At 42.6% G+C, this 41,271-nt stretch carries 35 protein-coding genes and 6 pseudogenes (1 of these 41 only partly in view); 10 read left to right on the top strand and 31 right to left on the bottom strand.

All coding sequences use genetic code 11. The features are described 5' to 3' along the window. Positions 1-1,262: 1,262 nt before the first annotated feature. Complete coding sequence (locus CK1_RS01105) at positions 1,263-1,445, bottom strand: hypothetical protein (protein ID WP_015524510.1); 183 nt, start codon at positions 1,443-1,445, stop codon at positions 1,263-1,265. 187 nt (positions 1,446-1,632) lie between these two features. On the opposite strand from CK1_RS01105, the gene CK1_RS01100 reads away from it, so the two are divergent. Next, positions 1,633-3,000: an SLC13 family permease gene (locus tag CK1_RS01100; RefSeq protein WP_015524509.1), complete on the top strand. Its 1,368-nt coding sequence runs from the start codon at positions 1,633-1,635 to the stop codon at positions 2,998-3,000. Between the two features lie 69 nt (positions 3,001-3,069). Here CK1_RS01100 and CK1_RS01095 read toward each other — a convergent pair. The 7 genes and pseudogenes from CK1_RS01095 to CK1_RS01065 all read right to left on the bottom strand — a co-directional run. Then, positions 3,070-3,386, bottom strand: a pseudogene (locus CK1_RS01095) (nucleotide-binding protein); the annotation flags it as partial. Positions 3,387-3,408: 22 nt separating this feature from the next. Next, positions 3,409-3,603 (bottom strand): hypothetical protein, encoded by a 195-nt coding sequence (locus tag CK1_RS01090; protein WP_015524507.1) that lies wholly within the window; start codon positions 3,601-3,603, stop codon positions 3,409-3,411. 16 nt (positions 3,604-3,619) lie between these two features. After that, the gene (locus CK1_RS01085; RefSeq protein ID WP_306288667.1) at positions 3,620-3,871 is read right to left on the bottom strand and encodes a vWA domain-containing protein; all 252 of its coding nucleotides are present in this window, start codon (positions 3,869-3,871) and stop codon (positions 3,620-3,622) included. 29 nt (positions 3,872-3,900) lie between these two features. Beyond that, positions 3,901-4,356, bottom strand: coding sequence for a cobaltochelatase CobT-related protein (locus CK1_RS01080; protein WP_306288666.1), 456 nt, complete (start codon positions 4,354-4,356; stop codon positions 3,901-3,903). A gap of 345 nt (positions 4,357-4,701) precedes the next feature. Next, on the bottom strand, positions 4,702-5,433 hold the full coding sequence (locus CK1_RS01075) for a hypothetical protein (RefSeq protein ID WP_015524505.1): 732 nt from the start codon (positions 5,431-5,433) through the stop codon (positions 4,702-4,704). Positions 5,434-5,439: 6 nt separating this feature from the next. Beyond that, on the bottom strand, positions 5,440-6,372 hold the full coding sequence (locus CK1_RS01070) for an AAA family ATPase (protein ID WP_015524504.1): 933 nt from the start codon (positions 6,370-6,372) through the stop codon (positions 5,440-5,442). A gap of 85 nt (positions 6,373-6,457) precedes the next feature. Beyond that, positions 6,458-7,228 carry an ATP-binding protein gene (locus CK1_RS01065; protein ID WP_015524503.1) on the bottom strand — a complete coding sequence of 257 codons (771 nt, stop codon included), beginning with the start codon at positions 7,226-7,228 and terminating at the stop codon, positions 6,458-6,460. A 140-nt stretch (positions 7,229-7,368) separates the two neighbouring features. Between CK1_RS01065 and CK1_RS01060 the strand changes: the two genes are divergently transcribed. Next, on the top strand, positions 7,369-7,845 hold the full coding sequence (locus CK1_RS01060) for a TetR/AcrR family transcriptional regulator (RefSeq protein WP_015524502.1): 477 nt from the start codon (positions 7,369-7,371) through the stop codon (positions 7,843-7,845). Between the two features lie 118 nt (positions 7,846-7,963). On the opposite strand, the gene CK1_RS01055 is transcribed toward CK1_RS01060, so the two are convergent. Next, positions 7,964-8,590: a DUF3786 domain-containing protein gene (locus CK1_RS01055; RefSeq protein ID WP_015524501.1), complete on the bottom strand. Its 627-nt coding sequence runs from the start codon at positions 8,588-8,590 to the stop codon at positions 7,964-7,966. Between the two features lie 440 nt (positions 8,591-9,030). Here CK1_RS01055 and CK1_RS01050 point away from each other — a divergent pair, with 440 nt between their 5' ends. Beyond that, positions 9,031-9,438: an Rrf2 family transcriptional regulator gene (locus CK1_RS01050; protein ID WP_353611094.1), complete on the top strand. Its 408-nt coding sequence runs from the start codon at positions 9,031-9,033 to the stop codon at positions 9,436-9,438. A 32-nt stretch (positions 9,439-9,470) separates the two neighbouring features. Here CK1_RS01050 and CK1_RS01045 read toward each other — a convergent pair whose 3' ends face one another. Beyond that, on the bottom strand, positions 9,471-9,647 hold the full coding sequence (locus CK1_RS01045) for a sporulation initiation factor Spo0A C-terminal domain-containing protein (RefSeq protein ID WP_015524499.1): 177 nt from the start codon (positions 9,645-9,647) through the stop codon (positions 9,471-9,473). 17 nt (positions 9,648-9,664) lie between these two features. On the opposite strand from CK1_RS01045, the gene CK1_RS17750 reads away from it, so the two are divergent. Beyond that, the gene (locus tag CK1_RS17750) at positions 9,665-9,904 is read left to right on the top strand and encodes a helix-turn-helix transcriptional regulator (RefSeq protein ID WP_110102405.1); all 240 of its coding nucleotides are present in this window, start codon (positions 9,665-9,667) and stop codon (positions 9,902-9,904) included. 151 nt (positions 9,905-10,055) lie between these two features. Here the strand turns inward: CK1_RS17750 and CK1_RS01040 are convergent. The 11 genes and pseudogenes from CK1_RS01040 to CK1_RS00990 form a co-directional block, all read right to left on the bottom strand. Further along, positions 10,056-11,338 (bottom strand): annotated as a pseudogene (locus CK1_RS01040) (DUF6198 family protein). 14 nt (positions 11,339-11,352) lie between these two features. Then, positions 11,353-11,775: a MarR family winged helix-turn-helix transcriptional regulator gene (locus CK1_RS01035; protein WP_015524496.1), complete on the bottom strand. Its 423-nt coding sequence runs from the start codon at positions 11,773-11,775 to the stop codon at positions 11,353-11,355. A gap of 455 nt (positions 11,776-12,230) precedes the next feature. Next, positions 12,231-12,566 carry an AEC family transporter gene (locus CK1_RS01030; protein WP_330383229.1) on the bottom strand — a complete coding sequence of 112 codons (336 nt, stop codon included), beginning with the start codon at positions 12,564-12,566 and terminating at the stop codon, positions 12,231-12,233. A 54-nt stretch (positions 12,567-12,620) separates the two neighbouring features. Further along, a complete protein-coding gene (locus CK1_RS01025) occupies positions 12,621-13,655 on the bottom strand; it encodes an alcohol dehydrogenase (protein WP_015524494.1) in 1,035 nt (344 codons plus the stop codon). Positions 13,656-13,739: 84 nt separating this feature from the next. Beyond that, a complete protein-coding gene (gene iadA, locus CK1_RS01020) occupies positions 13,740-14,888 on the bottom strand; it encodes a beta-aspartyl-peptidase (protein ID WP_015524493.1) in 1,149 nt (382 codons plus the stop codon). Positions 14,889-14,920: 32 nt separating this feature from the next. Further along, positions 14,921-16,441: pseudogene (gene yfcC, locus CK1_RS18720) on the bottom strand (putative basic amino acid antiporter YfcC). A 62-nt stretch (positions 16,442-16,503) separates the two neighbouring features. Beyond that, on the bottom strand, positions 16,504-17,721 hold the full coding sequence (locus CK1_RS01010; RefSeq protein WP_015524489.1) for a carboxynorspermidine decarboxylase: 1,218 nt from the start codon (positions 17,719-17,721) through the stop codon (positions 16,504-16,506). Further along, positions 17,721-18,979: pseudogene (locus tag CK1_RS01005) on the bottom strand (saccharopine dehydrogenase family protein). Before CK1_RS01005 ends, CK1_RS01010 begins: the two are co-directional and overlap by 1 nt. A gap of 42 nt (positions 18,980-19,021) precedes the next feature. Next, positions 19,022-19,879: an agmatinase gene (gene speB, locus CK1_RS01000; RefSeq protein ID WP_015524486.1), complete on the bottom strand. Its 858-nt coding sequence runs from the start codon at positions 19,877-19,879 to the stop codon at positions 19,022-19,024. A 3-nt stretch (positions 19,880-19,882) separates the two neighbouring features. Continuing rightward, the gene (speE, locus tag CK1_RS00995) at positions 19,883-20,737 is read right to left on the bottom strand and encodes a polyamine aminopropyltransferase (RefSeq protein ID WP_015524485.1); all 855 of its coding nucleotides are present in this window, start codon (positions 20,735-20,737) and stop codon (positions 19,883-19,885) included. A 5-nt stretch (positions 20,738-20,742) separates the two neighbouring features. Further along, a complete protein-coding gene (locus tag CK1_RS00990) occupies positions 20,743-22,209 on the bottom strand; it encodes an aminotransferase class I/II-fold pyridoxal phosphate-dependent enzyme (protein WP_015524484.1) in 1,467 nt (488 codons plus the stop codon). A gap of 572 nt (positions 22,210-22,781) precedes the next feature. Here CK1_RS00990 and CK1_RS00985 point away from each other — a divergent pair. Next, positions 22,782-24,167 (top strand): MATE family efflux transporter, encoded by a 1,386-nt coding sequence (locus CK1_RS00985; RefSeq protein WP_092070385.1) that lies wholly within the window; start codon positions 22,782-22,784, stop codon positions 24,165-24,167. 90 nt (positions 24,168-24,257) lie between these two features. Here CK1_RS00985 and CK1_RS00980 read toward each other — a convergent pair whose 3' ends face one another. Together CK1_RS00980 and CK1_RS00975 are read right to left on the bottom strand one after the other, a co-directional pair. Beyond that, positions 24,258-25,724: a sensor domain-containing diguanylate cyclase gene (locus CK1_RS00980; protein WP_015524482.1), complete on the bottom strand. Its 1,467-nt coding sequence runs from the start codon at positions 25,722-25,724 to the stop codon at positions 24,258-24,260. 193 nt (positions 25,725-25,917) lie between these two features. Next, positions 25,918-26,298: an adenine deaminase C-terminal domain-containing protein gene (locus tag CK1_RS00975; protein WP_242981925.1), complete on the bottom strand. Its 381-nt coding sequence runs from the start codon at positions 26,296-26,298 to the stop codon at positions 25,918-25,920. Between CK1_RS00975 and CK1_RS00970 the strand changes: the two genes are divergently transcribed. From CK1_RS00970 to CK1_RS00960, 3 genes are all read left to right on the top strand, one after another. Beyond that, on the top strand, positions 26,286-26,663 hold the full coding sequence (locus tag CK1_RS00970) for a LysR family transcriptional regulator (RefSeq protein WP_015524480.1): 378 nt from the start codon (positions 26,286-26,288) through the stop codon (positions 26,661-26,663). The two genes, CK1_RS00975 and CK1_RS00970, sit on opposite strands and share 13 nt — an antisense overlap. Then, complete coding sequence (locus tag CK1_RS00965) at positions 26,612-27,211, top strand: LysR family transcriptional regulator substrate-binding protein (protein WP_353611204.1); 600 nt, start codon at positions 26,612-26,614, stop codon at positions 27,209-27,211. The genes CK1_RS00970 and CK1_RS00965 overlap by 52 nt, the downstream gene beginning before the upstream one ends. 219 nt (positions 27,212-27,430) lie before the next feature. Next, positions 27,431-28,810: an alanine/glycine:cation symporter family protein gene (locus tag CK1_RS00960; protein WP_173760697.1), complete on the top strand. Its 1,380-nt coding sequence runs from the start codon at positions 27,431-27,433 to the stop codon at positions 28,808-28,810. 106 nt (positions 28,811-28,916) lie between these two features. Here CK1_RS00960 and CK1_RS00955 read toward each other — a convergent pair whose 3' ends face one another. The 3 genes from CK1_RS00955 to CK1_RS00945 form a co-directional block, all read right to left on the bottom strand. After that, positions 28,917-29,420, bottom strand: coding sequence for a gamma carbonic anhydrase family protein (locus CK1_RS00955; RefSeq protein WP_015524477.1), 504 nt, complete (start codon positions 29,418-29,420; stop codon positions 28,917-28,919). Between the two features lie 99 nt (positions 29,421-29,519). After that, on the bottom strand, positions 29,520-30,551 hold the full coding sequence (locus tag CK1_RS00950) for a LacI family DNA-binding transcriptional regulator (protein WP_015524476.1): 1,032 nt from the start codon (positions 30,549-30,551) through the stop codon (positions 29,520-29,522). A 225-nt stretch (positions 30,552-30,776) separates the two neighbouring features. Next, positions 30,777-32,267, bottom strand: a complete 1,491-nt coding sequence (locus CK1_RS00945; RefSeq protein ID WP_015524474.1) for an AAA family ATPase — start codon at positions 32,265-32,267, stop codon at positions 30,777-30,779. 289 nt (positions 32,268-32,556) lie between these two features. On the opposite strand from CK1_RS00945, the gene CK1_RS00940 reads away from it, so the two are divergent. After that, a complete protein-coding gene (locus CK1_RS00940; protein ID WP_015524473.1) occupies positions 32,557-33,930 on the top strand; it encodes an MATE family efflux transporter in 1,374 nt (457 codons plus the stop codon). Between the two features lie 122 nt (positions 33,931-34,052). On the opposite strand, the gene lpdD is transcribed toward CK1_RS00940, so the two are convergent. Genes lpdD through CK1_RS00925 form a run of 3 tightly spaced genes read right to left on the bottom strand, consistent with a single transcriptional unit; the run spans position 34,053 to position 36,450 of the window. Continuing rightward, positions 34,053-34,433: a prenylated flavin chaperone LpdD gene (lpdD, locus tag CK1_RS00935; RefSeq protein WP_015524472.1), complete on the bottom strand. Its 381-nt coding sequence runs from the start codon at positions 34,431-34,433 to the stop codon at positions 34,053-34,055. Beyond that, a complete protein-coding gene (locus tag CK1_RS00930) occupies positions 34,418-34,987 on the bottom strand; it encodes a UbiX family flavin prenyltransferase (RefSeq protein ID WP_059086859.1) in 570 nt (189 codons plus the stop codon). The genes lpdD and CK1_RS00930 overlap by 16 nt, the downstream gene beginning before the upstream one ends. Then, entirely contained in the window at positions 34,984-36,450 is a 1,467-nt protein-coding gene (locus CK1_RS00925; protein ID WP_015524470.1) for a UbiD family decarboxylase, read from the bottom strand. Before CK1_RS00925 ends, CK1_RS00930 begins: the two co-directional genes overlap by 4 nt. 171 nt (positions 36,451-36,621) lie before the next feature. Here CK1_RS00925 and CK1_RS00920 point away from each other — a divergent pair. After that, positions 36,622-37,419 (top strand): annotated as a pseudogene (locus CK1_RS00920) (LysR family transcriptional regulator); the annotation flags it as partial. A gap of 86 nt (positions 37,420-37,505) precedes the next feature. On the opposite strand, the pseudogene feoB reads toward CK1_RS00920, so the two are convergent. Then, a pseudogene (gene feoB / locus CK1_RS00915) lies at positions 37,506-39,882 on the bottom strand (ferrous iron transport protein B). A gap of 408 nt (positions 39,883-40,290) precedes the next feature. Continuing rightward, positions 40,291-41,271, bottom strand: partial view of a glycogen synthase GlgA gene (glgA, locus tag CK1_RS00910; protein WP_015524465.1) — the 3' portion only. Its footprint extends 465 nt past the window's final position; only the last 981 of its 1,446 coding nucleotides appear in the window; its start codon lies off the right edge, out of view; its stop codon occupies positions 40,291-40,293.

The following is a 41,271-nucleotide window of genomic DNA, read 5'->3' as shown; positions in this document are numbered from 1 at the left end:
GATCTGGTTCTTACCAAACATATCTTATTCTCCATTGTAAAAATTATACATCTCTTACAATCATATATTATTTTAAAATGCTTTTTTCCGCAAGAGCTTTTAACAATTAAACAACCTTTATCTTCTTACCTAACTATCCATTTATACCGTTCTATTTTATAACTACTATATGGTAGGTGTATACCGTCAGATAAATTCCTATAAACCTCAAATATTCTTTCAAATTACAAATTAATACATTATATCATCTAATAAGTTTTACTTTCATTTTCCCACATGATCATGAGGCTTTTTCATTCAAATTGTGCGATTATATGTAAAAAGCGTAGGATTTCTCCCACGCATTTATATTATTATTTCAGCTTTTCCAATCCGATCTTCCAAAGGTGTAAATAAGGTGTAAATTCTACATTTCCATCCAAGGAACCCAATAAACTCAAGGCTTTTGCTCCGTCCCTTAAACACTGCCGTGGCATACGAAAAGTACTCGAATCATTGTTTTTTCTCCTCTCAAATTGCCTTGAAATGCCGTATTTTGCAAGGTTTTATCAGCATTTCAAGGTATCGTAGTTTTCTTCTCATTTACTACATTTTTTGCAAAAAAGTGCAAAATGAAGCAAATCATTTCCATCTGTAGTAGTTAAATCGTAGTCAGTTTAGGGGGTGCAGACTACTGCTCAAACAAATTTCCCAACTTAATTAATCTTCTAATATCTTTAAAATGCAGTGCTAAAATCTTTCTTCACTTTAATCATTTAACTGCATTACATGAACATCCATATCCAATATTATAGGAACATGCATAATAAAATACATTCAGTGATTTCTCCGTTATTTCGGATAAAAAATGCTGATACAGAAACCGGATGGAATGTGCAGATTCTAAGGTTAGTATGGATAATATCAGCAGAAATAAGGTATCTGCTGTTGGAACAGAAAAAGTTTCAAAATAAATCAAAAAATATTGATGAAGTCTACCAATCAGTGTTTTTTCGTTGTATATTGTTTTTGTCGTACAGGGTCACTTTCCTTTGTAATGTTTTGGGTCAAATTCATTATACATCAGAAAGTCCTGTACGATATTTTTTATGAAAAAGTTGTAAAGTGGTGATCATTATGAAAAAAATAGAGAAAATTGGAAAAATCCCTTCAAGTCCGTAAAGTTGTTGTATCCTCCAGTGCAATCGTTCAATCCTTTTGCAGAACGGACGAGAAATCCCTTAGAGTTCATCATGTCGAAATCTATGGGGTGGTTCCTGCATTCATGGAATGAAAAATATGCATACTTTTTTTGTTTCGTTGTCCTTAAAATATCCGCACATATCGTAATGCCCCGTCTCAAAGGTAATAAGCCTTAATCCATATTTTGCGGCATTAATTTTCATGCTATTTTTCATGTCATTTGCAAAATCTATAAATTCCTTGGAATTTTTTCCCATAGTCATCTTTTATTGTTTTTCCCTGATATTTTCTGTATAGTTCTTCCAAAACGTTTTCCTTTCATATTCTGAACTTTTGAAATGATGTCGCCATTGATAACATTTTTATTATACAGGAATGTGGCGGTAATCGCAAACACAATCCACAATACAAAATGATATTCTTTTTTCTGGATGTTTCTGTGATATACTTATGCGCGGTCGTATCAGACCGGAAAGGAAATATTATGTTACAAAAATTATATGTTTTTTCAGGAAAGAAACCGTTTTGTCAATTGCAGTGATCCTGGCGCTTCTTTCTATGTTCTGGGTCAGACCGGATAAGGCTTATTTTACTTATATCGATTTCAGGACTCTCGGGCTCCTCTTCTGTTTGATGGCAATTGTAGCTGGTTTGAAGGCTGTTGGTGTTTTTGATATACTTGCCAAAAAATTGCTTATGGGAACATCGGGAACTGTGGGTGTGATCAGGCTGTTGGTACTCTTATGTTTCTTCCTGTCAATGGTGATCACCAATGATGTGGCATTGATTACTTTTGTTCCTCTTGCACTGATCATTGTGCATAAACTGCCAAAGGAACTGGGCAATTACTGGCTTCTTAAAATTGTAGCCATGCAGACAATCGCTGCTAATCTCGGAAGCATGCTCACACCAATCGGAAATCCGCAGAACCTTTATCTATATGCCAGAGCAGGGATGTCCGCGGCAGAATTAATAACCCTGATGCTTCCCTATTCCGCCACAGCACTTATCCTTCTTCTGATATGGATACAGGTAGCCGCTGCCAAAGCACCTCACGTATGCGGTTCCGAAAAAGATAAAACTCTTTTGGGATTCTCTGACAGAAAAGAACTTAACATGGAATACCTGGCCGCTTACCTGATCTTATTTACAATCTGCCTGCTCACTGTTGCACGTATCATTCCATACCAGATTCCTCTTGTATTGGTTCTTATATATATGCTGCTAAGAAACAGGGAAAATATAAGCAGGGTGGATTACTCCCTGCTTGCCACCTTTATCGCATTATTTATTTTTATCGGCAACCTTGGAAGGATTCCGCAATTCAGCAGTTTTCTGGAAAGAATCATGGCAGGAAGGGAAACACTTACTGCTGTTCTTGCCAGTCAGATTATGAGCAATGTTCCCGCTGCGCTTCTTTTATCCGGCTTTACAGATAATTGCCGGGCTTTAATTGTCGGAACCAATATTGGAGGTCTCGGCACTCTGATTGCATCCATGGCAAGCCTGATAAGTTTCAAATATATTGCAAAAGAAAACAGGAATCTGAGAGGGAAGTATTTGGGAATATTCACAGCCTCCAATATTATATTCATGATATTCATGTTAATATTGTATTTTTTCTTAGATAAAGGTTTTCCCGGAATTACAAAAGCTATAGCAATTCTTTCTTCGCAAAAAAATTCTCCGCGGCACTCTCACATCCTGGAAGAAAAGCCGCGGAGAAATAAATATATTTTCGGTGCCAATACAAAGATCATTAATCTTTACACCACTTTACAACTTTTTCATAAAAAAATATCGTACAGGGCTTTCTGATGTATAATGAGTTTGCTCCAACAGCAGATATTTTGTTTTTTAACTTGTACTAAATCTTGACATAGGACCAGTTCCCAAAACCAGAAGTCGAACACCATTATTTTCTTTTCCGTAAATTTCAGGAATATCATCCACTTTTGGATTGACTTTATAAAAAGTATTACTTTTATCTGCACCTGTTCTCTCCTCGATCAACCCTCTCATTTTACTGATAGGCGTAATACTCTCCAGTTCTTCCTCTGAAAAACCCAGTGCAAGTCCAAGATTTGCATCTGGATCCACATCTACAGCAAATACTTTTTCCCTTCTTCTGCATACAGCCGTGCTAATACTGCAGATATCGTGGTTTTCCCTACTCCGCCTTTTCCAGTTACAGCAATTTTCATCTGTTGTCTCCTTAAATGCTTCTTACTCCACTTCCTCCAGTTCTGTTCCTTCTGGAAGAATATATCCGCAGTTATCACATACTCCATCCTCTGCAAGTATCCCGTCTTTCACAAAGGCTTCAATGCCTCCCGGTTCATGACAGCGTGGGCAATCTAATTCCTGTATCTTTTTCTGATTTCTTACATCCTGGCAATTGGAAAATTCAATTTTACCCATAGTGATTCCTCCATTTTCATTCCATATCAATTTGTCTTCGCAAAAAAGTTCCTACTATACGGGAAAAATTGCTGATATTACGAATATAGGCAAAATCTTTTCCATAGATTCTCTTTTCCACGGAGAGTTCTTCTTCATTCCCTACAAAAATACCAATTACGAAAATTCCCTGATTTCTGGCCCGACGCACCTCATATGCAGTATCTTTCACAGCTCCTTCTCCGTCATAGATCTTGGGCTGGCGGGTTCCTAGTCGTTGTATGCTCATATCACAGGGTTTTCCATCACTTAATACGATTAAAATCTTATTTTTTCCGGTCGCTCCATGAGAGAGGAACAGACTGTTTTCAGTGCAAGCCCATCTCTGTTATTGGCATACGCCCGAAATTGAAAGATTCTTTCATTTGTTTCCCTTGGATCTTCATAATCCCGAAATCTCTGAAGTACTGTATATCCCCAGAAAGCACAGTATCCTGTCACCCGATGAGGAATTCCTGCCTGGCTTAATGCTTCACTGATAATATATCCCTGTGCCGCTACCTGAGCCTGTCTGCCAGCTTGGGAACCACTGGAATCAATCAGGACATCTATTACAAACTCAGAATCTTCTGATCTCTTTTTTCTATTAAATAACTTGTCATCGTCTGTTCTTCCAATTTTCCATAACCTTTCAGGAACAAGCTGCCCTGCATCAGATCTGCTGACAAAATCATCCTTTCGGATTATAAATGCCCGTTTCAGTGACTCTGCCAACTCAGAAATATTTCTTTTGATGATCCAGTGATTATTTCCATAATAGGCTTTATTTTTTCAAACTGCAGCTGAGAAAAACGGTATTGATTATTTTTTATCACAGGGTTCTGTAAAATTCCATCTGTAAGATACAGGATACAGTTTTTGTGGATTCCTGTACAAAATTTCCGGTTGACTCTGGCCTGCTCCGATTCACTTAGATACGATTTTCCGTAATTCAGTTCCACATATTCCCGTATCCGTCGCACTGCCTGTGGATTTATATTCTCCGGGCTTTCCGGAACTTCTTCTTTTTCCGGAGAAAAATAAGATCTTTTTTCTTTTTGTTTCTGATATCCAGACTCATCATCTTTTTTTGAGATTAGAAAGATATTTTTGAATGATGTCCTCCATCTGTTCATCCGTCATGCATTCCTGCCACGCATCATTGGCCAATGCCATATCCGGTAAATTCAAAATCTTCTCCAGATTTCCATTCCTTTTTTCAAAAGAGGGATCCAGAACATGATTATAAATCTCATCTATCACGTTTATGACCTCTTCCGTATTTTCCGCATCCTTCAGAGAAAGAATCTTGTACAATGCAATCTCTGCCTGTGGATCCATTCCCTCATCGTCTGTGTTCTCCAGAACATGCCTTATATACAGAAGCCTAATCCTGTGAATCAGGTCTGTTCCAGCTTTGTCTGATACCTGCTCTTCCTCGGCCTTTTCCAATTTTCTGAACGCCTGTTCTCTGATTTCCTTTGTTCCCAAACGTTCTCGAATGATAAACCGATTCACTGCAGCATCCATGCATAATCCGGCAAGAGGCAAAAGCATATCTTCTCCAGCAGAAAAATGTAATTTTTTCATCAAATACATGCCAAGTTTCTTCTGATCAAAATATCGTGCAAAGGCACCCTGCTTCACTGCCTCATACAGAACCGTTTGTTTTGAATAAACATATTTTTCTGTATCCGGTTCAAATTCCATATCATAATCACCACTGACTGTCCAAAAAAGATTTCTGATACGATTACTGATCTCCAGACGATGTTCTTCCAGTTGTTCCGCCGGCCATCTGACATCCTCCATACAAGCTTACCCCCATATATCTTTTCCGGTCCAGGAAGATGGGATTCTGGTAGAAACCACATCTTCTACGATCTCTTTTTCAAATACATCAAAACTTTTATTTATGATCCCCATCTGGATTGCATCAATTGGAGAAAGTCCGCTTCTTGTTGCTTTTACAGCAGAAACCAATCCTCTCAGGTCAAGAGATTTTGTTGAGATTTCTCCATGATAAGCTTTGATCTGCAAATCCAGAAACAGTCCTGCAAATGCTTTCAGTGCACTTTTTTTCCCATCTGGAAAATGTTGTCTTAATACAAAAAGGACACTATCCTCATCCATTTCAGGCATATCAATTACCATAAACCTTGAAACCAATGCTTCATTTAGCTCTCTGGTACCTGCGTAACCATAATTCATCGTGCCGATAAATCGTGTTGCCGGATGAAGTAAAATTCTGTTATATCCTGGAATATCGATTCTGCGCCTATGATCCAGTGTGGCATGCAATACAGAAACCGCATCATTTTTTGCCATATTGATTTCGTCCAGGATTCCAAATCCTCCAAATTCCGCGCATTGGTAGATGGGGCCTTTCCGAAGACGAACCTCATTATTTATAAAGGTATCCGTTCCGATCAGATCGGCACTGTCTGTATTTACATGAAAAGAAATGTCGTATTCCGGTCTTCCGAATATCCATGCCAGTGTCTCGCATAGTACATTTTTTCCTGTAGCTTTCGCACCGGAAAGTAACAGGTTATCTCCCTGAAGAAGCGCTGCTATTGACATTTCCAGAATCTTTTTCCCATAAAATAGGATATCCGGTTTTTCTACTCGTTCCTTTACCTGATCCTTTACCTCATAACGCATGTGAAAATCTCTCAGTTCTCCAATCAGTTCCTGCGCTATCTTCTGGTCTTCTAAATATTTTTCTATTTCTGTCCAATGATTTCTCATGAGGATTTTCCTTTCTTTGCAATTGGTTATACCAAATCAGATAATATTTCTGTTTACTCAATCTTCAAACTTTCAATCCTCCAGCTCACAATCCTAACTTCTTTACAATTTCTCCCAGTGCACTTCTTACAGGAGAATCTTTCGGAAGCCGTATGATCGGCTTTCCATCACAGTCATACTGATATACCTGGTCATCATGTGGTACAACCCCTAACAGTTCCAGTCCCTGATTTCGGATTTCTTCCAGAGTTCCGGCATCCAATTTTCCATCTGGAACACGATTCACGATCAATCCGGTTTTCTGTGGTTTAAAGTTTAACTCCTTCATCAGCTTTGCAATACGTCCGGCCGCCTGAACACCTCTTCTTGAACAGTCACTTACAAGAATCGCAACTTCCATCATTGGCAGGATTCCTCTGCTGATATGTTCCATACCTGCTTCGTTATCAACCACAATATATGGATAATGGCTTTGCAGTTTCTGAACCTGGGTCTGCACAAGACCATTTACAAAACAATAGCAGCCCTGTCCCTGGGTTCGCCCCATTACCATCAAATCATAATCATCTTCTTCTGCAATTGCATCGGAGAGACGCATTTCCAGATAAGCCTGTTTTGTTATTCCTGTCGGAATCTGATACCGTGGATCAACTCCTGCACGTTCAATCTCTTCTCTCAGTTCTCCGAGTGTAATCTCCGGTTCAACGCCGAGCACTTCATTCAAATTCGCATTTGCATCTGCATCTACAGCTAAAACCGGATGTTTTCCATTTTCACATAAATATTGAATCAACAATCCACAAAGGGTTGTTTTCCCTACACCGCCTTTTCCTGATACAGCAATTACATGTCCCATGTTTTTCCTCCTAAAATTCTGAACAATCTGTTGACTTTTTCTTTAAATCTCATTATAGTTGTTACTATATAAATTACAATAATCAATCTGTGAGATTTGTATGGCTACTCAACACATCAGAAAAATTGTTGAGGAATCATATGATACCAAATAATACAGGAGTATATAATGTCAGAAAAACGAGAAAACAAGATCGCCGTACCCGCTATACCAGGCAAACCATAAAAGATACGTTCTTAGAATTGTTAAAGCAGAAGAGTTTTACGAAAATTACAGTTACAGAGATCTGCAAAAATGCTGAAATCAACCGTGGCACTTTTTATCTTCATTACTACGATATCCATGATGTATTATCAGATATTTTTAATGATATGACTCAGGATATGTTAACAACTGTAGATCATTTATTCTGTCTAAATCAAAAAAGCTGTTCCTATCCGTTCTGTCAGAAAATACAGATGGAATCACAATACAGGGCACTGTTTCTGGATGATGCAATTGCCCCCATTCTTCTGGAAAAATTAGCAGAAAATACAAAAGAAGGCTATGTGACCTGGCTTATGTCACACAGCCTCCTGACCTTTGAGCAGGCAGAATCGGTTTTTATTTTCAAATGAATGGCTGCCTTTCCATCAACAGACTGATGCTACGCAATCACTGTAATGACTGGAAACAGATTCAGACAACAATTGACAAATTTATCAAAGCCGGACTGGAAAGTTTTCTGATCCATGATCAGAGGGAAGAAAATGCTTCCGATAATTTTTGCAGCAAAATTTCTCCAACTGTTACCGCATCTTCTACACTCAGATAATGATCGGCATGATCCTGAAGAAATATTTTGCCAGATGCAGGAAATTCTTCATCTGCAAACCATATCTTTAAAGTTACCGGATATCTTGGCAGAACTGGAAAAACAGCACACAGATCCGCCTTTGTCTCTGTGAATTCTGCACCCAGGTTTTTACATGCTTTCTGAATTTTCTCAGGATCTTTATCCTGCAAAAGCTTTTCCAGTTTCTGCTCTGCAGTCCGGTCAAACTTGGTTCCTCGAATCATTCCATCTTTCAGGTTACCAAAAGTAATGAGCTTCTGTGAACCTTCTGTTCCATCCGCCATATCCAGATAATGCAGCAATGTCAGATAATGCCATTCGTCCATGTTTGAGTTAATACGAAACTCAGGGAGTTGAATTTCAATCGTTTCATAAAAACTCAGTACTTCAAGCACATTTCGACTGCTATGAAAAACAGCCCCACTTTTTGCAGCAAGATCCTCTCCGGAACGATTTTGCAGCCGTTTTACTGCTGCCTGCAACATTTCCTGAAATGCACGATTTTCTGTTTGATTTTTGTATTCCATAAGCTCTCCTTTGTGAACATTTATAGTATCATGTAATAATCAATGTTTATACAAGGATTTTGGTGTTCTCATAAATCTAACTTTGTCCGGATTCTCTTTTATCCATTCCTGGACAAAACTCATTACCTCAGTCATAGTTTCATAGATTTGTCTACGATCAGCATATTATACACTCCTCCGTAAGTTTCATTACTGTGTTGACTTTTCCTTTAAATTTCATTATAGTTGTAATTATATTATTTACAATCATCAAAATAATAAATATGCACAGTTTCTCAACACATTGAAAAGAACTGTTGAGAACTTGAAATGTTTTAGACAAACCAGAAATATTTTTGTCTCAAAAATGTGAAAAAAAATCATTATATCATACTATAAGGAGTTTCTTATCATGAAATATTCAACAAAATTAAGCGATACTGTTCATGTGATGGTTCTGATTGCTATCAACCAGGAAAAAATCTCTCTCCAGTGCCTCAATTGCAGAAAGTGTCCATACAAATCCCGGCTTTGTACGCCAGCTTATGTTAAAACTAAAAAAAGCCGGACTTATGACCAGTGTAGCCGGACATGCCCGTCCTTCTCTTTCAAAACCAGCAGATCAGATTACATTGCTGGATATTTATAAAGCAGTTGAAGGTGAGAAGCCGCTGCTTCATTTAGATACTCATACCAACCCTGATTGCGGCGTTGGCATTAATATTCAGTTGTCTTTACAGGAATTCTATAATGAAATCCAAAAAACTGCTGAAGAAAAAATGAATATGATTACTTTACAGGATATCATAAATACCTATTATCAGCGAACATCTATCCTCAATATCTCCCCGGTTAGCCATCACGGTTAAATTTTCATCCCGATTTACGGAAAGTGTTCCTACTACATCCGGTTCACCTTCCTTATGACCGGATTCAGGTTTCCCATAAATACTTCCTGCACAGCCGGATCAGGATTATCAAATCTTGCATCTATGGCTATCTGCATTTCTCTGCGTACCTCTTCTGGTGTTGTGTTGTACTTTTCTGCAATCTTTTCATTTATTATGAGTGTAGACATGCACAGTTTACGCTTTCATCTCGGTAATTGATTGCCGAGGATTCCTGCTTTTTATCCTAAAAAATTATACGGGACAGACTTTTTCTTCTCTTATCCAGAATATACGTCTGTCCAGAGCGGCGAAAATGTTAAAGCAGCCTGATCGTTCTGTTACTGCTGTCATGGAAGAGATCGGTTATTCCAACATTACGCATTTTTATAAAATTTTTGAGAAAAAGTTCCATATGACACCAGCGGAATACCGAAATACTTTATAAGTCCTGTATGTGTCTTATCTGTATACAATAGAAAAGAAAAAGCCTTATAATATTACTGCAAATAATATGTCCCTCAAATATGATTTTTAGATTGACTGTTCCTTAAGGGGCTATATCATTTACGACAAATATTATAAGGCTTTATATATTTTTACAGTTTCATAGCACTGCGGATGCAGTTCTCAATATATTCTTCTCCCAAATCTGTATTCAGGCTGAGATCAAAGTTTCCGGCTGCACCCCACATACGGCGGGTGTAATAACGGTAGTTATCTGCACGGAGTTTTTCATTTTTCTGAACCGTAGCTTTGGCTTCTCCCTCGGAGATATTCTGTCTCTGTGCCACTCTTCTAATTCTGCTCACAAGAGGCGCTGAAAAAATACTTTCAGACAGTTTCCGGAATTTCTGAGAACGTAATCTGCACAACGGCCTACTATCACGCAGTTGCCTTTTTTCGCAAGATTACGTACAACCTGACATTCTGCCTCGAAAATCTTATCCTTCGGTGCTTCATCCTGCATATCCGCATTCAGATACATCTGATTAACCAGATCATAGATGAGACTGTTTGTCATGATCTCTTCGTTTTTCTTGATAAATTCCGGTGTGTATCCGGTGGTTCCTGCTGTCATCTGGATAATCTCCGCATCATAAAAATCATATCCCAACTTTTCTGCAAGAATCTTGCCAATATCGTGGCCGCCACTTCCAAACTGTCTTCCAATGGCGATAACATTTTTTCCATAGGTTCCTGCTGTCTGTTCTTTTGCTTCGTTCTCGTTTTCTGCAGATACGCTTTCCAGGAAAATCATATCTTTCAGGAATACAAGTTTCTTACCGATGAGTCTGGCGATAAAGCCTACCAGAAGGGCAGCAATAACGGTACCTTCTCTTACACCAGCCAGTCTTCCTGCAAATACGAAAGAAAGTACAGCAGCGATCACTGACATGGATACATCAAAACAGATCTTGGTTGTTCCGAAATTTGTTTTCCATGTAAGAACAATAGCACGGACAAAAGATTCTCCCGGAAGCATGACAACGTCTGCCAAGACCTCCATATATACACCTACGCCAAGAATCAGACATCCGATGAGAAGATATACAATCTTCATGATGTACGCTTCCGGATTGACCCAGGAAAAAAGAATCATGGTAAGATCAATAAAATATCCAAATATGATGGATACCGGAATCTGAAGGATGTGCTCCAATTTAAAGTTCTTTCTCAGGATGATCAACTGCAGTACGATCAGAAAGATACTGAAAAAGATGGTAAAATTTCCAAGTGTAAATGGAAAATTAAGACTTAATACGTAAGGAATTGATGAAATCGGGGATGTTCCTAGGTTTGCCTTTGTGATCAGACTGACTCCCAGGGAGTTTACAAACAATCCCACCAGAAATATTAAATATCGTTTTCGTTTCTCCATTTTTTATTTCCCCCTCATTTCATATCTGCAAGATTTCGATAGATCCGGCAAAAAATATCCATAAACAACTTCTGCTCTTCTTCGGAAATACCATTTAATGCAGTTTTTTCTATCTTCTTAAAAGCCTCCTCCACAAGCTTCTGATTTTTCTTTCCGGATTCTGTCATAAAAATATGAAAAGTACGACGGTTTCCATTGAGCATTTTTCTTTCGATCAGACCTTTTTCTTCCATACGGTTCAAAATGGACGTTAAAGATCCTGCCTCGATGAGGCATCCTGCCGCAATCTCTTTCTGGCTGGCACCATCGTGATCTTTCAGGTAATCCAATACTTTGGGCTGTCCCAAGGTAAGGCCTGTGTCTGCCAGCTGTTCCATTAGTTTTTTCTGGACAGTCATATGGTTTATCATAGACAGGTAGTGAAATGAATCATCCATTTATTATTTAGCTCCTTCTTTTATCATATAAATAGTTATAATTCAAACATTTAGAATTATAACTATATTCGTGGTGTATGTCAATAACTTTTTCACCACTATTTTCCTCTTCTATTTGTTTGCAAAAAGAGCCATAAGATTTTCTTTTCAAAATCTTACAGCTCTTCTATCATGTTGCATCCCAAACATCATCTATATTTACATGTAATATCTGCACAAAATCCCATGGGTTATTTTCGGGTTATTTTCTAACCGCCTATGCCTTCCAGACCTTGATTTTACTGGCTTTTTGAAGAATCTTTCAAAGAGTGCCGTGGCAGATGAAAAATATTTTTATCATTGTTTTATTTCTCCTTGATTTGCCCGGAAATGCCCTGTTTTGCAATGGATTTCGGGGATTTGTGAAATGTGTGTTTTAGCTGCCATCTTGGCAAAATGGGGCAAGATTAAGCAAGTTATTGCGTGATCTTATCATTTCCAAGCAGAATACCAAACAGAGCATATCCCAGCATTCCAGCTTCATATCCTGTCAGTGTAAAGGGAAAATAGACATCCTTTTCTTTTACAAGTTTACAAAGCAGCCTTCCTGCAAAAATCCCACCTGCGGTCACTACGAAGAAGATAACCGGAAATATCACAGTATCTGCTTTAATACTTGCCCGATAAAAAATATAAAACAATGAGATTGGAAGTGTAAAATTCATAACCAATGCCTGAAGTCCTTCAATTCCCTCTGGGCGGATCAGTTTTTTCTCTCTGCAGATCATCCCAATAATAAGCATTATGATCACGGGTAAAATTACTTGTAATAAACTTACTATTGTTCAGCCTCCCGTACCTGTTTCTCAGCATTCCACTGCTACTTTAATCACACCATCTCTCTTATTTTCGAACAATTCATATGCCTCTTCAATCCTGTTTAACGGATAGGTATGCGTAATCAGCGGTTCCGTGTTGATCTTACCTTCTGATATCAGCTTCAGAATTTCTTCGCAATCGCAGCCATCCACTCCACCTGTTTTAAAAGTGAGATTTTTACCATACATATCTGGGAGTGGTAACATCTGCGCTTTATCGTAAAGCGCAACCACTGTCACGATTGCATTTGGTCGGGCACATTCCCACGCCAGTTTAAATGTCGATTCTGCTCCGGCAACTTCAAGGACTGCATCAGCTCCACCATGCTCACTATTAGTCTTAACAAACTCTTTACAGTCTTCCGGTGAAACAGTAAGAATCTCCGGATAATGCTCATTAATAAAGCGAATACGTGTCTCGTCCTTTTCACATATAATGATCTTCGCTGGGTTTTTCAGCATAACACTAAGTAAAGTACATATTCCTGTTGGACCGGCTCCAATGATCAGTACGGTATCTTCCTCTGTGATTTCAGAAATACGTGCTGCCCAATAACCAGTAGCAAGAACATCTCCTACCAGTAAAGCCTGTCTGTCCGTAACACCTTCCGGGATTTTATTCAATCCCTGATCTGCAAAAGGAACCCGGACATATTCTGCCTGTCCCCCATCGATACGACAGCCAAGTGCCCAGCCACCATTCTTGTCGGTACAATTGTTTACATATCCTTTCTTACAGAAAAAACACTCTCCGCAAAAGGTTTCTACATTTACAGTCACCCGGTCTCCCGGTTTTACATGCGTCACCTTAGAACCGACTGCCTCAACAATACCTACCATCTCATGGCCAACTGTAATTCCCGGGACTGCACGCGGAACACTTCCGTGTTTAATATGCAGGTCACTGGAACAGATGCTGGCCAGTGTCACCTTTACAATGGCATCTCGTTCATGCATGAGCACTGGTTTCGGTTTTTCCATTAGTTCAAATTTTCCCTTTGAAACATATGTATAAGTCAGCATTATTTTGCCCCCATCTATTAGAATGTATGCTAGTAAAATATCCGGTACGGAACACATCTGTTCTTATACCGGATATTTCTAATTCTATTTTGTATACACTGTTTTACCTCTTGCTATTACCTCAACAAGCTGCAGGTCCTGATCCAGGATACAAAGATCCGCATCATAGCCCTCTTCAATCTTTCCTTTTCCATTAAGGCGAAGGATTTCTGCCGGATTGGATGTTATTGTTGAAAGTGCAATTTCCAACGGGATATCCGCTTTAAACACACACTCTTTAACTTCCTTCAGAAGGCAGCTGGACTGTCCAACGCCCATTCCAAGAAATTCGCCATCACTACTGTACATCGGAAGGCTTCCCTGTCCATCAGAAGAAATTGTCATGCGGTTAGGATTTACTCCTGCATCTAACATCCGTTTGATACCATTACATACTCGTACCTCATCACAGATAGTTTCCCAATAGTCAATATCTTCATTTCCGGTAAAATCTACTGCTCCGCCTTTCAGCGCATATTCCATTGACTTGCAGAAAAGCAGCTCATTTCGATTGATATGTGTTGGCAGTATTTGAGAAGTCGGTATCTCTGTCTCATCTACCACCCGTTCAATAAGATCTAAGCATCTCGGACTGTCACCAAGATGAACATTTACAATACCAGCTTTCCCGGAAAGAACACCACCAAGTCTTGTATCCGCAACGACACGTACAAATTCCTCAAAAGTCGGCTGTGAAGACCGATGATCAGAGATCGCGATTTCTCCAGTTCCAATGATTTCCTGAATCATCATAATATCTTTCACAATACTGTCAGTCAACGTACGAACCGGAATCTGATAACTGCCTGTATAACAGTATGCAGACATTCCCTGCTCATTCAATCCTTTTGTCTTTGCAACCAGTGCACATATATCACGACCGATTCCATCTGTTCCAAGACAGCCAACAACTGTTGTTACTCCAAACTTCGTAAGTCCTTCCATAGTTGCTTCTGGAGTACGATTGGCGAATCCACCTTCGCCACCGCCTCCGAGTACATGAACATGACTATCAATGAATCCCGGAGTTAAAAGTAACCCCTCTCCATTGATCATTTCTGCCTCAGAAAGAAATCCGTCTGCGGATATAGAACCTGGATCTTTAATCTTAATAATCTTATCATTGATCACAAGTACATCTTTTTTCCCCAGATGCTGTGGAGCATAAACATCAATATTCTGAATTAATTTCATCATAAATCACTCCCAATTATCCAATGCATGTTTTAGAATCCAATTCCAACTGCAATAAGAACTGTAATGATTGCACCAATCATTAAGACGCCAAGGAATTTCCACATGAATTTAATCCAGTTAGACCACTCAATCTTTGCAATTGCAAGAGATCCGATCAGACATCCGGATGTAGGAACAATCAGGTTTGTAAATGCATCACCAAGCTGGAATGCAACTACAGCTGTCTGTCGTGAAACACCTAACAGGTCTGACAGTGGAGCCATGATCGGCATTGTGATCGCAGCCTGTCCTGTTCCGGATACAACAAAGAAGTTAAATACGGACTGGAACAGATACATAAGTACTGCTGCAACCGCTCCGGAAACTCCAGACAATGCATTTGAAATATTATACATAATTGTATTGATAACTGTAGGTGTGGTCGGATCAGATCCACCAAGAACCTGCATGATACCCTGTGCCATAGCAACAACAAGTGCAGCACCAATCAGATCTTTTGCTCCATCTTTGAATGATATTGCGATATCATTCAGTTTCATGTCGTTCAGTTTTAAAGATAACTCCGATCACACCGGAAACAATTCCCATAATAAAGAACTGTGTAGCAATCTCCGGCATGTAGTATCCCTGAGTCATAACTCCCCAAACTACCCATACTACTGTAGCAGCCAGTGTCAGAAGAACTAAAATGTGTCCAAGACCAAATGAATGTCCTTCGTCAATTCCTGTTTTTCATTCTGCTCACGGAAATATGAATCAGTCTTATATGCGATTGAGATTGTCGGAGTCTTTTTGATCTTTGATGCATAGAACATAGTCATTCCACAGCCGAGTGCTGTAAATACTACCCACATTACCATACGGAATCCTGCTCCGGAGAATACGTCAATACCTGCAATACCCTGTGCAATACCTACAGAGAATGGATTCATCCAAGATGAACCAAAACCAATCTGTGTTGCAACATAAGTAACAAGAACTGCGATAACTGAATCATATCCAACTGCTACAAACAACGGACAAAGAATCATAGTAAACGGAAGCGCTTCTTCTCCCATCCCGAAAACTGCTCCACCAAGAGAAAACAGTACGAAAAGTATCGGAATCAGTAGTTTTTCTGCTCCCTCTGCCTTACGGATCAATCCGATCAATCCGGATTCAATCGCACCTGTACGGATCATGATACCGAATGCACCACCTACTACCATAAGAAATGCGATAATCTCGATTGCAGAACTATTTACGATTCCGTTATACATATAGTTGAAAAATCCTGTTCCACCATCTCCACTAAAGAGTGCTACTCCTTCTGTTACTACATTTCCTGTATCATCTGTCAGATACTGGAAACTTCCGTCTTTGATTACTGTGCGGGTTTTCTCAACACCATTGATCATATATGAAATATCCTGTGTTTCGTAAAATCCCTTTGGTACAAGAAATGTCATAAGTGCTGCGAAAACAACTACAAAAAAGATGATAATGTAGGTATCAGGCACTTGGAATCCCTTGTTAAAAGACTTTAACCCTTTTCCTTCGTTTTTGCTCATTTTTGAATCTCCCTCCCATTTTTCATTAAACCTGTCAATATTATTTTTCAAAAAAACTGCTCTTATTTCCTGCAGCGTCCAAGTCTGCCTTTAAAATCTTCATACCCAAAATCAGTAAGACGTTCCATGGTTTTATCGCCATGTCTCAGCCATATATCAGGCAAAGGCATTCCATTAAAGGTATTGTTCTTGCAGGTTGTATAAATGGCCATATCACCAAACATGAGGATATCTCCGTACTTCAACGGCTCTGAAAAGCTGTAATCTCCTATGATATCTCCTGACAGGCAGGTTGGTCCTCCGAGCCGGATTGTGACTGCATTTTCTCCCGGTTCATCTGCTCCAAGAAGAGGAGGACGATAAGGCATTTCCAGAACATCCGGCATATGACACGCAGCACTTCCATCCAAAATTGCAAGCCGGATATCACCATTTTGCAGCACATCCAGAACAGTTGTCAAAAAAAATCCTGCATTTAAGGCCCATGCCTCTCCGGGCTCCAGATAAACATCTACCTTCCATTCTTCCTTTGCTGCTCTAATGCACTTCTCAAGCCGTGCAATATCATAGCCTGGTCTTGTAATATGATGTCCACCTCCCAGGTTCAGCCATTTCATCTGAGAAATCAGATCTCCGAATTTCGTCTTTACTGCTGTAAGAGTAGTTTCCAGATCAGAAGAGTCCTGCTCACAAAGGGTGTGAAAATGAATACCATCCAATAATCCGATCAGCTCCGGATGCTTTCTCACAGCAGTCTCCCATTGTGCTCTTGTGGTACCCATGCGGCTGCCTGGGGCACAGGGATCATAAATAGCATGTCCCTCCTGGGTAGAGCATTCCGGATTGATCCGAAGCCCTGCATTTTTCCCGGCCTCCTTCACTCTTTTTCCAAAGCGAAGAAGCTGAGAAGGAGAGTTAAACACTATATGATCTGCAAAGCTAAGCAGCTCCTCAAATTCATCCTCACGATATCCGGCGCAAAATACATGTACCTCTTTTCCAGGCATCTCCTGGGCACCAAGCCTGGCTTCGTACAGTCCGCTTGCTTCTGTTCCCGTCAGATAAGGTTCCAAAAGATGATAGCAGTCATAATTACTGAAAGCCTTCTGTGCCAGGAGCATTTTGCAGCCTGTTCTTTTGGCAATATTCCCCATTAATTCTGCATTTTTTATAAGCGCCGCTTCGTCGAGAACATAACAAGGTGTTTTGATCTTCCGCAGCTCCGGCGGAATAATTCCGCCGGACGCTGCAAAGGGTGGTCTTGTATCTGTTCTTTCCATTAATCCACCAGCTCCGGATCATGATTTTCGCTGCGTGGAAGTCCATATTTGTCAAGTGCTTCCAGGAACGGATCCGGGTCAAATTCTTCTACTGTGTACACTCCCGGGCGGATCCATTTTCCGGTAAGCATCATTAATGCTCCGCACATAGCCGGAACGCCTGTCGTATAGCTGATTGCCTGACTTCCAACCTCTTTATAACATTCCTGGTGGTCACAAACATTGTAAATATAATAGGTTTTCTCTTTTCCATCCTTTACCCCGGTGAAAATGCAGCCAATATTAGTTTTTCCCTTAGTCCGTGGACCCAGGCTGGCCGGATCCGGGAGAAGAGCCTTCAAAAACTGGATAGGAACGATTTCCTGTCCATTATAGTTGATCGGAGTAGTAGAAAGCATTCCCACATCCTCCAGACAGCGCATGTGATCCAGATAGCTCTGTCCGAAGGTCATAAAGAAACGAATTCTCTTTACACCCGGAATTGTCTGGGCAAGGGACTCGATCTCCTCGTGATGCAGAAGATACATATCTTTATCGCCGACCTGATCAAAATCATATTCCCGCTTGATCGCCATCGGAGGGATTTCCACCCAGTGTCCATTCTCCCAGTAGCTTCCGGGCGCACTTACCTCACGAAGATTGATTTCCGGATTAAAGTTGGTTGCAAATGCATATCCGTGGTCTCCTCCATTGCAGTCCAGAATATCAATGGTATCGATCTGGTCAAACTCATGCTTTAATGCATATGCACAATATGCCTGGGTAACACCCGGGTCAAAGCCGCAGCCAAGAAGTGCTGTAAGTCCTGCCTCTTCAAATTTCTTCCGGTATGCCCACTGCCAGGAATAATCAAAATATGCGGAAAATCCCGCTTCCTTGCAGCGTTTTTCGTAAATAGCACGCCATTTGGGATCATCCGTATCCTCCGGCTCATAGTTTGCCGTATCCATATAGTTTACACCACATGCCAGACATGCATCCATGATGGTCAGATCCTGGTACGGAAGCGCAATGTTCATTACCAGATCCGGTTTGTAACTATTGATCAGCTGGATCAGCTGGTTTACATCATCCGCATCCACCTTTGCGGTGGTAATAACTGTTTTTGTTTTCCTTCCAGTTTCCGGGCAAGTGCATCACATTTTTCTTTTGTCCTGCTTGCTATACACAGTTCTGTAAATACAGTATCTGCCTGACAACACTTCTGAATTGCTACACTGGCTACTCCGCCGCAGCCGATTACAAGTACTCTGCTCATGTTTTTTGTCTCCTTTTTTATACTCAATTTTCGTAACTGTTTTTATTTTGCCACCGCCAGCAGCAGTTCCCTGACCACCTTACATGCTGTAGCTGTGGAAACACCGCTTGGATCCAGCATAGGTGCCAGCTCATTAACATCTGCTCCCACAATATTTAATTCTGATACCTTCCGGATAGCAGCGAGCAATTCAAGGAAGCTTACGCCTCCTGCCTCCGGTGTACCGGTTCCCGGAAATACAGATGGATCCAGACAGTCCAGATCAATGGTAAAATATACCGGAACCTGCTTCCTGGCCAACTCCTGTACGGTTTCTTCCAGGCCTTCAAAGGTAAAGGGATGAAAATCTGTATGCTCTTTTGCAAACCGGAATTCTTCTCTTTCCCCGCTTCGGATACAAAACTGATGTATCCGCCCATCTCCCAGAATATCATAGCATCTGCGGATAACACACGCATGACTTAAATGGGCACCAAGATAATCGTCTCTTAAATCTGCGTGCGCATCAAAATGAATAATATGAAGTCCCGGATATCTCCCGGCGACAGCTCTCACAGCAGCCAGTGTCACCAGATGCTCTCCCCCCAGAAGCAACGGCATTTTTCCCTCTTTCAGGATTTCCTCTGCACGATCCTGTATATCAGCAAGCGCCTTTTCACTGCTACCGAAGCAAAGTTCCAGATCTCCACTGTCAAATACCCGGATATCCATAAGGTCACGATCCTGATAAGGGCTGTAGGTTTCCAGTCCAAAGCTTTCATGACGAATGGCAGAAGGACCGAACCTGGCTCCCGGACGAAAGCTTGTGGTCGAATCAAAGGGAGCTCCGTAAAGAACAATTTCTGCTTCCTCAAAGCTGCTGTCACAACCGATAAAATTTTCAATATTTGGTAAGATCATAAATCAGTCCTCCACCTCCTGAAGCATTTCCTCCAGAAAAGCCGGAAGATAAAATGCACCTTTGTGAAGCCTTGTAGTATAGTAACGGGTGCGAAGATTCAGTGAATTCCATGCCTTCGAATCCAGGTCATCCACAGGATGATATTTTTTACTTGCAAAGCCAAACAGCCAGTAGCCGGCAGCAAAGGTAGGAATATGAGCCTGGTAAACACGGCTGATCTGGAAAGTACTGGCAATTCTTTTGTGACTGCGCTGCATGGCATGCGCATCCTCGGAATAAAAAGGACTTCCCTGCTGATTAACCATGATTCCATCCGCCTTCAGCGCATTATAGCAGTTTCCGTAAAATTCACGGGTAAATAATCCCTCCGATGGGCCAAAGGGATCCGAGGAATCTACAATAATAAGATCATATTTATTTTCGCAGCGGCGTATATATTTCAACGCATTTTCATAATGAAGGTGCACTCTCCTGTCATCCAGCCTGCAGGCATTTCCCGGAAGATATGCGCGACAGGCTTCTACTACCATAGGATCCATCTCTACCAGATCAATATGGCTGACACGGTCATACCTGGTCAGTTCACGTACAACTCCGCCGTCTCCTGCTCCGATCACAAGAATATCTTTGGCTTCTTTGTGAATAGCCATAGGTACATGAGTGATCATTTCGTCATAAATAAATTCGTCACGCTCTGTGAGCATTACATTACCGTCCAGTGTGAGCACCCTGCCAAATTCCGGTGTCTCAAAAATATCAATTCTCTGATAGTCACTCTGCTTTGAATAAAGCTGACGGTTTACCCGGATACTATGCTTCACATCCGGTGTATGAAATTCCGAAAACCACATTTCCATTTTCTTTACCTCCCTGCCAGTACGTTTAAACGCAATATATCCGGATCTTCAGGGCCTGTCATATTGCATCCTTTTGCCTTGGCATATTCAATATAATCCAGGATTTCCGGAGTGATTCGTTCCCCCGGAGCCAAAATCGGGATTCCCGGAGGATAACACATTACAAACTCGCTGCATACTTTGCCTTCGGTTTCTCTGAGAGGAAGGCTGCATTTTTCTGCATAAAAAGCTTCCTGAGGACTTGTCACTACCTGAGGATCGATATATTCCTGATCCAGCAATCCTGATTTATCCTTCTGGAATCGCCTGCGGATCTCCGCAAGAGCACTTACCAGCCGCTCTATTTCCTGGGCACGATCTCCGATCGACAGATAAGCCAAAATATTTCCAATATCACCAAATTCGATTTGAATATCATATTCATCTCTCAGTATATCGTAAACCTCGATTCCTGCAAGTCCGATATCCAGGGTATGTACACTTAATTTCGTAATGTCAAAATCAAAAACCGAATCTCCATTCACCAGCTCTTTTCCAAATGCATAATAGCCGCCAATAGCATTGATCTCTTCCCTTGCATACTCTGCCATATCTGCTACCTGATGAAAAATCTGGCGTCCTCGCTGTGCAAGATTCCGGCGCGAAATGTCAAGACTTGACATCAGAAGATAGCTGCCTGAAGTAGTCTGAGTCAGATTGATGATCTGACGGACATAACCGGCATGAACACCTGGTCCTGTAAGAAGAAGGCTGGACTGGGTCAGGCTTCCGCCACTTTTATGCATGGATACAGACGCCATATCTGCACCGGCTGCCATTGCCGAAACCGGCAGACCTCCGCCAAAATAAAAATGGGTTCCATGTGCCTCATCTGCCAGACACAGCATTCCTGCTTCATGAGCCATGCGTACAATTGCGCGAAGATCACTGCAGATTCCATAATAGGTGGGATTGTTCACCAGCACAGCCACCGCATTTGGGTGCTCCTTAATTGCCTTTGCCACCTGTTCACGTCGCATTCCAAGAGAAATCCCAAGTCTCTGATCCACCTCCGGATTCACATAGACCGGGATTGCTCCGCACAGAACCAGCGCATTCAGCACACTTCTGTGGACATTTCGGGGAAGAATGATCTCATCTCCCCTCTTACAGGCAGTTAGCACCATAGTCTGCACTGAGCTTGTAGTTCCTCCAACCATAAGAAATGCATGCGCTGCTCCAAAGGCATCTGCTGCCAGCTCTTCCGCCTCCCGGATCACAGATACGGGATGACAGAGATTATCAAGCGGCTTCATGCTGTTTACATCCACACCTACACATTTTTGTCCCAGAAATTCAGTAAGCTCCGGATTTCCTCTTCCTCTTTTATGTCCCGGCACATCGAAAGGTACTACTCTCATACGCAGGAATTTTTCCAGAGCTTCATGAATTGGAGCATGATTCTGGTCCAGTTTAAAACGACTTCTGTTCATTGCTTCTCCATTTCCAGTTCCTTTATCCGCACAAAAAAAGCAGGCCGATACAAAACCGTAAACCTGCTTAGATCATTCTTCCTGATTTTATTTTCATCGCATATAAATATGAGAATCCCCATATTTACATGAGATCAGAATCCGGATGATATATGTCAGAGTCTATATAGCAATCATACTTTTACTACTCTTATTGACCGTTTCACAAGTCTGCGCAACATGCGCATGACGGTTATCAAAGGAACCAACTTATAAAATTTGAGCTTCTAACTCAATCAATAAGGCAACCAAAGTTACCATCAGCGGCAGTGGACCCGGCTGTCCGTATGGCCTTGACCCCAAAATGGAGTGGTCCAAAATAATTGCTTTGAAAAGACTCTTTCTTGTCCTTCAAAATCTACATAAGCATAGCATATCTGAAAATTCATGTCAACTATCAAAATCGTTTAAATACTTATAGTATGGACCATTTATAATAATGTCAGAAGGATATTCTTTTCTTGAATCCCTTATATTTTCATGCTAATATATATAATTAGGTCAAAAACTACAAAATACAAAATGGAGGAAATATGAATCAAAAAAGTACATCTGCTCCCATAGCAGAAAACAAAATGGGGACCATGCCCGTAGGAAGGCTTGTACTAAACATGTCTCTGCCAATGATGATCTCCATGCTGGTGCAGGCATTGTACAATATTGTAGACAGTGTTTTCGTTGCCATGCTTTCCGAAAATGCTCTGACGGCAGTTTCCATGGCTTTTCCACTGCAGACACTTCTGATCGCAGTAGGTGCAGGTACCGGTGTGGGTATGAACGCACTGCTTTCCAAATCCCTTGGAGAAAAGAATTTTGAAAAAGCTGATCGGACAGCCAGCAATGCTGCTTTCCTGTATGGCTTAAGCTATCTGGTTTTCCTGATCCTTGGATTTACAGTAGTAAAACCATTTTATGCCAGCCAGGTACATAACGCAGACCCTGAGATCCTTAAATTTGGGATTGAATATCTGAGCACAGTTATGATATTCTCCTTTGGTCTGCTTGGACAGTTTTTCTTTGAACGTCTGCTCACATCCACAGGAAAAACCATATTCAGCATGACTTCTCAGCTGTGCGGTGCCATCACCAACATCATCCTTGACCCGATCCTGATCTTTGGTCTGTTCGGTGCTCCGAAAATGGGTGTTACCGGAGCTGCTGTAGCTACTGTGATCGGACAGTGTGTAGCCTGCATCGTTGCCGGAATCTGCAACCATAAATTTAATCATGAAGTCCGGCTCAGCTTCAGGGGCTTCCGTCCTGACCTTAAGATCATCGGCCATATTTATGCAGTAGGTATTCCATCGATCATCATGCAGTCCATCAGTTCTATCATGACCTACTGCATGAATCTGATCCTGGTACAGTTCACAGTCACTGCAACTGCAGTATTTGGTGTTTACTTCAAATTACAGAGTTTTTTCTTCATGCCTGTATTTGGACTTAACAACGGCATTACACCGATCATTGCCTATAATTATGGTGCACGCCACAGAAAGCGTATGCTTAAAACTGTCAAAGTCAGCATGTTCATCGCATTCTGTTTTACATTCATTGGTTTTCTTGCCTTTGAATTTATTCCGAAAACACTGCTGGGGCTGTTCAGTGCTTCCGAAGATATGCTTACCATCGGAATCCCTGCACTTCGTATCATAGGAATCCACTATCTGATCGCATGGTTCTGTATCATTGCGGGAACTGTATTCCAGGCACTCGGAAAAGCTGTATTCAGTATGATCGTATCTATCATGCGTCAGCTGTTTGTCCTGGTACCTGCTGCTTATATCCTTGCTTCCATCGGCGGACTTCACGCAGTATGGTGGTCTTTCCCCATTGCGGAGATCATTTCTCTGATCGTGTCCGTAGCTTTCCTGGTTGTCATAAACAGAACGATCATTCAAAAAATTCCGGAAGCCTAAGGACATCAAAGCTTCCCATTCCAATTTATACAAAAAGAAGACAGAAGATTTCCTTTTTTCTCTTCAGGATATCTTCTGTCTTTTTTATTGTTATTTATAGATCCGGTAGCCATCCCTTCCGGAGCGTTTTACCTGATAAAGGGCAAAATCTGCTTTTTGATACAGTTCCATAAAGGTATCTCCATCCTGTGGTGCAAAAGCAATTCCTGCACTAAAAGTAAATGTATGCTCTCCCATGCCTTCCATACGGATCTCCCTGAGCTTTTCATGAAGTTTTTTTATTCTGCTCTCCATATTTTCCCGTGAACCGATATTACAGAGCAGGATCACAAACTCATCCCCGCCGATACGCCCGATCACATCCTGTTCCCGGAACTGCTCTTTAAGAAAACCTCCCAGCATTTTTAATACATTATCTCCCATGACATGTCCGTAAACATCATTCACTTCTTTAAAATGATCCATATCCAGGATCAGGAAGCCATGAAAGCCTTCCGGAGCTTTTTCTCTCAGAATAGCATCGATCACCTTCTGCGTATTCTCTCTGTTATAAACGCCTGTAAGCGCATCCTTCTGGGCAGAACGTACCAATTCCGCTTTCTCCTGATTATTTCTTACAACAATATACAGGAGCAGGAGCAGCACCAGAATACAGAAGCTTCCCATAAATAGGATTTCATAACCAGAAATGAATTCATAAGCCTGCTGTGCACTTTTTACAGGAATTGCATAACAGATCATCCAGTCATTGTATCCAAGAGGCATATATGCCAGATACCGGTCCTCTTCTTTTCTCTCTTTGAGACTAAACTTCACCAGACCACTTTCGCCAACTTTAAAATCTTCCTGAATATCCTGAAGAGCATGCTTTCCTTTGAGATTTTTTTCTCCGTAATATTTAAAAAGATTGATTCCATATGTGATCTCCGTACCAGACGCCGAACCACTGTCAAAGGCAATGATCTCTCCATCACTTGTGGCCAGAAGACTGTTTCCCGCTCCATCAAAAAGATCATTAAAAAGCATATGGCTCAGCGCTGTAACATTACAGGATCCGCCCAACACACCGATCACTTTATGGTCTTTGTATACCGGCACACCTAAAACCACCCGCACCTTATGGTCCACACTGCTTTCCAGGGGATCGCTGATGGTCTGCTCTCCACTGATAGCCTCCTGAAAATATCTGCGATGAGAAACATTCTTGGTTACTCCATTGTCGTAGTATGCATCTCCATTCTTATCAATAAGAGCAGCCCTCTCCAGGTCTGTCTTTTCATAAATAGATATCAGTTGTTCTTTATTTTCTTCTGAAAAAAGTTCTTCTGATTTTCCCATTGCAGAGGCAATCTCATTCAGATATTGATAATTAATATCCAGTATCGTCCGCAAATGTTCACTTTGTCTCTGCACATTTATCTTCAATGTATTCTGAGAATTCACCTGTACAGCCCTCTGCACACACTCGAAAAAAATAAGAATCCCTGCTATAACCGCCAAGATAAAAACGCCGGTTGCCATAACATAATTTTTTAATTCAAAGTGATTCTTTTTCATACGTTTTCTCCTGATCTAACCTTTTTTGTCCTGCATTTTTATTTTACCATGATTTTTGTTTTTTCTCTATAACAAAAAATCTGCAGATTCCAATCATAAGATTGAAAAATGCAGATTTTTTACAACGATATCTGATTATTATGCCGCCTTCCGCTACTCACGTCCGGCTTATATTGCTGCAATAAGAACAACGTTATTTATTTTTCTTTGTGTTTACGATCAGCGGAACAATTTCTCCTTTTTTTACATCCACCAGTCCCTTATCAGTCAGCTTCAGTGCCGGGCTTACCGGTAATCCAAGTGTTGCCACTGACATGATCGGATTATTATGCACATATCCCAGATCTGTAAGGCTTTTTCTTACCGCCTTCAATGCAAGGCCATTCTCCCTGATTGATTTTTCGGATAAAAGCCCACATACCGGAAGTGCAAGTTCAGAAAGGATCCTTCCATCTTTTACTGTCAGAAATCCCCCCTGCAGTTCCCGGATCCTGTTTACAGCAAATAACATATCATCCGGAGAGCTTCCTGCCACAAAGAGATTATGATGATCATGAAAATATGTTGTTGCCACAGTTCCCTTTTTCAAGCAGGAACCTGTACATTCTCTGCATTGCCAAATATCAGAATCTTACAAAAGCCGCACAGGAGCTTTATATTTCCCAGCCAACCCTGACCAAGCATCTCCAGAAACTGGAACGAGAAATGGGGACCAAGCTGTTCAGCCGCAGCGGAAACAGCTATACACCTACCTTTGCGGGCCGCAAATATATGGAGTATACCCGAAAGATCCTGCAGATACAACAGGACTGGGAAAAAGAGCTGAAAGATCTTACAGAAAATAATGAAGGAGAACTGAACGTTGCTTTCCCACTGATGAGGAGTACCTGTATGGTTCCTCAGATCATGACCTCTTTTTTCAAAAATATCCTAAAGTAAAGGTCAATATCCTGGAAGAGGCATATTCTATCCAGGAAAAACTTCTGCTCAATGATCAGCTTGATTTTGGCATTTTCAATGAAGTACATAAACACCCCAAGCTGGAATACGAACTGCTGAAAAAAGAAGAAATCCTTCTGATCATGCCTCCGGAGCACCCATTGGCTGCTGCCGGCAGTGTATCCACTCACGGCATATACCCGAAGCTTGATCTCTCACTTCTGGCAGAAGAGCCTTTTATCCTGCATTTTCCGGAACAGACTACCGGACAGCTTTCGCTGGAAGCATTGAAAGCTGCCCATATCAAGCCTTATGTGCCAATACAGAGCCGCAACACAGAAACCTGTGTCAAACTCTGCATGCAAGGACTTGGTATGTGTTTCACCCCGGAAACCTATGTCCAAAATATGGACCTCCCTGTAAAACCAGCCTGTTTTTCCATTGGTGAAGATGGCGTCTTCAGCACACTGACAATTGCATACCGAAGAGGCACCTATCTCCCACAGTACGCCCGGGATTTTATATGTACTGCGAGGAAGGTCCTGTAGAATTTTGATCAACATATATTGAAGCAAAAAATCTTCTGTTCAGAGGGAATATTTTTGTTGCATTATTCTGAATATTCCTGTATAATTAGCACAATAATCAAAACTTAAGAGCGTAACGTACAAGGGCGTACAGCACATATTTCCTGTGTCTGTACGCCTTTGTGTTATTTCTGCAGTCCTGCGGATATTTCGCTTTGAGAAAGGGAGGAGATTTCTATGATGAATGCAATCGGAAGTGTGATAAACCAGATCGACAGTCTGGTGTGGGGCTGGTGGATGATCATTTTACTTCTGGGCACCCATATTTTCATGACCATCCGTACCGGTGTGATCCAGCGTAAGATCGGTACCGCCATTCGCCTGTCTGTCACCAAAGATACCAATGCGGAAGGTGAAGTCAGCCAGTTTGGCGCCCTGACAACAGCCCTTGCTTCCACTATTGGAACCGGAAATATCATCGGTGTCGGTACTGCCATTGCTCTTGGCGGTCCCGGTGCAGTCCTCTGGTGCTGGCTTACCGGTGTCTTCGGAATCGCCACCAAATACAGTGAGTCTCTCATCGCTGTAAAATACCGCGTCAAAACCAAAGATGGCCGTATGCAGGGTGGTGCTATGTATGCCCTGGAGCGCGGATTAAATATGCGCTGGCTTGGTCTGATCTTTGCCTTTTTCGGTGGCTTTGCTTCCTTTGGAATCGGATGTGCTACCCAGGTCAATGCCATTGCAACGGTATGTAATGAGAACCTTCATATTTCGCCGGCAACGATCGGCATTGCTGTGGCAGTTCTTACTGCCCTTGTTATTTTCGGCGGGATCAAATCCATCGCCAATGTATGTGAACGTCTTGTTCCGTTTATGGCATTTTTCTATGTGATTGGATGTATCATCATCCTGGGGATCAATTTCGATTTTATCATTCCCGCAGTAAAAACCATCTGCAAATTTGCTTTTACCCCTGGTGCTGCTGCAGGAGGTCTTGTAGGACGTGGTATCATGATGGCCATGCAGTATGGAATCGCAAGAGGACTTTTTTCCAATGAATCCGGTATGGGTTCTGCCCCCATCGCCGCTGCTGCCGCACAGACAAGAAATCCGGTTCGTCAGGCTCTCGTTTCCAGCACCGGTACATTCTGGGATACCGTTGTGGTATGTCTGATGACCGGTCTTGTTCTGGTAACCAGTATTATGAAAAATCCTTCGATCGACATGGGAAATATCACTGATGGCGGTGTTCTTACTACACTGGCTTTTCAGCAGATCCCGGTTCTTGGTCCTGTGATCCTTGTAGTGGGTATCATTTCCTTCGCATATTCTACAGTCCTTGGATGGGCATATTATGGCGAGCGATGCGTGGAGTATTTCTCCGGCAAAAAGGGACTCATTCCCTATCGTGTGCTGTACATTGCGGTAGCTGCCATCTCCCCTGTTATTTCTCTGAACCTGGTATGGACCGTAGCGGATATCCTGAATGCACTGATGGCTATTCCAAACCTGATCGCAGTATTACTGCTTTCCAATGTGATCGTAAAAGAGACCAAAAAATATATCAACGATCTGGATGCACGGGATGACACACCGGTGGAAGTGATCGATAAATAAAAAACGATAAACATAAGCATTTTATATAACAAAGTTACAGCTCCGACTGCTTCTCATATTACAAAGCAGTCGGAGCTGTCCGTTTACAAATGTCTTCTTCACTTTTTTATAATACATCCTGCGCTTTCATCTCTTCGGACACAGTAAGATATTCTTTGCTGTTTTCCACGATACCAAGCTTCTCTTCCCAGGTAAGGTTTCGTTTGATCCTGGCCGGACTTCCCATTACCAGGGAGCCATCCGGGATCACCGTATTTTTAGTCACAAGGCTTCCGGCTCCTATGATACATTCGTTTCCGATCTTTGCACCATCCAAAATCACGGCTCCCATTCCGATCAATGTCCGGTCTCCGATGGTACATCCATGGAGCACCGCATTATGTCCCACAGTAACGTTGTTTCCGATATGGACCGGCATGTTGTGGCTCACATGAATGGTACAGTTTTCCTGGATATTGGTTTCTTCTCCGATCACTACCGGCGCATCATCTCCGCGGATCACCGCATAATATAATACACAGCTGTCACGGCCGATCGTTACATTTCCAAGGATCACAGACTGCTTTGCGATCCTGGCACCTTCTGCGATCTTTACATTTTTATAATTCATTTTTCCTCCTGAATCTGCTTTTTTCTGTACAGAACCCTGGTATATAATCTGACTATAGACTCCGTGCACAACAGCAATTTTAATGTTTATACTGACTTTTTAACCCATATTATATTTCGTCCGGATCACAATATCTGTATACTGGTATTCCTTTTCCGGTGCCTTGCTGTCAAAGAGAAGCTGGAACAAAATAATCACCGGAGAATGTCCCTGTACAGCCGCATCCTGACCGATAAGGAAATTGATCGTCCCCTCTTTCAGCCATTTCAGATTTTCTTCCAGGAAATCATTGGCGATCACATGCATGGTTTTATCCTTTCCAAGCTTCTGCAAGGTCTGGCAGACACCCTTTACACCATGACCCGTAATATAGATCCCGGTCAGCTCCGGATAAAGCTCCAGAAATTCTTCCACGATCTTGGATGCCACCCATTCGTCATCATAAGAATACCTTATATCCACGATCTCGATTCCCGGAAAGCTTTCTTTAATCTCTGTCGTAAATCCTTTCTGCCTGCTGATCAGACCAGGATTGGCAACCTGTCCGGAAATTATGGCAACCTGCCCGTTTCCGCCTGTCATCTCCCACATCAGGCCTGCTGCCGTACGACCGGCCTGAAAGGTATCCTGTCCCACAAAGCATAACCTTTTTGTATCTTCCAGATCCGCATTAAAGGTAACTATCGGAATTCCATACTCTTCCTGATACTGATCGATCCTCGCTCTCAAAAGCTGATCCTCTGATGGAGTCAGCGCGATTCCATTAAACCCCTTTTCCCGGAGTTCTTCCATTGCAGCCATTACTTTTTCCGGTTCCACACCTTCGATCTCATAGATCTTTACTGTTCCGCCAAAGCTCTCCACTTCTTCTTTTGCTTCCAGGACCCCATTTAAAACCTGCTGCATAAAAGGAGTCTCCATATACTGAAGGATCACACCGATACGGATCTTTCTCTTTGCCATGGCAAGGGCACGACCGGCACGGCTGGGCTGGTATCCCATCTCCCGGGCGATCCTTTTGATCCTTTCCTCTACTTCCGGGCGGATACGGCCTCTGTTGTTCAGTGCCCTGTCCACAGTGCCTCTTGAAACTCCTGCTGCTTCCGCAATCTGTTGTAATGTTACTGCCATATTTTACCCTCCAAAACCTCTCCTGTGCGCTTTGTGTTCACGCGCACGCTCTTTTGTCCCATTATACACATTTACACTTTCTCAGGCAATCCCTGATTTCATTATTTTTATAATTTTCCTTTACGATCAGACAGGCCCGGCATAAACAGGTGCATTCCCTCAGCCAAAAATGCTTCCGAAAAAATCTCCGGAAGCATTTTTATCATTGCAAAACAGATCCCTTTGTCAGTCCAAAAGCTCCTGTACCATCTCGGGAGTAAAGGTTACAGCCTTCACATGATCCACCTCGATCTGATACAGGGCATTGGCCGCAATATGCTCCGCAGCCTGCTCCAGATCACGGATTCCTGTGGTATCTTCAAATTTCTTAATTACTGCGTCCAGCGCCTCATCTGTTACGATACATTCTTCCTGTTTCAGGCTCATACGTTTCAGAACCTTGGGAAGCGCAAATCTGGAAAAGATGATCTTCTTTTCCTCCGGTGTGTAATCAGGAATATCGATCACTGCAAAACGTGACATCAGAGGTGCGCTGATCTGTGCCTTATCATTGGCTGTGGCAATAGGATAGACACCAACTGTCGGAACCATACATTCCATATAGTTATCTGTAAAACCAAGATTATCCAGCAGTGTCAGAAGCACGTCTGCCGGATTTCCGTTTCCTTTACCTGATGCAGCCTTGTCAAGCTCATTGATGATAAATACCAGATTGGATTCTCCTGCCATGGAAAAAGCCTCCATGATGATTCCAGGCTTGGCATTTGCATAAACACGAGAGCTTCCTGTAAGCTGTTCCGGATCATTGATCGAACTCATATCCAGGGTTGTCCACGGCATTTTCAGGATTCTTGCAACTGCATAAGCGATCTGAGATTTACCGGTACCTGCAGGTCCTACAAGAAGCAGTCCGTAGGCAGGAAGTGTATGAGTACGATTAATCTGAATGATCGTCTCAATGATCCTCTGTTTTACACGCTCCATTCCATAAAGCTCCTCATCCAGGATACGGCGTGCTTCCTTCGGATCAATAGACTCAAAATAATTATGCTTCCACTGAATATTCATCATGATGGAAAGTGCTCTCTGGGCATGGCGTCTTTCCTCCTGAGAAACCTCATGAGAACGGGCAACTGCCAGATTTCTTCTTGCCCAGAGACGGATATTATCCGGCATAGTCTTTCCGGCACAGTTCATAAAGTCGGTGATACTCTGAATACTGGTAAGCTTCATATCGTCACCGTCTTCTTCCTCCTCATCGTTCTCATTTTCTTCTGCCGGCGCACTGCTTGCAAACAGACGCTCGATCATAAACTGAAGAAATCCGTCCTCAGCAGAAAGCTTGGTGCCTCCGCCAAAAGCGATCTCGCGGATTTTGTAAACGGCATATCCTTCTTCTGTATTCTGTCCTGAAAGACGGATGTTGATATGATTTTCTCCGAGCCATTTGATCAGGCTTGTAAAACGGGAATCGATCTTCAGGATGTCTGCCGGAAAAACACCGTCCTCTTCCTTAAACTCAAATGCAGTCTGCTTCGCAGGATTGGAAAAATATCCGCAGGAATGATGTTTCCACTCTCTTTTGCTGTTATCCAGGATCAGCACCGGTTTCTCCGGTGTGGCTTTTGTTTCATTAGAACGAAATGTTGTATATGTGCACTGGCTTTTTGTCTCTTTTTTATCTGCCGGCGCTGCGCTGAAATCAAAAACTGGCATATTTTTTACTCCTCTTTCTCTGAAAAATATCTTCATTCAGTTTATCATGGATTGGAAATCTCAACAACTGCTGATATGGTTTTTTATGCATTTTTTATTCATTTTTTATATTCGTCATTTTCCCGTAAGTTGTTTAAACAGTTCCACAGTTTGCCGATTGACACTGCCTGTAAACTATGTTATCGTGCAATCATGTCTGCTTTCATTTTTTACAAAAGCTGACACAGTTACCATGTATGTGATCTACTGTTTTTCACGTCATTGTAATTGTATTTTTTGGGAGGAGGAAATGAGAAATCAACTTTCACAGCGGGATGATTTTTATCCACAGATCGTTAAGCTTGTCATCCCCATCATCATTCAGAACCTGCTAAGTGCAGCAGTAAATTCTGCCGATGTTATCATGCTGAACTTTGTAGGTCAGTCATCCATCTCCGCAGTATCTCTAGCAGCGAATTATTCCAATGTCCTGTTTATGGTATATTACGGTCTTGGTACGGGAGCCACCCTGCTTTGTGCCCAGTATTATGGAAAGGGAGATTACAAAGCCATTCAGATCATCGAGGGAATCGCTCTTCGTTTTTCCATGATCATCTCTGTTCTCGTGGCGCTCGTTGCATTTACCATGCCGCAGATGATGATGAAACTGTTCACCAATGATCCGAAGCTTCTGGCCATTGGTTCTTCCTATATCCGCATTATGGGTATCACCTATATCTGCTGGGGTATGACGGAGGTTTATCTGGCTGTTCTTCGAAGCATTGGACGGGTGACTACCAGCATGGCGATGAATATGCTGGCCTTTGGACTGAATATCCTTTTGAATGCGACTTTTATCTTCGGATTGTTCGGAGCACCCAAGCTTGGTGCTACCGGTGTAGCTATTGCTACTGCACTTTCCAGAATGATCGAGCTGATCGCCTGTTTTATTGTTTCTGCTTTCAGCAAAAATGTCCGACTGGATCTCCGATGTATGTTCACAAAAAACAAACTGCTGTTCAGTGATTTCGTGCGGCTTTCCCTGCCGGCTCTTGGCAATGATATTTCCTGGAGTATTGGTTTTTCCATGTACTCTGTGATCCTGGGGCATCTTGGTACGGATGCGGTTGCTGCCAATTCTCTGGTTGTAGTAGTCCGTAATATCGGCTCTGTTTTCTGTTTTGGTATTGCCAGTGCAGGAGGTATCCTTCTAGGCAATGTTATGGGGCAGGGCGATCTGGAACGTTCCAGGCGTTATGCTTCCAAAACACTGAAGCTTACTGTTATTGCAGGTTTTTTGGGCGGACTTATCGTTCTTGCCATCACACCGTTCGTAATGAGATTTGCGTCCCTGACACCCACTGCCATGCATTATCTGAAATATATGCTTCTGATCAACAGCTACTATATTATGGGGTCTGCCGTAAATACAACCCTGATCGCTGGTGTGTTCCGGGCAGGTGGTGATACAAAGTTTGGTCTGATCTGTGATACCATTGATATGTGGGTATATGCAGTACCCCTTGGATTCTTCACTGCTTTTGTACTGAAGCTGCCGGTTATGTGGGTGTATTTTCTGCTCTGTACGGATGAATTTGTGAAGTGGCCATGGGTGATCAAAAGGTATCTCAGTGGGAAGTGGGCTAAGAATATTACCCGCGAGAATATATTTGAAAATAAATAGAATACAGAAACATTTTAGACGGCTGGAATCTGCGTTATTTTTCAAAAATTCGCTGTTTGAGCGAAGAAAGTTTCGGACTTTTGGAAAATAACTTTAGCAGGTTCCAGCCGTTCGTTACTCAACTACCGCTGCAGTCCTTCTATCACCATCTCTGTCAGACGCACAACACTTCCCTGCACCTCCCGGATCTCTTTCTCCGAAATACCATCCTTATGAAATCCCCCGGTGCAAACCACTCTCTTTCCCAGCTCTTTCGAAACCTTCTCCGCCATCCACCGGCAGATCACCTCGTCCTTATGTCCCGGAAAATTCAAAACTGAAGAAGTCGCACTCACAGAACCATCCCCTGTCAGAGACACTCTCGGTTCCGTCTGCACCACACATCCCAGATGAGGTCTCTCTCCGCCTTTCAGACAGATAAGCACATCCTCTCCGATAAATGCAGCACTGACCTCCAGCTCACAGCCTGCAGTCTCCACACACTCTTTTATAATCCATTCCATCTGCGATACTCCTTTGCTTCGATCCCAAACGGTTCCAAAAGCTTTGCTGCAATATGATACACCATATCATCAATGCTCTCCGGTTTATGATAAAACGTCAGCATCGGCGGAATGATCCGCACTCCCGGAAGCATGGAAAGCTCATAAAGATTTCGGAGATGAATCCCGCTTAACGGTGTTTCTCTGGCTGCCAGCACCAGTATTCTCTGTTCCTTGACCGTCACATCTGCCGCACGCAGAATAAGATTATCTGCATAGCCACTGTGGATCCCCGCGATCGTCTTCATGCTGCAGGGCACGATCAGCATCCCCTCTGTTTTGAAAGAACCACTGGCCGGTTTTGCCCCAATTTCTCCCGGTGCACATACATGATCTGCCAATCGTTTCACATCCTCCGGTTCCAGCTCCGTCTCCTGGCGAAGAGTCAGCTCTGCACTGGAACTCATGATCAGATAAGACTCAAAATCCGGATTCTCCCGGATGATCTCCAGACATTTTACAAGGAGCGGCAGGCCGCTTGCACCTGTCGCACCAACTATAATTCTCTTTTTCATTTTTTCAGCCATTTCTCCGGATCCAGTTCCATAAAACGGGCTCTGTGAAAATCTTCCTTCAGATCATAAGGCACCGTACAGTCAAAAATAGTCTTGCATGCAATTCCATGATCACGAATACTTGGAGAAAATGCAGGATCATTGGACGGATCAAGAGGATGACAACGGACACCCGGAATGGTGATCACATCCACATCCCCCTGGAATCTCGTATTCATCGCCCAAAGTACGTCATTCATATCAAAGCAGTCCACATCTTCATCTACCAGAAATACATTTTTCAGCTCACTGAAGGCGGAAAATGCAAGAAGTGCAGCCTGACGCTGTCTTCCCTCATCACTTTGAGAAAGCTTTTTAAACTGAAGGACAGCCATATACTTTCCACCTCCGGCACTGCTGCAGTATACGTTCTGAAGTCTTCCAGGCATTGCTTTTTCCACCATGCCATAGATGCTGGCCTCTGTAGGGATTCCCGCCATGGATACGTGCTCCTCACTTGGCCCGATACAGGTCTGCATGATCGGATTTTCACGATGTGTCACTGCTGTAACCTTGATCAGCCAGCACTGATCACTTGCAGGCCCTGTATATCCCGGAAACTCCGGCATGGCGTATCCGGTATTGCTGTTCTGATCTTCCTTTACACGCACACCCGGGATCACTTCTCCCTCGATCACGTATTCCGCATTGGCGATGGCACGCTCGTTAACGGTTAAACATTTACAGAGTTTCACCGGCTCTTTGCGCAGTGCACCGGCTACAGACAGCTCATCATACCCCAGTGGTGTTGTAGGTGGCTCAAAACAGGAACCGATCTCAATAGCAGGATCAACTCCGATACTGATAGAAATAGGCAGCCTTTGTCCCAGCTCCTCAGCACGCTCTGCCATTGCTCCGATATGTCTGGCACCAGGTGTAAAGAAAATGGAAAGCTCATCTTTTCCCTGAATGCAAAGACGATGAATGGTCACATCGTGAACTCCAGTATCCGGGTGTGTGGCGTAGCACATGCCAAGTGTGATATACGGGCCCGCATCATCCGGTGTGTTCGTTGGCGCAGGAACCAGCTTATAGAGGTCAAAATCTGGATCTGCTGCCTTATGCACCACCTGCTGACACGGTGCATCGCCTTCAAGATCGACTGGTGGAATTGGATTCTCCACGCTTTTGCAGAGCATCTTTCCAAGATTTTCCGGCTGAGTGTCAAGTAAAGCAGCAACTCTTTTTCTGCTTGCCAGAAGACCGATAGCTACCTTTGCATCCGGGTGTCCTTTTATACGATTAAAGATCATGGCAGGTCCTTCCTTTGTGGGACGCTTCACCGTTCCACCGGCTCCTACATAACGATATACCCCTGCAAGCTCTGCCATCGGATCAACTTCCACCTCTGTTTCGATCAGCTGATCTGGCATCTGCTCCAGAAGTGCCAGAGCACTTCTCAGATCTCTTACTTTTTCTGCCATAAAAAACCTCCTGCGTTATCTTTATATTACTGTTCACTCCGTTCTCAGTAACATCTTTATTTTCTTATGTTATTTTATCTCTTTTTTACATGGTGAATCAATTCTTTCTATGATATAATTGTTTCCAATATGGAATGATTCGTCACTATTTTCTAAAAGGCAGGTGTTACCATGACTCTTGAACAGATCGACTATTTTATCTGTGCAGCTCAGTCCCGGACTTTTTTTGATGCTGCAGAAGCTATGCATATCTCCCAGTCCTCCCTTTCCAAGCAGATCATGAAACTGGAAAAAGAACTGGAGCTTACCTTATGGGACCGCAGCAAGCGTACTGCTGTGCTTACTCCTGAAGGAGAGTTTTTTTACAAAGAAGCACTTAAGATTTCCAGACAGTATCATCGTTCTCTGGAAGCAGTGTACCATTTTAAGGACAGTAAGCTCCAGGCACTTCATATTGGAACACTTCCTTTTCTTTCTCAGTACCGTCTTACTTCTGTGATACACAGTTTTTGTGATACACACCCGGAGCTTTCTTTTTCTCTGAAAGAGGTAGAAGACGAAGAACTTCTTTCCGGTCTTGAAAAAGACTTTTTTAATCTGATCTTTGTACGAAAACACATGATAGACCCGGAACTCTATACTTTTCATGCTCTCACAGCAGACCGTCTGGTTGCTGTTTTTCCTGAAGCTCATCCCTCTGCGTCCAAAAAATCGGTCTCTCTTTCCGAACTGAAAAAAGAATCTTTTATCCTGATGCCTCCGCACACTTCCATTTACCGTTTCTGTATGCAAAGTTTTCATAATGCAGGGATCCACCCTCAGCTTCTGCGTACTGCCCGTGCAGAATCTATTGTCAGCGCAGTGGAAATTGGCGAAGGGATCAGTCTTCTTACAGAAAGCAGCTTTCAGTTCTTTCGTCAGCCTTCGCTTGTTGCTATCCCGGTTAATGGACTGGAAAAGCTATCTGTTGGAATTGCCCATAAAAAATATGGCTCTCACAACCTCTGCAGAATGTTTTCTGCAGTTTGTGAAAAGCCATATGTAAGGTATTTTTTCTATAATCCAAGCATCATTCCCACACCATGTACCGCAAACGCAACGATCCATGCAGTGGCACACTGTACTGCTACAATACCAGCGGCAGCTCTTACAGTTCCCATCTCCCGACGCACAGTTGCAATAGCTGCAACACAGGGTGTATAGAGCAAGGTAAAGATCAAAAATACGTAAGCAGTAAACGGTGTAAACAACGTCTGAAGCAACGCCGTATTTCCGCCCAGAAGGACTGTCAGCGTAGACACAACACTCTCTTTTGCCATAAAGCCCGTGATCAATGCGGTGGATACTCTCCAGTCACCAAAGCCCAGCGGAGCAAAAAGTGGTGCCACGATGCTTCCGATCTGTGCCAGAAGGCTCTGATCTGTGCTGGTAACAAGGTTAAGACCTGCATCAAAGTTCTGCAGGAACCACACGATCAGCGTTGCCGCAAAAATAATTGTAAACGCTTTCTGGATAAAGTCCTTCGCCTTTTCCCAGATCAGCTGTCCTACACTTTTTGCAGAAGGAAGCCGGTAATTGGGAAGCTCCATGACAAACGGAACCGGCTCTCCCTTATATTTCGTCTTTTTCAGGATCAGCGCATACAGGATCCCGCAGAGAATTCCTGCAAAATAAAGGCTGATCATCACAACTCCTCTCCACTGCTTCGGGAAAAATGCACTGGTGAGAAGTCCGTAGATTGGAAGCTTGGCACTGCAGCTCATAAACGGAGTAATCAGGATCGTCATTTTCCGGTCACGTTCACTGGATAATGTTCTGGTTGCCATAATGGCCGGCACCGAACAGCCGAATCCGATCAGCATCGGCACAAAGCTTCTTCCGGAAAGTCCGATCTTTCGAAGGAGCTTGTCCATAACAAAGGCTACACGAGCCATATATCCGGTATCTTCCAGGATTGACAGGAAGAAAAACAAAGTAACGATCGTAGGAAGAAATCCGATCACGCTTCCGATACCGCTTAAAATTCCATCCACAACCAGTGACTGCAGTACTGAGCTGACACCTGCCACCTCCAGTCCCCTGCCAATAAGTGCAATTACCCAGTTCACGACCATAGTCATTCCGTCTGAAAGCCAGGCTCCCAGATAATTAAACGTCATCACAAATACAATTGCCATAATTCCTACAAAACAGGGAATTGCTGTATATTTTCCGGTAAGGATACGATCTATGGCGACACTTCGTTTATGCTCACGGCTTTCTGCCGGTTTTACCACAGTTTTCTCACAAAGCTTTTCAATAAAATTGAAGCGCATGTTCGCAAGAGCTGCCTCACGGTCCAGACCGCCATCCTTCTCCATAACATGTACCAGCCCATCAAGAACCTTTTTTCACCTTCAGGCAAAGCCAGACGTTTTTCGATCAGAGAATCTTTCTCTACGATCTTCGTAGCTGCAAAACGTACAGGAAGTCCTGCTTTTTTGCATAGGGTTCGATCAGATGTACGGCTGCATGGATACATCTGTGAAGTGCGCCTACCGGATCCTTCGGTGACTGATTGTCAGTACAGAAATCAATTCTTCCTGGTGCTTCTCTGTATCTTGCAACATGGACTGCATGATCGATCAGCTCATCAATTCCTTCATTCTTCGCTGCTGAAATAGGTACAACCGGAATTCCTAAAATCTCCTCCAGTTCATTGATCCGAACAGAGCCTCCATTTGCCCTTACCTCATCCATCATATTTAAGGCCAGCACCATTGGGATTCCAAGCTCCATCAGCTGCATGGTAAGATAAAGATTTCTCTCAATATTGGAAGCATCTACAATATTAATGATTCCTGTCGGCTTCTCATTCAGCAGAAAATCTCTTGTTACGATCTCCTCGCTGGAATACGGGGAAAGTGAATAGATTCCAGGAAGATCCGTTACCGTTGCCTCCGGATGCCTCCGGATGCTTCCTTCTTTCTTGTCAACAGTTACACCCGGAAAGTTACCAACATGCTGATTGGAGCCTGTCAGCTGATTAAAAAGAGTTGTCTTTCCACAGTTCTGATTACCTGCCAGTGCAAACGTGATCGGTTCCCCTTTGGGAATCGTATCACCGATCCGGTTCTTGCGATAATCTCGAGCCTTTCCAAGTTCTCCCACACCAGGATGAGCAATCGGCTGATGCCGTTCATTTTCTTTCTTCGTTTCCGTCATGGATTCGATCGATACGATCTCAATCTTTGCAGCTTCCGCCAGCCGCAATGTCAGCTCATATCCGCGCAGCACAAGCTGTACCGGATCTCCCATAGGAGCTGTTTTACGAAGAGACACTTCTGTCCCCGGTGTAAGCCCCATATCCAGAAGATGATGTCTCAGCTCCCCCTCGCCACGAACACTGATGATTCTGCCACATTCTCCAGTCTTTAATTTGTCCAGTGTCATATTGTCACCTCATCATAAGTACAATTTACATGGTCAATACATATATCTGTATTATCCACTGGTACATCGTTTCGTAAATAACTATATCAATCGGATTCACAGACAAGTGAATGGTATAGTTATTTCAAAAACGATGTACTAATATAAATGTAACACAATTTAAGTTATTTGACAATAACTGATTAATCTGATAAGTTTCGTACAAATAATACCAATTCAAAAGTTATTTATCATTAACATTTATATTTTTTCTCACTTTAACACAATTCCTGTTTGATAAACAAACACCTTCATATTTTTTTGCAGACATACAATAACATCCATGTATATTCCCGCAATAAAAAAGCGCAAACGACATATTATCTGTCGTCTGCGCCTTTTTATTGCGAGAACCGCTTCGGTGAATCCTTACTCACCAATTAACCAATTGTACATTTCCTCATACTGACGCGCGGAATTGTTCCAGGAAAAATCTGCAGCCATCGCGCGATCTACCATTTTATTCCATTCACGTTTCTTGTCATAATATACACTCTCTGCATAACGGATCGTAGCAAGCATTTCATGTGCATTGTAATTTACGAAGGAGAATCCTGTTCCGGTTCCCTCGAATTCATTGTACGGGACAACTGTATCCTTCAGACCACCGGTCTCTCTGACGATCGGAAGAGTTCCATAACGAAGGCTCATCAGCTGGCTTAAGCCACATGGCTCAAACAGTGACGGCATCAGAAATGCGTCAGATGCTGCATAAATTCTGTGAGACATTGCCTCATCATAGTAGATCTGTGCAGATACCTTGCCATGATACTTCCAGTCAAAATGACGGAACATATTCTCATAACGTTCCTCACCGGTACCAAGAGCAACGATCTGAACCGCATCCTGACACAGTTCGTCCATAATATAAGCGATCAGATCAAATCCCTTCTGATCTGTCAGGCGGGATACAATACCGATCATCATAGCTTTCGGATCCTGCTCAAGTCCAAGATCTTTCTGAAGCTGGATCTTGTTCTTGATCTTCTCCTTGCGGAAGTTCTTTGCATTGTAGTTCTTGGTGATATTCGGATCTGTCTCCGGATTGAATTCATTGTAATCAATACCATTTACAATACCACGCAGGCTGTTGGCTCTCGCATTGAGAAGTCCGTCCAGCTTCTCACCATAAAACGGTGTCTTGATCTCTTCTGCATAGGTATTACTTACTGTGGTAATGGCATCTGCAAATACCATACCGCCCTTCAGGAAGTTTGCGTCCTTGTATGCTTCCAGTTTATCCGGCGCAAAGTAGTAATCGGAAAGGCCTGTGATATCCTTAACAGTCTTAACATCCCATACACCCTGAAATTTCAGGTTATGTATTGTCATAACAGTCTTGATTCCACG

It is taken from the genome of Ruminococcus sp. SR1/5, assembly GCF_000209835.1.
Lineage (GTDB): Bacteria > Bacillota > Clostridia > Lachnospirales > Lachnospiraceae > Blautia_A > Blautia_A fusiformis.
Note: the sequence above shows the minus strand (reverse complement) of the source record. Positions and strands in the feature narration are given on the sequence as shown.

What these genes read in the sequence shown, in the direction of transcription:
- CK1_RS01105 (WP_015524510.1), bottom strand. Translation starts at nt 1,445, where the DNA reads ATGACTATGGGAAAAAATTCCAAGGAATTTATAGATTTTGCAAATGAC.
- CK1_RS01100 (WP_015524509.1), top strand. Translation starts at nt 1,633, where the DNA reads ATGCGCGGTCGTATCAGACCGGAAAGGAAATATTATGTTACAAAAATT.
- CK1_RS01090 (WP_015524507.1), bottom strand. Translation starts at nt 3,603, where the DNA reads ATGGGTAAAATTGAATTTTCCAATTGCCAGGATGTAAGAAATCAGAAA.
- CK1_RS01085 (WP_306288667.1), bottom strand. Translation starts at nt 3,871, where the DNA reads ATGAGCATACAACGACTAGGAACCCGCCAGCCCAAGATCTATGACGGA.
- CK1_RS01075 (WP_015524505.1), bottom strand. Translation starts at nt 5,433, where the DNA reads ATGGAGGATGTCAGATGGCCGGCGGAACAACTGGAAGAACATCGTCTG.
- CK1_RS01070 (WP_015524504.1), bottom strand. Translation starts at nt 6,372, where the DNA reads ATGAGAAATCATTGGACAGAAATAGAAAAATATTTAGAAGACCAGAAG.
- CK1_RS01065 (WP_015524503.1), bottom strand. Translation starts at nt 7,228, where the DNA reads ATGGGACATGTAATTGCTGTATCAGGAAAAGGCGGTGTAGGGAAAACA.
- CK1_RS01060 (WP_015524502.1), top strand. Translation starts at nt 7,369, where the DNA reads ATGATACCAAATAATACAGGAGTATATAATGTCAGAAAAACGAGAAAA.
- CK1_RS01055 (WP_015524501.1), bottom strand. Translation starts at nt 8,590, where the DNA reads ATGGAATACAAAAATCAAACAGAAAATCGTGCATTTCAGGAAATGTTG.
- CK1_RS01045 (WP_015524499.1), bottom strand. Translation starts at nt 9,647, where the DNA reads ATGTCTACACTCATAATAAATGAAAAGATTGCAGAAAAGTACAACACA.
- CK1_RS01035 (WP_015524496.1), bottom strand. Translation starts at nt 11,775, where the DNA reads ATGGATGATTCATTTCACTACCTGTCTATGATAAACCATATGACTGTC.
- CK1_RS01025 (WP_015524494.1), bottom strand. Translation starts at nt 13,655, where the DNA reads ATGCTGACTTATACATATGTTTCAAAGGGAAAATTTGAACTAATGGAA.
- iadA (WP_015524493.1), bottom strand. Translation starts at nt 14,888, where the DNA reads ATGAAATTAATTCAGAATATTGATGTTTATGCTCCACAGCATCTGGGG.
- CK1_RS01010 (WP_015524489.1), bottom strand. Translation starts at nt 17,721, where the DNA reads ATGGAAAGAACAGATACAAGACCACCCTTTGCAGCGTCCGGCGGAATT.
- speB (WP_015524486.1), bottom strand. Translation starts at nt 19,879, where the DNA reads ATGATCTTACCAAATATTGAAAATTTTATCGGTTGTGACAGCAGCTTT.
- speE (WP_015524485.1), bottom strand. Translation starts at nt 20,737, where the DNA reads ATGGAAATGTGGTTTTCGGAATTTCATACACCGGATGTGAAGCATAGT.
- CK1_RS00990 (WP_015524484.1), bottom strand. Translation starts at nt 22,209, where the DNA reads ATGAACAGAAGTCGTTTTAAACTGGACCAGAATCATGCTCCAATTCAT.
- CK1_RS00985 (WP_092070385.1), top strand. Translation starts at nt 22,782, where the DNA reads ATGAATCAAAAAAGTACATCTGCTCCCATAGCAGAAAACAAAATGGGG.
- CK1_RS00980 (WP_015524482.1), bottom strand. Translation starts at nt 25,724, where the DNA reads ATGAAAAAGAATCACTTTGAATTAAAAAATTATGTTATGGCAACCGGC.
- CK1_RS00970 (WP_015524480.1), top strand. Translation starts at nt 26,286, where the DNA reads ATGTTGTTGCCACAGTTCCCTTTTTCAAGCAGGAACCTGTACATTCTC.
- CK1_RS00960 (WP_173760697.1), top strand. Translation starts at nt 27,431, where the DNA reads ATGAATGCAATCGGAAGTGTGATAAACCAGATCGACAGTCTGGTGTGG.
- CK1_RS00955 (WP_015524477.1), bottom strand. Translation starts at nt 29,420, where the DNA reads ATGAATTATAAAAATGTAAAGATCGCAGAAGGTGCCAGGATCGCAAAG.
- CK1_RS00950 (WP_015524476.1), bottom strand. Translation starts at nt 30,551, where the DNA reads ATGGCAGTAACATTACAACAGATTGCGGAAGCAGCAGGAGTTTCAAGA.
- CK1_RS00945 (WP_015524474.1), bottom strand. Translation starts at nt 32,267, where the DNA reads ATGCCAGTTTTTGATTTCAGCGCAGCGCCGGCAGATAAAAAAGAGACA.
- CK1_RS00940 (WP_015524473.1), top strand. Translation starts at nt 32,557, where the DNA reads ATGAGAAATCAACTTTCACAGCGGGATGATTTTTATCCACAGATCGTT.
- lpdD (WP_015524472.1), bottom strand. Translation starts at nt 34,433, where the DNA reads ATGGAATGGATTATAAAAGAGTGTGTGGAGACTGCAGGCTGTGAGCTG.
- CK1_RS00930 (WP_059086859.1), bottom strand. Translation starts at nt 34,987, where the DNA reads ATGAAAAAGAGAATTATAGTTGGTGCGACAGGTGCAAGCGGCCTGCCG.
- CK1_RS00925 (WP_015524470.1), bottom strand. Translation starts at nt 36,450, where the DNA reads ATGGCAGAAAAAGTAAGAGATCTGAGAAGTGCTCTGGCACTTCTGGAG.